The following is a 57,671-nucleotide window of genomic DNA, read 5'->3' as shown; positions in this document are numbered from 1 at the left end:
CTGGGTGTGTTCGAACGTCAGGACCTGCTGCTGGCCATGCGTCACCGGGCCATGCAGGGCCCGTTCTTCTGGTCCGAATGCGCCAAGCCCTATGCCTCGCTGTACCTCGATCTGCTCCAGGCCACCGCGCATCAGGAGCGTCACGTCGGCGCCTGATGCCCGACCTGGCTACCAAGCGCTTTTCCTTCGCCAAAAGGCCGACGAAAAGCGCTTTCCCCGCCCAACTTTGAGCAACTCTCACCGGTCATAACAGCAACTGCGGCCAACTGGGTCGCAGTGTCTTTTCTGCCGTCCGGCTTCGGGAGTTCTCTATCCATGACTGATATTTCGCGCGACGCAGCCGCGGTGACCGGGGGCTATGCCTGGCAAACCCGTGCCGGTGCCACCCTGGTGGGCAAGGACCGCACCCTCTTCCACTTCTGGGCACCCAGCGCCGATGCCGTTTCGGTGGTCCTGGAAGGTGGCATGACCCTCGCCATGGAGGCCGAGCAAGACGGCTGGTTCGCGGTCGAGGCCCAGTGCGGCGCCGGTACCCGTTATCGCTATCAGATCGAGGACCTGCTGGTCCCGGATCCCGCGTCCCGCGCCCAAGCGGGCGATGTGCACGAGCCAAGCATCGTCATCGACCCCACCACCTACCACTGGCAAAGCGTCGAGTGGCAGGGGCGCCCCTGGCACGAAAGCGTCATCTACGAATTGCATGTCGGCACCCTGGGTGGCTTTTCCGGTGTCGAGAAGCTGGTACCCCGCCTGGCCGCGCTGGGCGTCACCGCCATCGAGCTGATGCCGCTGTCGGAATTTCCCGGCGATCGCAACTGGGGCTATGACGGCGTGCTGCCCTATGCGGTGGAAGCCTCCTACGGCACCCCGGACGATCTCAAGTCGCTGATCGACACCGCCCACGGCCATGGCGTCATGGTCTACCTGGATGTGGTCTACAACCACTTCGGGCCGGACGGCAACTACCTGCACGCCTACGCCGAGCGCTTCTTCCGCGAAGACATCCATACGCCCTGGGGCGCCGCCATCGATTTCCGCCAGGACGCCGTGCGCCGCTACTTCATCGACAACGCCCTGATGTGGCTGATGGAGTATCGCTTCGACGGCCTGAGATTCGATGCGGTCCATGCCATCAACGACAAGGGCTTCCTCGAAGAGATGGCCGAGGAGATCCGTAGCACCGTCGAGCCGGGTCGCCACATCCACTTGATGCTGGAAAACGAAGACAACACCGCCACCCTGCTGGGCGGCAAGCACTACAACGCGCAGTGGGCGGACGACTGGCACAACGTCATCCATCCCATGCTGACCGACGAGAACGAAGGCTACTACCAGGACTTCACCGAGGACGCCACGGCCAAGCTGGTGCGCTGCCTGGGCGAAGGCTTCATCTACCAGGGCGAGCAGACCCGCCATGGCAAGGCCCGGGGGGAACCCAGCAAGGACCTGCCGGCCTCGGCCTTCGTCATCTTCCTGCAAAACCACGACCAGGTCGGCAACCGCGCCTTCGGTGAGCGCCTGACCCGTCTGGCACCGGAGCCGGCGCTGAAAGCCGCCACCGCCCTCCTGCTGCTCAGTCCGATGATTCCGTTGCTGTTCATTGGCGAGGAATGGGGCAGCCGCCAACCCTTCCTGTTTTTCACCAGCCACAACGAAGAACTGGCCGAGCTGGTTCGCGATGGTCGCCGTAACGAGTTCAAGGACTTCGACTTCTTCACCAGCGAAGAGCATCGCCAGCAGATCCCCGATCCGAACGCGCCCAAGACCTTTGAGGACTCCAAGCCCAATTTCGGCGAAGCCGATCAGCCCGACCACGCGGCCTGGCTGGGGCTCTACCGCGAGCTGCTGGAGATCCGCCGCCGCGAACTCTTCCCGCGCCTGGAAGGGGCTCGTCCCGCAGGCGCCGAAGCCCTGGCCGACCGCGCCGTGCGCGCGCGCTGGAGCCTCGCCGACGGCAGCCGCCTGACCATCGAGCTCAACCTGAGCGACAAGGCCGTACAACTGGACGAGGCGCCTCAGGGCGAATTGCTGCACAGCAGCGACGCCGCGGCAACGCCCGCGCGCCAGGACGGCACGCTGGCGGCGCATTCGGCACTGGTCTGGCTGGAGAAAAAGGCATGAGTGGCGATCGTCTGGAACAATTGGCCGAGGCCGCCGGCATCGCCATCGAATGGACCGCCTACGACGGCAAGCGCCAACGGGTGAGCGCGGAGGCGCTGCGCAATCTGCTCAAGGCCATCGAATTGCCTGCGGACAGCGACGCCGATATCGACGCTAGCCTGCGTAAGCTGGCGGAGGTAGGCGACAAGCATCACCTGCCGCCGCTCATCACCGCGGTGGTCGACAAACCGGTCGGTGCGCCGGACCAGTTCAAGCGCGGGGTCCGCTACCAGGTACAGCTGGAAGGCGGCGAGCGCCTGGAAGGCCAGGTCGACGAGCGGGGACAGCTGGCGCCGATCAGCGCCGCCGGTTATCACCAGGCCGAGGTCGATGGCGAAGCCCTGACCCTGGCCGTCGCCCCGGAACGCTGCTTCACCATCGCCGACGCCACCGGTAATGAACAGGCCCGTCTCTGGGGTCTGGCCGTGCAGCTCTACAGCCTCAGACGCGAAGGGGGCAGCGGCGCCGGCGATCTCCAAGGCCTGGTGCACTTCGCCAAGGCCGCTGGCGACAAGGGCGCCGACGCCCTGGCCATCAGCCCTCTGCACGCCATGTTCAGCGCCGATGGCAGCCGCTACAGCCCCTACTCGCCGTCGAGTCGGGTGTTCTTCAATGTGCTCTACGCCGCGCCGGAGCTGGTCCTGGATGCCGAGTCCGTACGCCAGGCCATGCAGCGCGCCGGCCTGCAGAAGGAAGCCGAGCGCCTGGAGCAGCTGGAGCTGATCGATTGGCCGGCGCTGGCCAAGCTGCGCCTGCGCCTGCTGCGCACGCTGCACCTGGATTTCCGTACCGCGGGCGGTGCGTTGCGCGAGCGCTTCGAGGCCTTCCGCCGCGACGGTGGCGATGCGCTGGAAAACCATTGTCGCTTCGAAGCCCTGCATGCCTCCTTCACCCAGGGCGCTGCCTCGCCGAGCTGGCAGCATTGGCCGCAGCAGTATCGCGACCCCAAGAACCCGGCCGTGGCCGAATTCGCCGAACGCCATGCCCAGGACGTGGAGTTCTACGCCTTCACCCAGTGGCTGGCCAGCGAAGGGCTGTCCGCAGCCCAGGCACAGTGTCGCGACGCGGGCATGAAGATCGGCCTGATCGCCGACATCGCCGTGGGCGCGGATGGCGGCGGCAGCCAGGCCTGGAGCCGGCAGGAAGAGTTGCTGGCCTCGGTCACCGTGGGTTGCCCACCGGATCTGCTGAACCAGAAAGGCCAGGGCTGGGGCATTTCCGCCTTCTCGCCCACCGGCATGATCCAGCATGGCTTCCGCGCCTTCATCGAGATGCTCAGGGCCAACTTCGCCCATGCCGGTGGCGTGCGCATCGACCACGTGATGGGGCTGCAACGCCTCTGGCTGGTGCCCGAGGGCGCTTCGCCGGCCGACGGTGCCTATCTTTCCTACCCCATCGACGACCTGCTGCGGCTGGTCGCCCTGGAATCCTGGCGTCATCGCTGCGTGGTCATGGGTGAAGACCTGGGCACGGTGCCCGAAGGCTTCCGCGAACGCCTGGCCGAGCGCGCCATCATGGGCATGCAGGTGCTGCTGTTCGAACGCGAAGGCAAGGCCTTCAAGCCTGCTGCGCAATGGTCTAACACGGCCATGGGCATGCCTACCACCCATGACCTGCCGACCCTTACCGGTTGGTGGCAGGGCCGCGATGCCGACTGGCAGGAGGAACTGGGGCTGCTGCCCGATGGCACCTCGCGCCAGGACCGGCTCGACGAGCGGGCCGAGGATCGTCAATACCTGGCCAAGGTGCTGGAACTGGACGACACCCGGGAAAGCAACGTCGAGCAGGCGGTCGATGCCGCCATCGCCTTCATCGGCCGCACCCCGGCACCGCTGATCATCCTGCCGGTGGAAGACGCCCTGGGCCAACTGGAGCAGGCCAACCTGCCCGGCACCACCAACGAACACCCCAATTGGCTGCGCCGCTGGGACGACCCGGCCGGGCGCTTGCTGAACGCTGCTACCCCTAAACGACGCCTGAGCGTGCTGAGCACTGCGCGTAATAATCCGGAGAACACTCGATGAGTCGCTTGCGCGCTACCGTACGCCTGCAGTTCCACAAGGACTTCACCTTCGACGATGCCCTGCCCCTGGTGGACTACTACGCCAAGCTGGGTATCAGTCACATCTACGCCTCGCCCATCACCACCGCTCGCGCCGGCTCCGTGCATGGCTACGACGTGGTGGATCCGACCCGGGTCAACCCGGAGCTGGGCGGCGAAGAGGCGTTGCGACGCCTGGTCGCCCGCCTGCGCGAACAGGGCATGGGGCTGATCGCCGACTTCGTGCCCAACCACACCAACGTGGGCGGTTCGGAAAACGCCTGGTGGCTGGACATCCTCGAATGGGGTCGCCAGAGCCGCTATGCCGGCTTCTACGACATCAACTGGTACGGCCCCGACCCGGACCTGCAGGGCCAGGTACTGCTGCCCTTCCTCGGTGACGCCTATGGCAACGTGTTGCAGGCCGGCGAACTCAAGCTGGTGTTCGATGCCGAGCAGGGCGCCTTCCGCGTGGAGTACTACGCCCACCACTTCCCCATCAACCCGGGTATCTACGGTCAGATCCTGCGCGAAAGCGATCTGCCGCAGCTGAGTCTGTTCGCCGATGCCTTCTCGGCACGTGCCAAGAACCTGGAAGAAGCCCGCGGTGCCCAGCGCCAGCTGGCGGATGCCGCCAGGGAGCCCGCCGTGGCGGCGGCGATCGAGAAGGCGGTCGCCGCCTTCGACGGTAGCCAGCCGGCCAACCAGGAACGCCTGCATGCCCTGCTGGAGAGTCAGCATTATCGCCTGGCCAGCTGGCGCACCGCGTCGGACGACATCAACTGGCGGCGCTTCTTCGACATCACCGAACTCGGCGGCCTGCGCATGGAGCGCCACGAGGTGTTCGAGGAAACCCATTCGCTGATCTTCCGCCTCATCAGCGAAGGCCTGCTCGACGGCCTTCGCCTGGATCACATCGATGGCCTGGCCAATCCCCGTGCCTATTGCCGCAAGCTGCGCCGTCGTGTGGACGACCTCTGCGCCAGCCGCACCGGTGGCGCGCCGGAAGATGGCTTCCCCATCTACATCGAGAAGATCCTGGCGGACGGCGAGCAGTTGCGCGAAGGCTGGGGCATCGATGGCACGACCGGCTACGAGTTCATGAACGAGGTCTCGGCGGTTCAGCATGCGGCCAGCGGCGAAGCACCGCTCCGCCGGTTCTGGGCCGAGCAGACCGGTCGTACCGAGGATTTCCTCGAAGAAGTACGGGAAGCACGGCGTCTGGTTCTCACCGGCGCGTTGTCCAGCGAATTCGAATCGGCCGTGCACACCCTGCACCTGCTCGCCCAACAGGACTGGCGTACCCGCGACACCAGTCAAGGCGCCATTCGCCGGGTGCTGCTGGAGCTGATCGTGCAGTTCAAGGTCTATCGCACCTATGCCGGCGCGGCGGGTTTCGTCGGTGCCGATGCCCAATGGTTCGATACCGCGCTGGAGGCCGCCCGCCCCCATGTCAGCGAAGCAGAGCAGCCGCTGCTGGAGCAACTGCGCGCCTGGCTGGGTGGTGATGCCCCGCGTCACAAGCCAGTGGGCAGCGTGGCGCGTCGCGAACAGCGCCGGGCGATCACCAAGTTCCAGCAGCTCACTTCGCCCATTGCCGCCAAGGCCGTGGAAGACACCGCCTGCTATCGCTCCGCACCGCTGCTGTCACGCAATGACGTGGGCTTCGATCCGCAGCATTTCGCCCAGCCGGTCAGCGCCTTCCACCAGGCCAGCGGTTGGCGCGCCGAACACTTCCCCCGCAACATGCTGACTACCGCGACCCACGACCACAAACGTGGCGAGGACACCCGCGCCCGCCTGGCGGTGGTCTCGGAACGTCCGGACGCCTACATCGCCCAGGCTACCCGCTGGATGCAGATGGCCGCACCGCTGCGCGGCCAGTGGAACGACGCCCCGGCGCCGACGCCGGGCGATGAACTCATGCTCTACCAGACCCTGCTCGCCAGCTGGCCACTGCATCTGCAGGCCGATGACCGGCAGGGTCTGGAGGCCTATCTGGAGCGCCTGTTGCAGTGGCAGGAAAAGGCCCTGCGCGAGGAGAAGCTGGAGTCCGACTGGTGGGCGCCGAACGGTGACTACGAGGCGGCCTGCAAGGCCTTCCTGGAGGGTCTGCTCACCGACGACCAGTACCGCACCCTGCGCAGCGAGATCGTCACCGCGGTACAGGAACTGGCGCCGGCGGGTGCCCTGAACGGGCTGGTGCAGATGTTGTTGCGCAACACCGCGCCTGGCGTGCCCGACCTCTACCAGGGTGGCGAATTCTGGGACTTCAGCCTGGTGGAGCCCGACAACCGTCGCGCCGTGGACTACGCCCCGCGGCAACAGGCGCTGGCCAAGCACGCCTCGGTCGAGGCTGCCCTGGATGCCTGGCAGAACGGCGAGATCAAGCAGCAGGTACTGGCTACCGTATTGCAACTGCGCAAGCAGCAGCCGCAATTGTTCACCGAGGGTGGCTACCTGCCCCTGAGCGTAGTGGGTGCCCACGCCGATCAGGTGCTGGCCTTTGCCCGTACCTGGGAGCAACAGGCGGTGATTGTCATCGTGCCGGTGCATGCCGCCGAACTGCTGGAGAACAGCGGAAAACTGCATTTTTCCGCGGAGGCTTGGCAGGACACCCGGATAAAACTTCCCGAAACCTTGTCCATGTACCGTTTTGGGGAAACTTTTGCCCCGGCATCTGTCCATGACCAGAAGAAAGAGCTTTCTGTCGGCGAGGTTCTGGCACGTTTTCCGCTTGGATTGCTCAGCACACAAGACATCACTCAAGGAGCCGCACCGCAATGACCCAAAAAGACGAACGCATCCAGCAGCTCGCCTATCAGATCTGGGAGTCCGAAGGACGGCCGGCTCACGAACATGATCGCCACTGGGAGATGGCGACCCGACTGTACGAAGCCGAACAGGAAGGCGTGGCCAAGAAGACCGCGGCCAAGAAGCCTCGCGCCACCAAGGCTGCAGCCAGTGCTGAGAAGCCTGTCGCGAGCAAGGCCGGCACCACTGGCAAGACCAAGAGTGGCAGCGAGAAGGCCGCTACCGAAGACGCGGCTGCCGGTGAGTCCGTGACCGAGAAGGTCGAGTCGGCCGCCAAGAAGGTCGCCACCAAGGTCAAGCAGGCGGTCAAGCCCAGTGCAGGCAAGGCCAGCGCGAGCAAGGCCCCGGCCAGCAAGGCCAAGGCTGACGCCAACGTCGAGGCTACCGGCGTAGGTGTGGCACCGGCCACGCCCAAGAAGCCGCGTGCTTCCCGCGCCAAGGCGACCACGGCCAAGCCCGCCGCCATCGAGTGATGTGATGTTCCGGCCTGGCCGTTCGGCCAGGCCTTCCCCCTGCCGCCTCGCTGCGGTGTTCGCGTTACCGCCGTTCTCTTGATTTTTCCTGAAAAAACAACGCTTTGTCGGTTCGCCATCAGGGCTCGGAACTGCGCTGCGTCGGGCCTTTCATATACAGGTAGCCGGATCTGTATCGATTCAGCCACCGGCAGGTATTGAGAGCCGAGTCAGAGCTACTTCCTTCCTAGCTATCCCCGAGAGCGTCGAAATGACATCAACCGATTCCAACAAGCCCCTAACCGAAGCGACCGCGTTCATCAGCAAGTCCAAGTCTCGTGTTCGTGAAGGCCTGCCCTATCCCCTGGGCGCTACCTGGGACGGCTCCGGCGTGAACTTCGCCATCTTTTCCGCCAACGCCACCAAGGTAGAACTCTGTCTCTTTGACGACGAAGGCAAGGAAGAAATCGAACGCATCGAACTGCCGGAATTCACCAACGAGATCTGGCACGGCTACCTGCCCGACGCCCGTCCCGGCACCCTCTACGGCTACCGTGTACACGGCCCCTACGAGCCGCAGAATGGCCATCGTTTCAACCACAACAAGCTGCTGATCGATCCCTACGCCAAGCAGATCGTCGGGGAGCTGGAGTGGAACGATGCCCTGTTCGGCTACACCATCGGCCATGCCGATGGCGACCTGTCCTTCGACGAGCGCGACAGCGCCCCCTACATGCCGCGCTGCCGGGTGATCGACCCGGCCTTCACCTGGGGCAACACCACCCATCCGCGTGTCCCGCGCGACCGCACCGTGTTCTACGAGACCCACGTCCGCGGCTACACCATGCAGCACCCGGCGGTGCCCGAGAACGCCCGGGGCACCTTCTCGGGCCTGCAGGAAAGCGAAGTCATCGATTACATCAAGTCGCTCGGCATCACCTCCGTCGAACTGATGCCGATCCACTACTTCCTCGATGACAACCACCTGCTGGAAAAGGGCCTGAGAAACTTCTGGGGCTACAACACCCTGGCCTTCTTCGCCCCGCACTCGCGCTACATGGCCAGCCAGTCCATCGGCGAATTCAAGGTGATGGTCGCGCGCATGCACAATGCCGGCCTCGAGGTCATCCTCGACGTGGTCTACAACCACACCGCCGAAGGCAACGAGATGGGCCCGACCCTTTCGCTGAAGGGCATCGACAACGCCAACTACTACCGCCTGATGCCTGATGATGCGCGTTATTACATCAACGACACCGGTACCGGCAACACCCTGAACATGAGCCACCCCTGCGTGCTGCAGATGGTCACCGACTCGCTGCGCTACTGGGCGACCGAGATGGGCGTGGACGGCTTCCGCTTCGACCTGGCGACCATCCTGGGCCGCGAGCCGGACGGCTTCGACGAAGGCGGCGGTTTCCTGCATGCCTGCCGTCAGGACCCGATCCTTGCCGAGACCAAGCTCATCGCCGAGCCCTGGGACTGTGGCCCCGGTGGCTACCAGGTCGGCAACTTCCCGCCCGGCTGGATGGAATGGAACGACACCTTCCGCGACACCGCGCGCGCCTTCTGGAAGGGTGACGAAGACAAGATCGGCGATTTCGCGAAGATCCTGCTGGGCTCCGGCGACAAGTTCAACCGTCGCGGTCGCAAGCCCTACTCTTCCGTGAACTTCGTGACCGCCCACGATGGCTTCACCCTGGCCGATACCGTGTCGTACAACGACAAGCACAACGAGGCCAATGGCGAAGGCAACAACGACGGCCACTCCCATAACCTGTCGTGGAACTGCGGTGTCGAAGGTGAGACCGACGATCCGGAGATCATCGAACTGCGCTATCGGCAGATGCGCAACCTGCTGGCTACCCTCTTCCTCTCCCAGGGCACGCCCATGCTGCTGGCCGGAGACGAGTTCGCGCGTACCCAGGGCGGCAACAACAACGGCTACTGCCAGGACAGCGAGATCGGCTGGGTCAACTGGGAAATCAGCGAGAAGAGCGCCGAGCTGCAGGAATACGTGCGCAACCTGATCGACCTGCGTCGTCGCTATCCGCTGCTGCGTCGTAGCCGCTTCTTCACCGGCGCCTACAACGAAGAGCTGGGCGTCAAGGATGTCACCTGGCTACAGCCCGGTGGCACCGAGATGGGCGACGAGCAGTGGCAGGACGGCAGCAACAAGTGCATGGGCATCCTGCTCGATGGCCGTGCCCAGCCGACCGGTATTCGTCGCAAGGGTGCGGATACCTCGCTGCTGATTCTGGTCAATGCTCATTATGACGTGGTGGATTTCACCCTGCCGGAAGTCCCCATGGGCGAGCATTGGTCCCTGCAGCTGGATACCAATCAGCCTGACCTGGATGCCGGCGACGTCTTCAATTTCGGAGACACCTATCAGGTCACCGGACGCTCGGTATTGCTGTTCGAGCTGACCCAGACCAAGCGGAGGAAGCGCCAGGCATGACGAACGCGCAACAGGGTTTTTCGTTCAAGGTCCTGACCATCAACACGCACAAGGGCTTCACGTCCTTCAACCGCAAGTTCATCTTGCCGGAATTGCGCGAGGCGGTGCGGACGGTGTCAGCGGACATTGTCTTCTTGCAGGAGGTATTGGGTACCCACGAAAAGCACCCGTTGCGCTTCGAGAACTGGCCGGCAGCGCCGCAGTACGAGTTCCTGGCCGATTCGATGTGGACCGATTTCGCCTACGGGCGCAATGCGGTCTACCCGGACGGCCATCACGGTAATGCGGTGCTGTCGAAGTTTCCCATCGTCAGTTACGACAACTTCGACATTTCCATCGCCGGTCCGGAAAAGCGCGGGATGCTGCATTGCGTCCTGCGTATCCCGGATCAGGCCGTGGATCTGCACGTTATCTGCGTGCATCTGGGCCTGCGCGAGAAACATCGCCAGATGCAGATGCAGCTGATCTGCGAACACATCAACTCCCTGCCCAGCGACGCCCCCGTCGTGGTGGCAGGGGACTTCAACGACTGGCGCCAGAAGGCCAATGACATCCTTAGCCAGGGCGCGGGACTCGAAGAGGTGTTCATGAAGACCGCAGGGCGACTGCCCAAGACCTTCCCGGCGAAGCGCCCCCTGCTCTGCCTGGATCGCATCTACACGCGCAACGTCAGCGTCGGGCGCCCACAGGTGCTGGGCAATCAGCCTTGGTCGCACCTGTCCGACCATGCTCCCCTGGCGGCGGACTTCCACCTATGAATTTCGAATGGCGGGACGGAAACCGCATCGCCTTGCTGGAAAACGGCGAGGACTTCTTTCCACGGGTATTCGAGGCGATCCGCGCGGCCGAGCGCGAGGTCATCATCGAGACCTTCATCCTCTTCTACGACAAGGTCGGCAAGGCCTTGCAGGAAGAACTGGTCGCGGCGGCCAAGCGCGATGTCCAGGTGGATATCACCGTGGACGCCTACGGCTCGCCCGATCTGCCACGCGATTTCATCGATGAAATGGTGCATGCCGGCGTGCGCTTTCGCTACTACGATCCGCGCCCCCTGGTCATGGGGATGCGGACCAATCTGTTTCGCCGCCTGCATCGCAAGATCGTGGTGGTGGACGCCCGTCTGGGGTTCATCGGCGGCATCAACTACTCCGCCGAGCACCTGGGCGACTTCGGGCCCGAAGCCAAGCAGGACTACGCCGTCGAGGTCGAAGGTCCCATCGTCGATGACATCCACCGCTTCGCGCGCGACGCCATCAACTCCCCGGAGGAGACCCACCGCTGGTGGGGCAAGCGCTCGCAGAAGCCGGCCGACAACCGCAACCCCGGCAATGCCCAGGCGCTGCTGGTGTTCCGCGACAACGACGAGCATCGTGCCGACATCGAAAAGCACTACCTGGAGATGCTGCGCAACGCCAAGCGCGAGGTGGTGATCGCCAACGCCTACTTCTTCCCGGGCTATCGCCTGCTCAGGGAGATGCGCAATGCGGCGCAGCGTGGCGTCCGCGTGGTGCTGATCGTGCAGGGCGAACCGGACATGGCCATCGTCAAGGTGGGCGCCCAGATGCTCTACAACTATTTGGTCAAGGCCGGGGTGGAGATCTACGAATACTGCCTGCGGCCCCTGCACGGCAAGGTCGCGACCATGGACGAGCACTGGTCCACCGTGGGTTCGAGCAATCTCGACCCCTTGAGTCTCTCGCTCAATCTCGAATGCAACCTGATCTTCCACGACCACGCCTTCAATCGTGAATTGCGCGGTCGCCTGGAAACCCTGATCCAGAATCACTGCGAGCACGTCGACAGCAGCAAGGTACCCAAGCGCACCTACTGGCACCTGGCCAAGACGATGCTGGTCTTTCACTTCCTGCGCCACTTCCCCGCCTGGGTCGGCTGGCTGCCCGGTCATACCCCCAAGATCGAATTGGTGAGTCCGCCGGTGCAGCCCGAACTCGAAACCCAGGATCGGGCCGATTCCTCGATTTCAAGGTATCCCCAACGATGAGCAGCCACAGCGACGCCCTGGACCACGCCGACGACGAGGACGACCAGCAGGCCGCCGACAAGCCGCAGAACGGTCGCTGGGTGCTGGCGAAGAAGATCCTCACCTGGGTCTTTCTGATCGCGGTGGTGGTGCTGCTGATGATCTATGCCCGCAAGGTGGACTGGGGCGAGGTCTGGAAGGTTTTCACCGGCTACAAGTGGACGACCCTGGCCATGGCCGGCGGCCTGGTGGTGCTGTCGTACATCATGTACGGCTGCTATGACCTGATCGGGCGCGCCTATTGTGGGCACAAGCTGGTCAAGCGCCAGGTGTTCCTGGTGTCCTTCATCTGCTACGCCTTCACCCTGACCCTGAGCACCTGGGTCGGCGGCATCGGCATGAGATACCGGCTCTATTCACGACTTGGACTTTCCAGCGGCACCATCACCCGCATCTTTTCCCTGAGCATCGCCACCAACTGGCTTGGCTACATCCTGTTGGCCGGTGGCATCTTCGTCAGTGGCGTGGTGGACATGCCGCCCAACTGGTTCGTGGGTGATACCACCCTGCGGCTGATCGGCTTCGGCCTGCTGGCCTTCATCGTGTTCTACCTGAGCGTCTGCGCCTTCGCCAAGCAGCGCGAATGGACGGTGCGCAAGCAGCGTCTCGCCCTGCCCTCGCTGCGCATGGCCTGCCTGCAACTGCTGGTGTCTTCGATCAACTGGATGGCCATGGCGGCCATCGTCTACCTGTTCCTCGGCCGCCAGGTGGACTATCTGCATGTGCTGGGCGTGTTGCTGCTCTCCAGCATCGCCATGGTCATCGTGCATATCCCGGCTGGGGTCGGGGTGCTGGAGACGGTGTTCATCGCCCTGCTGGCCAACGACGGCCTCTCCCAGGGCAAGATCATCGCCGCCCTGCTCGGCTACCGGACGCTGTATTTCATCCTGCCGCTGCTGATCGCAGCCGTACTCTACTTCGCCCTGGAAAGCCGGGCCAAGAAGCTCAAGGTCAGCAATGACCGGCGCGAAGAGCGCAAGCAGCAGGAAAAGCACGCGACCTGAAGCGGCCTTAACGGTTGTTGGGCTGGTGCATGGAAATCAGCCGGTAGAACAGGACCCGCCCGCCTTCGGTGGCGGGCCCTTCCCCATCGCGCAAGCGGGCACCGGCCTTGAAATACAGGTGATGGCTGCTCCAGGCGCTGTCGAGTTGCAGACCCAGGTCACCGGTGCGCGAACCGGCGCCGTGGGCACGGACGGTGAGCACGCCACTGCGGGCCAGCTTGATGTCATAGCTGAAGCGACTGTTGAGGGGCAGGCGCTCCAGCAGGATGACGTCCTTGGGACTGTCGCTGGGGCTTTCCCGCAACCGGGCGATGAGTTGGCCCTGCTCTATCTGTCCCTTGCCACTGGTCACGCTTTCCACCTGATAGACCAGCTGCAACAGCGCCTGGGGGGCTGCCGGCACGGCAGTCTGATCTTCGATCTGGCTGATGATGACCTCGGGGCGCGAAGGCACCTGCTGCACCACGGCTTCCGCCTGCAGCAGGGCATCGCCTTCGCGGTATTTCCAGGCATAGGCACTGCCGTCCGGGCGCGTTTCGCGCAGCTCGGTGGCGGGATAGGTGTTGAAGGGTTGCGGCGTGCCGGTCACCGGCACCCAGAACACCAGCGATCCCCCCTCGCCGCGCGCGAGATAGGGGCTGCGAAAGGCGCTGCTGTTAAGTTCGGCGGTCTGTACCTGGGCCACGGGCATGGGTACGGGAACCGTCAGATTCCATTCGGCGAGATCGATCATGGTGTTCTCGGTTGCCAGATGCCTGACAAGCATCGCCCAGAACGGGGATGCCTGTCAGCGGAACACGCCCCGCATGGGGCGCTCCCGGATCAGCCCTGCGGCTTGAACACCAGCAGACCAAGCGGCGGCACTTGCAGATTCAGCGAGGCCGGTTGGCCGTGGGCGCCGATCTCCTCGGCCGTTACCCCGCCGCCATTGCCCAGGTTGGAGCCGCCGTAGCGCTCGGCATCGCTGTTGAAGATCTCCTGCCAATGACCCAGCGAAGGCACGCCCACCCGGTAATCGTGACGCGGTACCGGAGTGAAGTTGGCGATCACCAGCAGCGGTCGCTGCTGGGCGTCCTTACGCAACCAGGCGAAGACGCTGTTGCCATTGTCGTCGCCGATTATCCAGTCGAAGCCTTCGGGCAGGTGATCACGCTCGTGCAGTGCCGGTTCGTGACGATAGAGCTGGTTGAGATCGGCCAGCAGCTGCTGCACGCCCCGGTGAGTGCCGTGCTCCAGCAGGAACCAGTCCAGCTCGCGATCATGACTCCACTCGCGCCATTGGCCGAATTCGCAGCCCATGAACAGCAGCTTCTTGCCCGGATGGGTCCACATGAAGCTCAGGTAGGTGCGCAGATTGGCAAATTTCTGCCAGACGTCGCCCGGCATCTTCTCGATCATCGAGCCCTTGCCGTGCACCACCTCGTCGTGGGAGATGGGCAGCATGAAGCGCTCCGACCAGGCATACACCAGGCCGAAGGTCATCTGGTGGTGATGGTACTGGCGATAGACCGGGTCCTCCTCCACGTAGTGGAGGGTGTCGTTCATCCAGCCCATGTTCCACTTGAAGTCGAAGCCCAGGCCGCCTTCGCTGACCGGCGCACTGACGCCCGGCCAGGAGGTGGATTCCTCGGCGATCACCAGGGCACCTGGCGCCTCCTCGTGGACCACCTCGTTGAGATGACGCAGGAAGGCGATGGTTTCCAGGTTCTCGCGACCACCATGGATGTTGGGAATCCACTCACCGTGCTTGCGCGAGTAGTCGCGGTAGAGCATGGAGGCGACGGCATCCACGCGCAGACCGTCGATGTGAAAGTGCTTGAGCCAGTGCATGGCCGACGCCAGCATGAAGCCATGCACCTCGTGGCGCCCCAGGTTGTAGATGTAGGTATTCCAATCCTGGTGGAAGCCCTCGTAGGGGTGCTCGTATTCGTACAGCGCGGTACCGTCGAAGCGGGCCAGGCCATGTTCGTCGGTCGGGAAATGCGCCGGTACCCAGTCGAGGATGACGCCGATGTCGGCCTGGTGACAGGCGTCGACGAAGGCGGCGAAGTCCGCCGGGGTACCGAAGCGCGAGGTGGGCGCGAATTGGCCCAGGGGCTGGTAGCCCCAGGAACCGCTGAAGGGATGCTCCATGATCGGCAACAGCTCGATATGGGTGAAGCCCATCTCGCGGATGTAGGGAATCAGGCGCTCGGCCAGTTCGCGCCAGTTGTACTGGCGCCCCTCGTCACCGCCTTCGCGGCGCCAGGACCCGGCGTGCAGTTCGTAGACCGAGATGGGCGCTTCCACACCCTGCAGCTCGCGACGGCGGGCCATCCAGTCCTGGTCGTGCCAGGTGAAGGGTTTGTTGTCGGCCACCACCGAGGCGGTGCGCGGTGGCAGTTCCGCGGCCAGGGCGATGGGATCGGCCTTGAGCGGCAACACGCCGTGCTGGCCGAGGATCTCGTACTTGTAGGCGGTGCCGACCGGCAGGCGCGGCACGAAGAGCTCCCAGACGCCGCTGTTGGCACGCAGGCGCATGGGCAGGCGGCGCCCGTCCCAGCTGTTGAAGTCGCCGACCACCGAGACTCGCCGGGCATTGGGTGCCCAGACCGCGAAGCGCACGCCCTCCACGCCGTCGACCTGGCAGCGCTGGGCGCCAAAGGTCTCGCCGAGATTACGGTGGCGGCCTTCGTTGAACAGGTAGAGATCGGTTTCTCCCAGCAGCAAGCCGAAGGAATAGGGATCCTCGGTCTCCTGCACACCACTGGGCCAGCGAATGACCAGCTTGTAGGGCGCGGCGTAGTCGAGCCGCGCGACGAACAGCCCGGGCACCCGCCCGGGTTGCATCTGGGCCAGCGACCGACCGCTCACGCGATCGACCAGTTCCGCGCCCAGGGCGTTGGGCAGGAAGGCGCGGACGATCAGGCCCTCGCCATCGGGATGGGGGCCGAGCACGGCGAAGGGATTGCCGTGCTCGCCACGGGCCAGGGACTCGGCCTCGGCAGCCGAGAGCCGGGCGTCGTCCAGCGGAGCGACAGGAGCGGTGTTGTGATCGGTCATGCGCGGGCTCCGGACAAGAGGGTCTCGACGATGGCGGCGACGCCACGTAGCGGGATGTTGATCCAGGTGGGTCGGTTGGCAGCCTCGTAGCCTATCTCATAGACCGCCTTCTCCAGGCTGTAGAGATCCAGCGCCGCCTGCTCGCCCCGCTCGCTCCACTGGTGGCCGATGCCGGCCGCCGCAGCGCGATAGCCTTCCAGGAAGGCCGCGTAGGAAGCATTGCGGTAGGTTTCTGCCGCCTTGGCACGCAGTTGCAGGTGCTCTTCCGAGGTATCCGCGCCGGCGTTGCTCGACTGGGTGACCATGGCCGCCGCGTAGTCGAAGGAGCGCAGCACCCCGGCGACGTCCTTGTGCGGACCGTACTTGCCACGGCGTTCTTCCAGCGACCGCGCCGGCTCGCCTTCAAAGTCGATGAGGATGGCATCGTCCTGGGCCACCAGCACCTGACCCAGGTGCAGATCGCCGTGGACGCGGATGCGCAGACCGCCCTCGACATCGGCCGCCAGGGCCTCGATGCGCTTGGCCAGGGCTTCGCGCTTGCCGACCAGGCCCTGCAGCAGCGCCTTGCCAGTGGCGTCGAGCTGATCGCCCATGCCCTGCAGGGTATCCAGGGCGTTGTCCACCTGGAGGCGAACGCGATGCGCCAGGTCCTTGGCCGCCTGAGCGTCCACGGTTTCGGGCGCGAAGGCCGCATCCTCGGTGGGCTGCGCCAGCACGAGATGCATCTCGCCCAGACGTTTGCCCAGCACGCCCGCGAAGGCAGTCAGATCGCCCATGGCGGTGAATTCGTTCTCCACGTCGGAGATGCCGCCGCTGAGCAGGTCACGGGTGACGCGATCCAGACCGTCGAGGCTCCAGGTCCAGGCATCGCCCTGGTTGTGGATGTGCTGCTGTACCAGCATCAGCACGTGCGGCGTGCCATCCGCCGCGATGCGCTGGGCGACGGCATGGGTCGCGGCGATGTTGGCGAACCCGGCCTGGGCCAGATAGCGCCCCATCTCCACTTCCGGGTGGATGCCCGGCGCCACCTTGCGGATCAGCTTGAGCATCAGGTGGTCGCCGACGATCAGCGAACTGTTGGACTGCTCGACGCCCAGGTGCTTGATCTCGATAGCCGGATCCAGCGCGAAGTCCTCGGCCTGGTCGTAGACCTCGAAGCTCAGGTCCCCGGCCGGGGACGCCAGCCTGGCACCCTTGTGGAAGGCATCGAACACGCCATGCACGAAGCTGGTCAGGGCAAAGGCGTCGGTCACCAGGCCCACACGCCGCACGTGGCGGATGCGGGAAAGCGCCAGCTGGGTCGCCAGCGGACTGCAGTGCTGGTCCTCTTCGGCGAGGAAGCCGAGGGGCAAGGCGTAGCGCTCTTCGCCCTTGGCATTGGTCACCACCACCTCGCTGAACATCACCGGCAGCTTGGGCGTGTTGATCTGCACGGCATAGTCCAGCCGCACACCGGTGATGGCCTCGTCCTTGGAGCCGAACCAGCGACGCTTGGGCAGATAGACCGGCAGCACCTCTTCGAAGATGCGGCGCGGCTCGCCGTCCAGCAGTTCCTGCAGATTGCGCTTGATGACCACCGTCTGGTAGTCGGGCATCGGCGCTGGCGGCTCGGTGTGCCAGGCCGGCATCTGCTCGTTGCCGGCCAGGTAGAACCAGTAGAAGCCGTAGGGCGGCAGGGTCAGCATGTAGGGCAGCTGGCCGATGGGCGGGAAGGCGCTGCCACCGATCATTTCCACCGGTACCTGACCGGCGAAGCTGGACAGGTCCAGTTCCACCGCCTGGGCAGCGCGGGAGACGTTGGCCACGCAGAGGATGGTCTCGTGCTCGCCCTGGGCATTGGTGAAGTCGCGCAGGTAGGCCAGGATGCGTCTGTTGGTGGGCGACAGCATCTTCAGGGTGCCGCGACCGAAGGCCTTCTGCTGCTTGCGCACGGCCAGCATGCGCCGCGTCCAGTTGAGCAGCGAATGGGGATCGCGCGACTGGGCCTCGACGTTGATCGCCTGGTAGCCGTAGAGCGGGTCCATGATCGAGGGCAGCACCAGGCTGGCCGGGTCGGCGCGGGAGAAGCCGCCGTTGCGGTCGACCGACCACTGCATCGGGGTCCGCACGCCATCGCGGTCGCCCAGGTGGATGTTGTCACCCATGCCGATTTCGTCGCCGTAATACATCGTCGGGGTACCGGGCATCGACAGCAGCAGGCTGTTGAGCAGCTCGATACGCCGGCGGTCGCGTTCCAGCAGGGGCGCCAGGCGGCGACGAATGCCGAGGTTGATGCGCGCACGGCGGTCCGAGGCGTAGTAGTTCCAGAGGTAGTCCCGCTCGCGGTCGGTCACCATCTCCAGGGTCAGTTCATCGTGGTTGCGCAGGAAGATCGACCACTGGCAGTTGGCCGGGATCTCCGGCGTCTGGCGCAGGATGTCGGTGATGGGGAAGCGGTCTTCCTGGGCGATGGCCATGTACATGCGCGGCATCAACGGGAAGTGGAAGGCCATGTGGCATTCGTCGCCATCGCCGAAATACAGCTGGGTGTCTTCCGGCCACTGGTTGGCCTCGGCCAGTAGCATGCGGTCGGGATAGTTGGCGTCGATCTCGGCGCGAATCTCCTTGAGCACCACGTGGGTCTCGGGAAGGTTCTCGTTGTTGGTACCGTCGCGCTCCACCAGATAGGGAATGGCGTCCAGGCGCAGGCCGTCGACACCCAGGTCCAGCCAGTACCTCATGATCGAGATGACCGCCTTCATGACCTGGGGATTGTCGAAGTTGAGGTCCGGCTGGTGGGAATAGAAGCGGTGCCAGAAGTACTGGCCAGCGACCGGGTCCCAGGTCCAGTTGGACTTTTCGGTGTCGAGGAAGATGATGCGGGTGCCGTCGTACTTCTGGTCGTCGTCGGACCAGACATAGAAGTTGCGCGCCGCCGAACCCTTCTTGGCGCGCCGGGCGCGCTGGAACCAGGGGTGCTGGTCGGAGGTATGGTTGATGACCAGCTCGGTGATCACCCGCAGGCCACGGGCATGGGCTTCGGCGATGAAACGCTTGGCATCGGCCATGGTGCCGTAGTCAGGATGGATGCCACGGTATTCGGCGATGTCATAGCCGTCGTCGCGCCGCGGCGAGGGATAGAACGGCAGCAGCCAGATGGTGTTGACGCCCAGGCTGGCGATGTAGTCCAGCTTGTCGATCAGGCCGGGGAAGTCACCGATGCCATCGTTGTTGGAATCGAAGAACGACTTCACGTGCACCTGGTAGATGATCGCATCCTTGTACCAGAGCGGATCGTCGATGAAGGCGGCAGGTTTGCGGGAGCGAGCTTTATTGGGTTTTGCCATGTCGTCAGGTCCTTAACAGGGCGTCTGAAGCGTATGCGTGCACCGGTCGTCCAGGCCGTCCGGCGATGATGACGGAAGGCGCCAGGCACCTAGGGACCTATCCCCGAGTGGCCTGACGCGCTCCGCCCGAGGTATCGCTAGTGGCCCGTCCGGATGCGCCAGATGCCGAAGGGCATCGACGGCTCCAGCCGTGTCCACTGAGTCTTGCCGTGCCAGGCCCAGCGGTGCCCGGTCATCAGGTCTTCGCCGTAGGTGGTCGCGTGATCGTCGAGGCCCAGCTCCCACAGCGGCAATTCGAAGTGGCCCTCCTGGGCATTGAAGGGATCCAGGTTGATCGCCACCAGGATGAAGTTGCCCAGATCGTCGGTGCGCTTGCCGAAGTAGAGGATCTGATCGTTCCAGCAGGTGTAGACCTTCAACCCCAGATGGGTTTGCAACGCGGGATTCTGCCGACGGATACGGTTGAGCTGGGCGATCTCGCCCATGATGTTGCCCGGCGCATAGAAGTCGCGCGGCCGCAGCTCGTATTTCTCCGAATCCAGGTACTCCTCCTTGCCCGGCGTGAGCGGCGCGCCCTCGCAGAGTTCGAAGCCGGCGTACATGCCCCAGAGGCCGGAGCCCATGGTGGCCAGCGCCGCACGGATGAGGAAGCCGGGCCGGCCACTGGTCTGCAGGAAGGCCGGGTTGATGTCCGGCGTGTTGACGAAGAAATTCGGCCGGTAGCAATCGCGTAGCGGCGGTTCGTTGAGCTCGGTGAAATACTCGGTCAGTTCGGCCTTGGTGTTGCGCCAGGTGAAGTAGGTGTAGCTCTGGCTGTAGCCCACCTTGCCCAGGCGCGCCATCATCGCCGGCTTGGTGAAGGCTTCGGCGAGGAACATGACATCGGCATCGCGCCCGCGGATGTCGGCGATCAGCCATTCCCAGAAGGGCAGCGGCTTGGTGTGGGGGTTGTCGACGCGGAAGATCTTCACGCCCTGCTCCACCCAGTGCCAGACCACATCACGCAACGCCAGCCACAGATCCGGCACGGCGTCCTGGGCATAGAAGTCGACGTTGACGATGTCCTGGTACTTCTTCGGCGGATTCTCCGCATAGCGCATGGAGCCGTCCGGGCGCCAGGAGAACCAGCCCGGATGCTCCTTGAGCCACGGATGGTCTGGCGAGCACTGGATGGCGAAATCCAGGGCGATCTCCAGGCCGTGATCGGCGGCGGCAGCCACCAGGGCACGGAAGTCGTCCAGGGTACCCAGTTCGGGATGCACGGCGTCGTGGCCGCCGTCCGGGCTGCCGATGGCGTAGGGGCTGCCCGGCTGATCGGCGCCGGCACCCAGGGTGTTGTTCTTGCCCTTGCGATGGGCCAGGCCGATCGGATGGATCGGCGGGAAGTACAGCACATCGAAGCCCATGTCGCGCACGCGTGGCAATTCGCCGATCACGTTGCGGAAGGTGCCATGGCGATGGGGATCATCGGTGATGGAACGGGGGAAGAGTTCGTACCAGCTGGCGAATTCGGCGCGCAGACGCTCGATGTCCAAGGGATATTCGATGCTGTGGGTCAGGTGGACATAGGCGTCCACCGGGGTCATGGCCTGGCTCGCCTCGCCCGCCAGCAGGACGGCGACCTTGTCACCTTCGCTACCGGCCTGGTCCAGGCGCTGCAGCAGCGCCTCCAGTGGGCCGCGCTGCTCGCCTTCGGCACGGGACAGGGCCTGCTCGACGTGGAGACGGCCTTCCTGCAGTTCCAGGTTCAGCCCGACGCCCGCGGCGTACTTCTTCTCGATCTCGTAGCGGTAGGTACCCCAGACATCCCACCAGGCCTGGACCACGAATTCATAGCGGCCCACGGCCGGTGGGGTGAAGTGCCCACGCCAGAGGTCATTGGTCTCGAGCGTCAGCGGGGCCTGTTGCCAGTTCTCTTCGCCCTCCTTGCGCCAGAGCACGCTGGCAGCCAGCTTGTCGTGGCCATCGGCGAAGATCTTGGCGGTCACTTCGACCACCCGCCCGGTGATGCCCTTGGCAGGGAACTGGCCATTGTCCACGGCCGGCGTAACCGCCTCTATGGCGATGCGCGGGGCCTGGGCAGCGGTAGCAGGATCGAGAGAAAGCGTGGAAAAAGAACCGGGGAGATCGGTGTTCGACATCGAGCCTGACTCCATCTTGGGACGCGTGAAAGGCCGCAACGCGCTGGCGTTGCGACCTTGGTCATGAACCCGCTACTGCTTGGCTTGCCGCCAAAGAGGCCCGGCTGGCCGAACCCCTGCAAGGAGTCGGTAACCCGCAGCGACGCCCAGGAGGACGCCACTCCAGACAGCCGCGGCTCTACTGCAACCGGAAGCACTCACGCGGGTGTGTCTGAAAGAGTCAGAGCACTGACGGCGCGCAAAAGTTCAGCCAAAGCCCAATGACTGACAGGTGCAGAAAATCAGGAAAACTCTTTTTATATCATATGCTTGAAGCACAGATATAAAGCGATATCTAACTTAATGACTAGCGTCCTAGTGTTCGTCGAGCAGCAGCGCAGCACATGCCAGGATGGCAGTCGTACTGCAGCCGCTGTTCGAGAAATCACCTGAAGTAATACCCGCAACCCTATGATTTCAATGGAAGGGTGTGTAGGGAAAATCACGCTTGTGGGCGCTACGCCGGTAGGTAGTGAGAATGATCTCCAGGGTAGCCGGGCTTACCGCCTTGCCTTCCAGGAAATCGTCGATCTCGGCATAGGTGATGCCGAAGGCATCTTCATCGGCCTTGCCAGGCGACAGGGATTCCAGATCGGCGGTCGGCACCTTGTGCACCAATTCGTTCGGCGCGCCTAGCCACTCGGCCACTGCCCTTACCCGCCGCTTGTTGAGTCCGTGCAAGGGCGTCAGGTCACAGGCGCCATCGCCGAACTTGGTATAGAAGCCCATCAGCGCTTCCGCCGCATGATCGGTGCCTATCACCAGGCCCCGGCGTGCGCCGGCTACGGCGTACTGGGCGATCATGCGCTGGCGCGCCTTGATGTTGCCCAGGGTGAAGTCTTCATGGAGTTCATCATCGAAGGCCACTCGGGCTTCGCGGACCGAGGCGAGCATGGCGTCGCTGGCTGGCTTGATATTGACGGTATGGGTCTCGTCGGGCTGGATGAATTGCAGGGCGCGCTGGGCATCCGCCTCATCGCGCTGCACGCCATAGGGCAGCCGCATGGCGATGAATCTCAAGCGGGCATTGCCACTTTCCTCGCGCGCCCGCTCCACCGCCAGTTGGGCGAGTCGGCCAGCGGTGGAGGAATCCACGCCACCACTGATGCCCAGCACATAGCTCTCCTGGCGGCTGTTCAGCAGATAATCCTTGAGGAACTGGATACGCCGTTCCGCTTCCGCGGCCGGATCGAACTGTTCGGGTACCTGCAGGGCCTGGATGATGTCGCGCTGAATGGCTTCGGTCATCGGGCGTTCTCCTCTGATTCGCGTTCGAGACGTTGATGATAGGTCACTACGGCGCCGAGGCTGTGACGGGCAGCCGCCAGTTGCACGGCCTCGCGATCGCCGGGGAAATGCTGGGTTTCGGAATAGAGCACGATGTCATCGCCAACCCGGTAGCCCCAGGCGAAGCAGACGGTTCCCTGGGGAATGCCATCGGCTCCGCCGGGCCCGGCCAGCCCGGTATTGGCGATGGCCACCTGGGCCGGACTGTCGCGCAGGGCCCCGGCGGCCATCTCCCGCGCCACTTCCTCGCTGGTGAGGTTGTGACGCTCGATGGTCTCCGGCCTGACGCCCAGGAGACGCTGTTTGGCCTCGGGGGAATAGACGACGTAACCCGATTCGATGCAGCCGCCGCTGCCGGGTACTTCCGACAGCAGCCCCACGACCTTGCCGGCCGTGCAGGATTCCGCCGTGGTGAGTTGCAGTTCGCGGGTCTTGAGATAGTCCAGCATGGACTCGATGGTGTTCATGAGTGCGTGTCCCCCAAAGCGGTGCTCCTCCGTTGGAAGAGCGGCGAATCGGGGAAGTTCTGGGGCTGCCTGCCGGGTATTTTCCAGGTCGGCGGGCGTATCGATGTCGTGGTGGATACCGGCGTCCGCGACCTCCCGCTCTAGCACCGAACCCTCGCGCAGGAGCCGTTTCGCTCCTTCGTCGCCCTCGAGTTCGCCCAGCGCAGCGGCAAAATTCCGACCAAAGAGCACGGGGTGGCCACGCCTGCCCTGGCAGGTCGGGATGACGATGCGCTCGGGATGATGCAGATCCAGCAACTGCCGGGCCGTCGCGGGCTGCACGAAGGGCATATCGCCCAGGGTCACCAGCCAACCGGACGCTCCGGACGTCGCTCGCACGGCAGCGGCCAGGCTGTCGCCCATGCCGGTGGTGGGCACACTGAGCACCGCCAGGCCTTCCTGCTGCGCCAGCTCGGCGCGCCAGGGGGCGCTGTCCGAAACCACCGCTAGGCACGGCAGACCCACGCCTCGCCACAGTCGAAAGGTCGCCTGCAACACCGTCAGCTCGGACGGCCCGGGCAAGGTGGCCTGCAACTTGTCGCCGCCGCCTGCGGCGCGGAACCGGCTCCCGGCACCCGCCGCGAGGATCAGCACCTGAACCCCGGACATCCCTAGGCGACCTGCTCCACTGCCACCAGGGCGCGCTTCTTCTGGGTCAGGGCGATGCCGTTCTTGACGGCGACCACCTCCGCCAGCAGCGACAGGGCGATTTCCGGCGGGGTATGACTGCCGATATGCAGGCCGATGGGGCCATGCAGGCGATTGATCGCCGCGACCGGCAGGTCCAGCTGCAGCAGCCGCTCCCGCCGCCGGTCGTTGTTGCGCAGCGAGCCCAGGGCGCCGACGTAGAAGGCGTCGGACTGCAGCGCCGTCAGCAACGCCAGGTCATCCAGGCGCGGATCGTGGGTCAGGGCCACCACCGCGGTGCGTTCGTCCGGGCGGATCGACAGCACGGCATCGTCCGGCATGCCGGAGATGAAACGCGCCTGGCGCATCTCCCACCCCTGGCGGAATTCAACGCGGGGGTCGCAGACCAGCACCTCGAAATCGAGCATGGCCGCCATGTCGGCGACATAGAGCGACAGCTGACCGGCGCCGATCAGCAGCAGCCGCCAGCGCGGCCCATGGACCAGGCGCAGCCGCTGCTCGTCCAGGGTGACCGGCGCATCGCGGGTGGTGCTGGAAATCCGCACCTCGCCGGTCGCCAGGTCCAGCTCACGCAAGGCCAGTTCGTGGCCGTCGCAGCATTGCAGCAGCTGCTCGACCCAGCGCCAGTCCCCGACCTGCTCCTGCACCAGACGCAGGGTGCCGCCACAGGGCAGCCCGAAACGCGCGGCTTCGTCGCCGGAGACACCGTAGGTGATGATCTCCGGGCGTTCCCCGGCGAACCGGCCGGCGTGCAGTCGGGCGATCAGATCGTCCTCGATGCAGCCACCGGACACGGAGCCACAGACCTGGCCATCGTCGCGCAGGGCCAGCATGGCGCCCGGCGGCCGTGGCGAACTGCCCCAGGTCTGGACCACGGTAAACAGGCGGACGCCATGTCCCTCCCGTCGCCAGGCCAGGGTCTTGCGCAAAACTTCTTGATCGACACTGTCCACGCCCTGCTCCTCTCTACCCTGCACCTGCGACGGCAAAAGCGTCGTTCCGGGGGTAGAACCCAACAGCGGAGCGGGGTTCCCCAAGGCGGAACCCGATGGATCGCCGGCCTATCCATAGGGGACACCCAAGAGGAGAACGTCCATGCCCCGCTCGATCTGGAAAGGCGCCGTCAGCTTCGGCCTGGTGCACATCCCCGTTTCGGTCGTCTCGGCGACCCGGCAATCGGGCATCGACTTCGACTGGCTGGACGAACGCAGCCTCGATCCGGTGGGCTACAAGCGGATCAACAAGACCACTGGCAAGGAGGTGCCCAGCGAGCATATCGTCAAGGGCGTCGAACATGGCAAGGGCAAGTACGTGGTGCTCAGCGAGGACGAGATCCACAACGCGCTGCCCGAGGCCACGCGCACAATCGACATCCTCACCTTCGTCGAGGCGCGGGAGATCTCCATCCTGCACTTCGAGAAGCCCTACTACCTGGCGCCGGACAAGAACGGCGAAAAGGTCTATGCCCTGCTTCGCGACACCCTGAGCGCCGCCGGCAAGGTGGGCGTGGCCAACCTGGTGATGCACTCCAAGCAGCATCTGGCGGTGATCATGCCGCTGGGCGATGCCCTGGTGCTCAACACCCTGCGCTGGGCCGACGAGGTCCGCTCCGCGGAAGACGTCGGGCTCGAAAGGCTGGACGCCAAGGTCACCAAGAAGGAAGTGGACATGGCCCAGCGGCTGGTGGACGAGATGACCGAGCAATGGGATCCGGAGCAGTACCACGACACCTTCAAGGACAACGTCATGGCCCTGGTCGAACGCAAGCTCAAGGACGGCAAGCTCGAAGCCGTCGCCGAGGAGCCCGAAACCGAGGACAGCGGCGCCGACGTCATCGACCTCACCGAATTGCTGCGCCGTAGCCTGGGCGGCAAGCAGGACAAAGCCAAGGACGCACCCAAGCCCAAGGGCGCCGGTCGTTCGAGCGGCCGCCGTAGCCCGGCCGCCAGCCGTACCCGCAAGGCCAAGTGAGGACCGCCGCCATGGCCAGCCCGTCCAGCGAATACAACCGCAAGCGCAACTTCGACATCACCGCCGAGCCGCGTGACGAGGACCGCCCGCGCCGGCGCAAGGCCGAGGGCGCCCTGAGTTTCGTCATCCAGAAGCACGATGCCCGTCGCCTGCACTATGACTTCCGTCTGGAGCTGGACGGCACCCTCAAGAGCTGGGCGGTGCCCAAGGGTCCCAGCCTGGATCCCGGTGAAAAACGCCTGGCGGTCCAGGTGGAGGATCATCCGCTCGCCTACGGCAGCTTCGAAGGCAGCATTCCCGAAGGCCAGTACGGCGCGGGCGATGTCATCGTCTGGGATCGCGGCGAGTGGCAGGCGGAGGGCGATGCCGCCGAAGCCTATGCCGCTGGGAAGCTCAAGTTCGAACTCCGCGGCGAAAAGCTTCGCGGCCACTGGACCCTGGTACGCACCCGGCTGCAGGGCCATAGCGACAAGCCGCAATGGTTGCTGATCAAGGAGCGCGACGCCGAGGCCCGCGACAGCGCCGACTACGAGGTGACCGCTGCCGAACCCGACAGCGTACTGAGCGACAAGACCCTGCCGCGGCTGGCGCAGCCCAAGGCCAGGTCCAAGGGCAAAACCACCGACCAACCGAAGGCAGCCAAGACGCCGGCACGCCAGGCCAAGGCGCGCAAGGCCAAGCTGCCCGAGACGCTGGAGGCGCAACTGGCGACCCTGGTCGATAGTCCGCCGGCCGGCGACTGGCTGTACGAGGTGAAATACGACGGCTACCGGCTGCTCGCCCATATCGAGGGCGGTGAGGTGCGCCTCTTCACCCGCAGCGGCAACGACTGGACCGAACGCCTGCCGGAGCAGGCCAGGGCGCTGGCGGCCCTCGGCCTGGAAAACGCCTGGCTGGACGGCGAGATCGTGGTCAATGATGCGCGGGGCGTCTCCAGCTTCCAGGCGCTGCAGAATGCCTTCGAGACTGGCAAGGCGACCCGCATCGCCTATTACCTGTTCGACCTGCCCTATCTCAATGGCGCGGATCTGCGCGAGGTACCAGTCGAGCAGCGCCGCGAGCTGCTCGGCAAGCTGCTGGAGCAAGGCAACGACAGCGACCTGCTGCGCTTTTCCACCGCCTTCGAGGTACCGGCCGATCGCATCCTGGCCAGCGCCTGCGAATTGGGCCTCGAAGGGGTGATCGGCAAGCGCCTGGGCAGCGCCTATCGCTCCCGGCGCAACAAGGACTGGATCAAGCTCAAGTGCGCCCATCGCCAGGAATTCATCATCGTCGGCTACACCCCGCCCAAGGGCGGTCGCCAGCACCTGGGCGCGCTGCTGGTGGCGCTGCACGATGACCAGGGCCGGCTGCACTATGCCGGCAAGGTCGGCACCGGCTTCACTGCCGCCTTGCTCAAGCAGTTGCACGCCAGATTCCAGCCGCTGATCGTCGATAAGCCACCGGTGGTGGATCCGCCCAGGGGCGCTGCCTACCGCGAGGTGACCTGGTTGCGGCCCGAGCAGCTGTGCGAGATCGCCTATGCCGAGCTGACCCAGGATCGCATCGTCCGTCAGGGCGTCTTCCATGGCCTGCGTGGCGACAAGCCGGCCGAGGGCATCGGTCTCGAACGGGCCGCGCCGGCACGGGAAGCCGAGGATCCCGATGCCACGCCCCGACGCAAACCCGGTGCCGGCCAGCAGGAGGCGACCGTCGCCGGGGTGCGCATCAGCCACCCTGGGCGCGTCATTGACGAGGCCAGCGGCGCACGCAAGCTCGACGTGGCCGGCTATTACGCCGCCGTCGCCGACTGGATCCTGCCGCACCTGGCCGACCGGCCCGTGGCCCTGGTCCGTACGCCCGAGGGTATCGCCGGCGAGCAGATCTTCCAGAAGCACAAGCAGACCCTCGCGATTCCCCATATCCGCGAACTGGCGCCTGAGCTGGATCCGGGTCACGCACCGCTGATGGTCATCGACAGTCGCGAGGCGCTCATCGGCGCGGCCCAGATGGGTACGGTGGAACTCCATACCTGGAATGCCACCGCTGACCGTATCGATCGCCCCAACCGCTTCATCCTCGATCTCGACCCCGATCCCGCCCTGCCCTGGTCGCGCATGGTGGAAGCGACGGAGCTGGTGCTGACCCTGCTCGACGAGCTGGACCTCCAGGCTTTCGTCAAGACCAGCGGTGGCCGCGGCCTGCACCTGGTGGTGCCCCTGGATCGGCGCCAGGATTGGGACACCGTCAAGGCCTTCGCCCAGGCGGCCGCCCAGCACCTGGCCAACACCCTGCCCAAGCTCTTCGCTGCCAAGATGGGCGCCCAGAACCGCCAGGGGAAGATCTTCGTCGACTACCTGCGCAATCGCCATGGCGCCACCACGGTGAGTGCCTTTTCCCTGCGCGCCCGTCCCCACCTCGGCGTTTCGGTGCCGGTGACGCGCGACGAGCTGAGCGACCTACGGGGCAGCGACCAGTGGCGCTTCGACTCCCTCCTACAACGTCTCGAAGGGCTCAAGGACGATCCCTGGGCCGGGTACGCCGGGGTGCGCCAGAGCCTCACGGCGACAAGGCGCAAACGACTGGGCATGGCCTAGTGACACGCCTGCCGTCGGCAAGCGTTGCGCCCAAGCGAAACCCCTTGTCGCTCCCCGTGGTCTGCACTAACGAGCGCTGTCGTGGACAGCGCCGTCGCCAGCCACGGGATGGAGCCGATGTCGATCGATCTGGATAGCCTTCAGGACACCCTGGACGAGTGGGCCTATGACGAGGTCACTCCCGCACTGCTGCAACACCGACTCCAGATTCTCAATCAGCGCGGCCTCGACCGCCTGCCCTTGCCCGGCCAGGGCCAGACCCTGGACCGTTGGCGCGCTTTGGCCCAGGTAGCCCACCATGATCTGGGCCTGGTCAAGCTGTACGAGGGCCATACCGATGCCCTGGCCATCCTGAGCGAACTGGATGGCTACGTGCCGCCCGAAAGCCTCTGGGGCGTCTGGGCTGCCGAGCCGCCGGACGCCCGCCTGCTGGTGCGCTACAGCGCCGACGGCATGGTCACCCTGCACGGCCGCAAGTCCTGGTGCTCCGGCGCATCCCTGGTCAGCCATGCCCTGGTTACCGCCTGGATGGACGACCATCCGATGCTGGTGGCGGTGGAAATGAAGCAACCGGGCGTCGAGGTCACCCAGGATGGCTGGCGCGCCATCGGCATGCAGCACACGGGCAGCGTCGATGTGCTCTTCGATGGCGCCGCCGGCGTGCTGGTCGGGGCTCCCGGACGCTACTTGCACCGCCCTGGCTTCTGGCATGGCGGCGGTGGCATCGCCGCCTGCTGGTATGGCTCCGCCACCGCCCTGGCCGACACCCTGCGCGCCCATTGCAAGCGTCATCGCGAACCCCATGCCCTCGCTCACCTGGGCCATGTGGACGCCGCCTTGCTCGGCGCCGCCACGGCCTTGCGCCAGGCCGCCCACTGGATCGACCACAACCCCGAGGCGGACGCCCGCTATCCCGTCTGCCAGTTGCGGGCCCTGGTCGAGCAGTGCGCCGAAATCGTCATCCGCCATACCGGCCGCGCCTTTGGCGCCGCGCCGCTGTGCCGTGACGCCTATTGCGCCCGCCACATGGCGGACCTTCCCGTCTACCTGCGCCAGAGCCACGCCGAACGTGATCTGGCGGTACTGGGTGACCTCAATCTGCTGGAGGGTGCCCCTTGGCAACTGTAGGCGATCGTCAGATTCAAGGACTCGGCACCCCGCCCGAGGCGTGGCTGCAGTGGTCCGGCTTCACCGAGATGCCGGCAATCGAAGCCTCGCAACTGGTTCCGCCGGGACACCGCGCCGTGGTGGTCGCCCCTCACCCGGACGACGAGATCCTCGGCTGTGGCGGCCTGCTCTGCCTGCTGGGCGAACTGGGTCGCCGTTTGGCGCTGGTGGCGGTCACCGATGGCGATGGCAGCCATCCGCAGTCCACCCTCTGGCCTGCCAGTCGCCTGCGCAACACCCGCCCGCTGGAAACCCGCGAAGCCCTGCGCCGGCTGCACCTGGAGCGCGCTACCGTGACGCGCCTGGCGATCCCGGACGGTCAGGTCAGCGAGCAGCAGGACGCCCTGCAGCAGCGCCTGCTGGAGTTCATCACTCCCGAAGACGTGGTCTTCGCCACCTGGCGGCTGGATGGCCATCCCGATCACGAGGCGACCGGCCGAGCGGCGGTGGAAGCCTGCCGGTTGCGCGGGGCTCGCTGCATCGAGGTGCCGGTCTGGACCTGGCACTGGGCCGCTCCCGGTGATCCGCGCGTGCCCTGGGACCGGGCGCGGCGCCTGGATCTGGAAGAAGACGTCCTCGCACTGAAGAAGCGTGCGGTCAGCGCCTTTGGCAGTCAGCTGACCGAGGACGCCAGCACGGGACAGGGGCCGATCCTGCCGCCTGCGGTGGTTGCCCGTCTCACGCGTGCCTGGGAGGTCTATCTAACGTGACTGTCTCCATGAGCTATTTCGACTCGCTCTACGCCGATAGCGAAGACCCCTGGGACTACCGCCATCGCTGGTATGAGGCGCGCAAGCGCGATCTTACCCTGGCCGTGCTGCCGCACCGCCGATACACGCATGGCTATGAACCAGGCTGCTCCACCGGTGAACTGTCCCGGCGGCTGGCCGAACGCTGCGAACGGTTGCTGGTCAGCGACGGCAATGCCTCGGCGGTCGCCACCGCCAGCGAGCGCCTGGCCGACCAGCCCCAGGTCGAGGTACGGCACCTGCTGTTGCCGGACGCCTGGCCCGCGGGCGCCTTCGATCTCATCGTCATCAGCGAGATCGGCTACTACCTCGGTGAGCGCGGCCTGGATGCCCTGCTGGATCGCGCCCACAGCGCCCTGTTGCCCGCCGGGGTGCTGCTCGGCTGCCACTGGCGCCACCCCATCGACGGCTGCGCCCTGACCGGCGACCAGGTCCACGAACGCATGGCCGCCCTGCCCGGCCTGCATCGCCTGAGCCATCTCGAAGAAGCCGATTTCGTCCTCACCCTCTGGTCTTCCGATCCCACCTCCGTCGCCCGCCGGGAGCAGCTTCTATGATAGGTGCCGTGATACCCGCTCATAACGAAGAGCAACACGTCGAACGCTGTCTGCAATCGGTTCTGCGCGCTGCGCGGCATCCGGCCTTGCTGGGTGAGACCGTAGAGATCGTCATCGTGCTGGACAGCTGCACCGACGGCACCGCCGACATCGTTCGCCGCCTGCCGGTGACCGCACTGGAGGTCTGGGCCTGCAACGTCGGCCTGACCCGCGCGACCGGCGCGGCCCACCTGATCCAGCGGGGCGCGCGCTGGCTGGCCTGCACCGATGCCGATTCCGAGGTGGCGCCGGACTGGTTCGCCGCTCAACTCGCCTACGGCGCCGATGCCGTCTGCGGCGTGGTCGAGGTGGACGACTGGGCTCCGCATTCCCCCGGTCTGAGAGCGCGCTATGAGGCGGCCTATCATGATCGTGAAGGCCATCAGCACATTCACGGCGCCAACTTTGGCATCTCGGCGGCCGCCTACCTGCGCGCCGGGGGCTTTCCCTCCATGACCGTGGACGAGGACGTCACCCTGGTTACCGCGCTCAAGACCCAGGGCGCGCGCATTGCCTGGAGCAACAGCGTGCGGGTACGCACCAGCTCGCGCCTGGACTGCCGGGCTCGCGGCGGCTTCGGTGACTACCTGAGCCTGCTCGGCGCCACCGCCTGACGGTTAGCGTGGTGCCGCAGAAGTCATCTGCACAGTCTTGGCGGTGCTTCTTGCTTCCAGACGGTGTTGCCACTCAGCGCCATAGCCCTGCCATGACTCGTCGCAGCGCCTGGCCTGGCCTGGTCTGGAAGCAGAAATCCCTCGCCAATTCTTGTGCGAACGCCTGAAACACCACCCTAGACGCCCAGGGCGAAGGCCCCGGGCGTCGCGCCGAACTGGCGGCGAAAGGCCGCGATAAAGGCCGATGGGGAGTTGTAGCCGCAATCCAGCGCCACCTCGGTCACCGCAGCGCCCTGCTCCAGGCGCTCAAGGGCACTGATCAGCCGCAACCGTTGCCGCCAGGTCCTGAAGGTCAGCTCGGTATCCCGCAAGAAGGCCCGGCTCAGGGTCTTTTCCGAAGCCCCCAGCACCCTCGACCATTGCGCCAGGGTGCGGTCGTCCGACGGATTGGCCGCCAGGGCCTCGCACAGCAACCGTAAGCGGCCATCCTGGGGCGCCGGCAGCGACAGCCCCACCTCGGGCGCCGCCTGCAACTGATCGAGCATCACCGACACCAGCCTTCCCTCGGCACCGTCCTCGTCATATTCCCGGGGGAAACCGCTGAAGGTCTTGATCAGCTCGCGGATCAGGGGACTCACCACCACCACGCGACAGCACTCGCCGACATAGGGCGCTGCCTCGGCGCTCACGTAGAGACTGCGCATCTCCGCCTGCGGCGAGGAACGCACCTGGTGCTCGACATCCGCGGCGATCCACACCGCCCGCTGCGGCGGAGCGACGTAGCTTCCCTCGGCGGTGGTCACCGTGAGCACCCCCCTGATGGCATAGGACAGCTGTCCCCAGGGATGCCGGTGCCAGGGGGTCCAGGCCGGCTGCGCCAGGGATTCGACGCGGGCATAGAGCCGCCGGGGCAGGTGGGCGAGCGTGGGAACGGGACGTTCGACCGCAGACTGTCCGTTTGACGACATCATTGGGGCTTTTCGCGTTAGTCGGTTAGGTCGGGAGACGATAGCCTTGAGGCCATCCACAGACAACCCGAGAGAGACCATGGCTCGTCCCCGCCTGATGCCCGACAACTTCACCCTGCTGCTGGTCGCCACGGTGATCCTGGCCAGCGTGCTGCCCTGCCGGGGCCTCGCTGCCCAGGTCGCCAACGTGGTGACCAACATCGCCATCGGCCTGCTGTTCTTCCTGCATGGCGCCAAGCTGTCGCGCCAGGCGCTGGTGGCCGGCATCACCCACTGGCGGCTGCACCTGCTGGTGTTCGCCTTCACCTTCGTCAGCTTTCCGCTGCTCGGCTGGGCGCTGCAGCCGCTGCTGGCGCCCCTGGTGACACCGGAGCTCTATCTCGGCGTGCTGTTCATGTGCGCCCTGCCCGCCACCGTGCAGTCGTCCATCGCCTTCGTCTCCATGGCGCGCGGCAATGTCTCGGCGGCGGTCTGCAGTGCGTCGCTGTCCAGCCTGCTCGGCATCTTCCTCACCCCGCTGCTGGTACGGCTGCTGCTCGACGCCCACGGCGGCTCGGACGGCCAGAGCACCCTCGATGCCATCGTCAAGATCTGCGTCCAGCTGCTGCTACCCTTCGTCGCCGGCCAGCTGCTGCGCCCGGTGATCGGCCACTGGGTCGATCGCCACAAGGGCAAGCTCAAGTTCGTCGACCAGGGGTCCATCCTGCTGGTGGTCTACACCGCCTTCAGTGCCGCGGTAATCGAAGGCCTGTGGCGCGAGACGCCGATCCTGTCGCTGGTGGGCCTGGTGTTCATCTGCGCCACCCTGCTGACCCTGGTGCTGCTGGCCACACGCTACAGCGCGCGGCTGCTGGGCATGAGCAAGGAAGACGAGATCACCGTGGTCTTCTGCGGCTCCAAGAAGAGCCTGGCCACGGGAGTGCCCATGGCCAAGGTGCTGTTCGCCGGCAGCACCATGGGGCCGGTGCTGCTGCCCATCATGCTGTTCCACCAGATCCAGCTGATGGTCTGCGCGGTACTGGCCCAGCGCTACGCCAAGCGTGAGGCGGTAGCGCCTGTCACGCCCGCGGTAGCGCCGCTACCCAAGTGATGCGCGCGGCGGCGAGGCGCCCGATCAGCGCGCCTCGTCCTCGCGAACCGGTTTGCGCATGGTGACCCACTCTTCCGCAGCAGTGGGATGGATGCCCAGGGTGTCGTCGAAGCAGGCCTTGGTCGCCCCGGCCTTGAGGGCAATGGCCAGGCACTGGATCTGCTCGCCGGCATCCGGCCCCACCATGTGGCAGCCCAGCACCTGGTCGCTGTCGGCATCCACCACCAGCTTCATCAGGGTGCGCTCCTGGACGTCGGTCAGGCTGAGCTTGGTCGGCCGGAAGCTGCTCTGGAAGATCTTCAACCGATGGCCACGTTCGCGGGCCTCCTCCTCGCTCAGGCCGATGCTGGCCAGATTGGGCAGGCTGAAGACCGCACTGGCGATCAGGTCGTAGTTCAACGGGCGATAGCTGTCCGGATTGAACAGGTGCCGCGCCAGGGTCATGCCCTCGGCCAGGGCCACCGGGGTCAGTTGCACCCGGCCGATGACGTCGCCGATGGCGTAGATCGACGGCTCGGTGGTCTGGAAGGTCTCGCCGACCTCGATGAAGCCTCGCGCATCCAGGGCCACCCCGGTGTTTTCCAGCCCCAGGTCATCCAGCATCGGCCGGCGGCCGGTGGCATAGAACACGCAATCGGCTTCCAGCACCCGATCATCCTTGAGCGTCACCTGCAGGCTGCCATCGGCGGCCTTGTCGATCCGCGCCACATCGGCATTGAACTGCAGGTCATGGCCACGTTTGAGCATCTCGTCGCGCAGGTGCTCGCGCACGCCCTGGTCGAAGCCGCGCAGGAACAGCTCGCGGCGATACAGCAGCGTCGTGCGAGCGCCCAGGCCCTGGAAGATCGAGGCGAATTCCACGGCGATGTAGCCGCCCCCCACCACCACCACCCGCTTGGGCAGCTCCGGCAGGTAGAAGGCCTCGTTGGAGGTGATGGCGTGCTCGCGCCCGGGAAAGTCCGGCACGTCCGGCCAGCCACCGGTGGCGATGAGGATGCGTTCGCAGCGATAGCGCTGGCCTTCGACCTCGACGGTATGGGGATCGAGGATGCGGGCATGGGCTTCAAGCAGGGTCACCCCGCTGTTGACCAGCAAGGCCCGGTAGATGCCGTTCAGCCGGCGGATCTCGTGGTCCTTGCTGGCGACCAGGGTATTCCAGTCGAAGGCCGGGACCTCGGCGTCCCAGCCATAGCCGCGGGCCTGGCGGAATTCGTCGCGAAAGGAGGCGCCGTAGATGAAGTACTTCTTGGGCATGCAGCCCACGTTGACGCAGGTGCCGCCAAGGTAGCGGCTTTCCGCGACCGCCACCCGGGCTCCGAAGTCGGCGGCGAAACGTGCCGCGCGCACGCCGCCCGAACCGGCGCCTATCACGAAGAGGTCGAAATCAAAGGTCGTCATGGAGCTCTCTCTCTGCAGCTGCTGGCGCCAGCATAACGCAAGGCAACCCCGGGCAGCGGCGCGGATGGCCAACCGCCAGAAACGACAAGGCCACCCGCAGGTGGCCTGGTCCGGTGCACAGGGCGTCTTACAGCGCCTTGTACAGATTCTCGAAGCAGAAGTTGGTGGCTTCGACGAAGCCTTCCGCGCTGCCGCAGTCGAAACGCTGACCCTTGAATTTGTAAGCCAGTACGCAACCGTCCTGGGCCTGTTTCATCAGGGCGTCGGTGATCTGGATCTCGCCACCCTTGCCCGGCTCGGTCTGCTCGATCAGGTCGAAGATGTCCGGGGTCAGGATGTAGCGGCCGATGATCGCCAGGTTGGAAGGGGCATCTTCCGGCTTGGGCTTCTCGACCATGTTGTTCACGCGGTAGATGTCGTCGCGGATCATCTCGCCGGCGATCACACCGTACTTGTTGGTCTCGTTGGCCGGCACTTCCTGGATGGCCACGATCGAGCAGCGGAACTGGTTGTACAGCTTGACCATCTGCTTGAGGACGCTGTCGCCGTCCAGGTTCAGGCAAAGGTCGTCCGCCAGCACCACGGCGAAGGGCTCGTCACCGATCAGCGGGCGGCCGGTCAGGATGGCGTGACCGAGGCCCTTCATTTCCACCTGACGGGTGTAGGAGAAGGTGCAGTTGTCGATCAGCTTGCGAATGCCGACCAGGTACTTTTCCTTGTCGGTGTTCTTGATCTGGCTTTCCAGCTCGTAGCTGATGTCGAAATGGTCTTCCAGCGAGCGCTTGCCACGACCGGTGACGATCCCGATCTGATGCAGGCCCGCCTCCAGAGCTTCCTCCACGGCGTACTGCACCAGCGGCTTGTTCACAATGGGCAGCATTTCCTTGGGCATGGCCTTGGTCGCAGGGAGAAAACGAGTGCCATAGCCGGCTGCCGGAAACAGACATTTGGTGATCATGGGAGTCCTTTGATCTGTACGTGAAGGCAAAACGAACGGCGGTCTATCCAGCCGCTTGTCGCATACAATGCCCGAAGCGCGCGACGCTGGAAATAGCCAGGCATGGGCGCTCTGTGGACGTGCGGATACGACTCCAGGATTGCCTTCCGGTTCTGCGCAAAGCCGCAAAGAACTGCTATCGTCCAAAGTTTGGAACCAGCGTCACGACTCCGCGGATAGATCTCGACATGAAGAAATGGATGCTCCCGTTGCTGTGTGTTTCCCTCGCCGGCTGCTCCCTGGGCGGTCACCACGAGGCAGCGGAAACGCGGCCACTGAGCGCGGAACAGACCACCCTGCTGCGCCAGAACGACCTGTTGCAGGCCAAGCTGCTGGTCCTGGGTGGCAGTGAGGAACAGCTCAAGCTCGCGGATGCCCTGCTCCTGCGCAATGGCGGCACCAGTGCCGATGGCGAGGTGGAATTCTATCGCGCGGTGATCGCCATCAAGCAGGGTCCGCAGACCGACGATGTCCTGGAATTGCTGAACGCCTCCGCCGATCATCGCTATCCGCTGGCCTATGCCCTGCTCTATCGCATGTACACCGACCCCTTCCTGGTTCCCGAGGCGGATCCGATCCAGGCGCAGACCTACAAGAGCGCCTATGGCGAGCTGGCGGTCGCCAAGAGTGGCTACCCGTCCTTCGACAAGGCCCTGGAAGTCACCCGCCAGCTGGCGCCCTGAATCCGCCCCTCTAGCCGGCCGCTTTTGCGGCCGTTCACAGTCTGGCACTGGCGAATGAGCAGCCGTTGACCTTTCCTTCATGTGAATGATGTCAATTGGCCGCACGACGGTAGCATCGAACCTCTACCGTCCGCCGCCCAGAGCCATTCCCATGTCCTCGCTTGGCAAGCTGTCACCCGATATCGTTGCCGTCCGCACCGTGACGCAGCGGCTCGTCCTGCTGCTGATCGGGTTCTTTGCGCTGGCCATCCTGCTGACGCGGCTGCCGACCTTCATCAACGCGGCCAGTGGCGAGACCTGGCAGATCCGCGGTGGCCAGATTCCGCTGATGCAATATCCCGCCATGCCGGAACGCAGCGTGGTCGCCAACCGCCAGCTGATCGTCATGCTCGAGCCGGGCGATCGCGTCCTGGTCCTGGACAGCGCTCCCTTTCGCCCCTGGAAGAAGGTCATGCTGATCGGTGAAGACAGCCGCATCGGCTGGATTCGCGTCACCCCGGCGCTGGGCGCGATCCGTCTGGAATGACGCCGGCCCCGGAGCGCGACGACAACAGCCGCATGACCCGGGTGTCATGCCAGCGATACCAGCGTTCATGGCCCAGCCGTTGCGCCTGGCGATGCTCCGGATGGGCGCCCCAGGCCGCCACTGCGGCCTGGTCGACCCAGTAGGACAGCGTGATGCCCAGGCCATCGGCGCCGCGTACCGACTCCACTCCCAGAAAGCCCGGTTGTGCCTGCGCCAGCTCCAGCATGCGCGCGGCCGTACGCTCATAGTCGGGATCCTCGTCCGCGCGCTGCGAGATGAAGGCGATCACCACACAATCGGGCGGCAGGTCCGGCCGGTTCATGGACGCGGTCTCCGCGCGACCACGGCCTCCAGCCAGGCCCGGACCGCGGTGGGAACCTGCCCGGTCAGGGCCTCGCGCTCAGGCTGGTAGAGGGTCCCGAAATGACAGGGTTGGGTTTCCAGCTCAAAGGCCACGGGTAACGCCTCTTCGTCCCAGGCCAGTACCCGCCAGCCGGCGGCGAGCAGGTCCGGCAGGTACTCGGGATTCACGCCGAAGCGACAGCGATAGGCGGCCTGCGCCTGCCGGCCTTCCTCTCCCCTTGCCAGGCGCGAACCAGGCTCCACACGGAGCTCATTGTGATACTCGATGCGCGCACAGCTCAGGGGCGCCAGCAGCGCCCGCGACGTCAGCGGGTGCTCCTCGGGGTGGGCCGCGTCCGTCCATCCCAGCACGGAATGAGCGTACTCCAGCAGGGCGTACTGCAGCCCGCCACAGGTACCAAGAAAGGGGATCCGCCGCTCACGGGCGGTGCGGATGCTCGCCAGCACCCCCTCCCGGTTGCGGTATGGACTGCCCGGCACGCACCAGAGGCCGTCACAATCGGCAAGAGCGCCGTCAGCCGCCATGGTAGGCAGCCAGCGCGTCCGCAACGTGATGCCCAGTGCGCTGGCTGTCAGCGCCAGGGCCTGGGGGATGGCCTGATGGGCAACAATGGACGCGTCCTGGTCACCCAGGAGCACGATCTCGTAAGACGCCATGGTGGACACCTGTCGGCTGGAGGAAAGGTCCTACCCACTCTAGGGCCTGGGGCCCGTGGTTTTAATAGGCGTCGCGGACAGCAGGCCTTGCGCTGCCGCCCTGTTCATCACCCTCCCGATTGCCAGGCGTAAAAAAAGCGCCCGGTACAGCAGCTGTACCGGGCGCCGGATACCACGCGATCAGGGCGCCGGATTGGGCTGGTCGACGTGGATGGCTTCGATGGCGGCCAGGGTTTCCTGGTCCAGCACCAGCTCGCTGCTCGCCAGGTTGCTTTCCAGCTGGGCGAGCGAGGTGGCGCCGATGATGTTGCTGGTCACGAAGGGCCGACTGGTGACGAAGGCCAGGGCCATCTGCGCCGGATCCAGGCCGCGTTCCTCGGCCAGCTCGACATAGGCCTGGGCGGCGCGCTGCGTCTGCGGATTGCTGTAGCGCTGGAAGCGTTCGAACAGTGTCAGCCGCGCCCCTTCTGGACGCGCGCCGTGCAGATACTTGCCCGCCAGCACGCCAAAGGCCAGCGGCGAATAGGCCAGCAAGCCGACCTGCTCGCGGATGGCCTGCTCGGCCAGCCCCACCTCGAAGCTGCGATTGAGCAGGTTGTAGGGATTCTGGATCGAGACCACCCGCGGCCAGCCACGGCTCTCGCTCAGGTGCAGGAATTGCTGCACGCCCCAGGGCGTTTCGTTGGACAGCCCCACATGGCGCACCTTGCCCGCACGGACCAGGCCGTCGAGGGCCTCGAGGGTCTCTTCCAACGGGGTGAAGGCCGCCTCGCTGTGCACGTAGCCCAGCTGACCGAAGTAATTGGTGCGGCGATCCGGCCAGTGCAGCTGGTAGAGATCCAGGTAGTCGGTGTTGAGCCGCTGGAGACTGGCGTCCAGCGCCGCGGTGAGATTGGCCTTGGTAAAGGCCAGCCCGCCATTGCGGATGTAGTCCATGTCGCGCCCCGGACCGGCCGCCTTGCTGGCCAGTACCCAGTCGGCACGATCGCCATGCTGGCGGAAGTAGTTGCCGATGATAGTCTCGGTACGGGTATAGGTCTCGGCGCGCGGCGGCACCGGATACATCTCCGCCGTGTCGATGAAGTTGACCCCGGCGGCCTTGGCGGCGCGCAGCTGCTCGAAGGCCTCGGCCTCGGTGTTCTGCTCACCCCAGGTCATGGTGCCCAGCGCGATGGCGCTAACCTTGAGATCGGTACGGCCCAGCGATCGAAAGTGCATCAGGAAGCTCTCTGTCGGTGCGGAAGTCGTACAAGTTAGCAGGAGGCTGCCCGCTCTGCCCATCGCGCCGACAAGGCTTTCGATCGGGCTACGACCACCGCACCCTCGCCAGGCGCGCCACGAATCCGTAAAATGCCGCCCCGCCTGAGCGCCCTGGGTTCCCTCACCCCAGGTAACCAAAAAAGGACTGCCCATGTCTGCCTTGCTTGCCACCCCGCGGCGTGCCCTCGTGGCCGCGCTCGTCGCCTTCCACATCCTCATCATCATCGCCAGCAACTATCTGGTGCAGTTGCCGCTGCAGCTGTTCGGCTGGCACACCACCTGGGGCGCCTTCAGCTTCCCCTTCATCTTCCTGGCCACCGACCTCACCGTGCGGGTGATGGGCAAGGCGGCGGCGCGTCAGGTCATCGCCCGGGTGATGCTGCCGGCGCTGGTGGTCTCCTATGGGGTTTCCGTGCTCTTCCAGGACGGCAGCTTCCAGGGCGGGACGGCGCTGGCCACCCTCAGTGTCTTCGTCCTGCGCATCTCCCTGGCCAGCTTCTGCGCCTATGTGCTCGGGCAACTGCTCGACATCCAGGTGTTCGACCGCCTGCGGCGCTCGCGCCACTGGTGGCTGGCGCCGACGGTCTCGACCCTGTTCGGTAACGCCCTCGACACCCTGGCGTTCTTTTCCATCGCCTTCTGGCGCAGCGACAATCCCTTCATGGCCAGCCACTGGCCGGAGATCGCCCTGGTCGACTACGGTGTCAAGCTGACGGTCAGCCTGCTGCTCTTCGTGCCGCTCTACGGCGTGCTGCTGCGCTCCCTGGTACCTCAGGCCTGGGCGCGGCGCCCGGACCTCGCCTGAGGGCAGGATTGCTGCCAGGCGCGGCTTACCCCTAGAGTGAAGCCTCCTCCACTGCCCCGGGTTCCGCCATGCTCGCCACCGCTCTCGCCCGCTTTCCACGCCTGACGCTGCAATCCTCGGCGACCCCGCTGGAGGTCCTGCCGCGCCTGTCGGCAGAGCTGGGCCGACCGGTCCACTGCAAGCGCGACGACACCACCAGCCTGGCCCTGGGCGGCAACAAGGTGCGCAAGCTGGAGTACCTGGTCGCTGCGGCCCTGGCCGCCGGCGCCGACACCCTGGTGACCGCCGGCGCCATCCAGTCCAATCACGTGCGCCAGACTGCAGCCGTCGCTGCGCAACAGGGCCTGGGCTGCGTCGCCCTGCTGGAAAATCCCATCGCCACTGCGGATCCCGGTTACCTGCACGGCGGCAATCGTCTCCTGCTCGAACTCTTCGGCGCCGAGGTCAGCGCCGTGGCTGCACTCGATGATCCGGTCAGCCAGCTGGAAGCCGAAGCCGAGCGCCTGCGCCAGCAAGGGCGCAAGCCCTGGGTGATTCCCGTTGGCGGCTCCAGCGCCCTGGGCGCCCTCGGCTACGTCCGTGCCGGCCTGGAACTCGACGCCCAGCTGCACGAACTGGAGCTGCAACCCGCCGCCGTCATCCTCGCCTCCGGCAGTGCCGGCACCCAGGCCGGGCTGGATCTCGCTTTCCATCACCTGCGGCCAGGGGTGCCGGTGATCGGCGTCACCGTCTCCCGCACCGAGGCCGAACAGCTGCCCAAGGTCGCCCTGCTGCGACAACAACTGGCCGCCCTGCTGGGCGTCGCCCTGCCTCAGGAGCCGCCGCAGCTGCGTGACGGCTATTTCGGTCCCCGCTATGGCGAGCCCAATCCCGGCACCCTGGCGGCCATCCGCCGGCTGGGCCGACTGGAAGGTCTGGTCCTGGATCCGGTCTACACCGGCAAGGCCATGGCCGGCCTGCTGGATCTGGTGGCCAGCGGCGACCTCCCACCCGGCCCCCTGGTATTCCTGCATACCGGCGGCGCCCCGGGCACCTTCGCCTATGGCGACTGGTTGGCGTGATCGGCTAGCCAAGTCCCCAGGGCGATGGCATAACGTCAGCAGTTTTCGGACTTGGGATGTCAGAACAGACACCCTCATAGTGGCGCACCCTCATAACCTCAAGGATTTCCTCCATGCGCAAAGCTCTCCCCCAGCGTCTGTTCCGTAGCGCCGCCCTGCTGCTCGCCCTGGGCCTGGCCCACCAGGCCACCGCCCAGGCCGAAGACCTCCTGCAGACCGTCAAGCAGCGCGGCGAACTGGTCGTCGGCCTGGAAGGCACCTATCCGCCCTTCAGCTTCCAGAACGAACAGGGCCAGCTGACAGGCTTCGAGGTGGACTTCGCCAAGGCGCTGGCCAAGGAACTGGGCGTCGATGCCAAGATCCAGCCCGGCAAGTGGGATGGCCTGCTGGCCGCTCTGGAATCCCGTCGTCTGGACGTGGTGATCAACCAGGTCACCATCAGCGAAGAGCGCAAGAAGAAATACGATTTCTCCACCCCCTACACCGTGTCCGGCATCCAGGCCCTGGTGCGCAAGGACGACGTGGACAGCATCAAGACCGCCGCCGACCTCGCCGGCAAGAAGGTCGGCGTCGGCCTGGGAACCAACTACGAGCAGTGGCTGCGCCAGAACGTACCCAAGGCGGACGTGCGCACCTACGAAGACGATCCGACCAAGTACCAGGACCTGCGCGTCGGCCGTATCGACGCCATCCTCGTCGACCGCCTGGCCGCCCTGGAACTGCTGTCCAAGACCAAGGACAGGCTGGCCCTGGCCGGTGAGCCCTTCAGCCGCCAGGAATCGGGCATCGCCGAGCGCAAGGGTGATCCGGAATTCCATGCCGCGGTCGACCAGGCCATCGCCAAGCTGCGCGCCGATGGCACCCTGGCCAAGATCTCCGAGAAGTGGTTCAAGGCTGACGTCACCCAATGAGCGACACGCTGCAGCTCCTGCTCGATTCGCTGCCCTTCCTGCTGAAGGGCGCGATCTGGACGGTAGTCCTGAGCCTCGGCGGCATGTTCTTCGGACTGCTGCTGGGCTTCGGCCTGGCCCTGCTGCGCCGCTCCCGGAGTCTGCCGCTGCGTAGCCTCGCGCGGCTGTACATCTCGTTTTTCCGGGGTACGCCGCTGCTGGTGCAGCTGTTCGTCATCTACTACGGCCTGCCCGAGCTCGGCCTCCAGCTTGATCCGCTGCCCGCGGCGCTGATCGGCTTTTCGCTGAACATGGCCGCCTACACAGCGGAGATCATCCGCTCGGCCATTGGCGCCATCGACCGCGGCCAGTGGGAGGCCGCCGCCAGCATCGGCATGACGCCCCTGCAGACCCTGAGGCGCGCCATCCTGCCCCAGGCGCTGCGAATCGCCCTGCCACCACTGGGCAACAGCTTCATCTCGCTGGTCAAGGACACCTCGCTGGCCGCCACCATCCAGGTACCGGAGCTGTTCCGCCAGGCCCAGCTGATCACCGCCCGCACCTTCGAAATCTTCAGTCTCTACCTGGCCGCCGCGCTGCTCTACTGGGTGCTGGCCAGCCTGCTCTCCACCCTGCAGAACCGTCTGGAGCGGCACTACGGCCGTCATATCAACGAGCGAGGCCCGTCATGATCGAGGTGCAGGGGCTGTCCAAGTCCTTTCAACGGCAGACCGTGCTCCAGGCCATCGACCTCCAGGTGGCCGAGGGCGAGGTAGTCGCCATCATCGGCCCCAGCGGCTCGGGCAAGACCACCCTGCTGCGCTGCCTCAATCTGCTGGAGACCCCGGACGCCGGCAGCATCCGCCTGGGTGATCTGCATATCGATGCCAGCCGGCCGCTCAAGGCCCAGCAAGGCACCATTCGCCGGTTGCGGCAGAGCATGGGTTTCGTCTTCCAGAGCTTCAATCTGTTTCCCCATCGCACCGCGCTGGAGAACGTGATCGAGGGCCCCATCATCGTCCAGGGCGAAGCGCGGGACACCGCCAGCGCCCGCGGTCGCGAGCTGCTGGCCAGGGTCGGGCTGGCCGACAAGGCGGATACCTATCCAGGGCAGCTGTCGGGTGGCCAGCAGCAGCGGGTCGCCATCGCCCGGGCGCTGGCCATGCGTCCCCAGGCCATCCTCTTCGACGAACCCACTTCGGCGCTGGATCCCGAGCGGGTCGGCGAGGTGCTGGAGACGATCCGCGGGCTGGCCCAGGAGGGTCGTACCCTGATGATCGTCACCCACGAGATGGCCTTCGCCCGCGACGTCGCCCACCGGGTGCTGTTCATGGACGCTGGCCGCATCGTCGAACAGGGCCCGGCGGCCGAGCTGTTCAATCGGCCGCGTGAGGAACGAACCCGGCGCTTCCTGGCCAAGTTCGTTCGCGACAACGCCGCCGACTACTCCTGAGCCAGGCCGGCACACCCCTGCAGGCTGGCCTGGCTGACATTGCTGTTGGCCGGCACGCCATGGGTCAGCCAGACGTTGCCGCCGATGGTCGAGCCCTGGCCGATGGTGATGCGCCCGAGGATGGTCGCCCCGGCATAGATCACCACGTCGTCCTCGACGATGGGATGGCGCGGGTGGCCCTTCTTGAGATTGCCCTCGGCATCGGCCGGGAAGCGCTTGGCGCCCAGGGTCACCGCCTGATAGATGCGCACCCGGTCGCCGATGATGCAGGTCTCGCCGATCACCACGCCCGTGCCATGGTCGATGAAGAAGCCTTCGCCAATCTGGGCGCCCGGGTGGATGTCGATCCCGGTCGCCGAATGCGCCCGCTCGCTGACCATCCGCGCCAGCAGCGGCAGGCCGCTGCGATAGAAGTGATGGGCGATGCGGTGATGGATCATGGCGTAGATGCCCGGATAGCACAGCAGTACCTCGTCCACGCTGCGCGCGGCGGGATCGCCCTGGTAGGCGGCGATCACGTCGGTATCCAGCAGGCGGCGCAGATCCGGCAGCGCCAGGGCAAAGGCCTGCACCAGCCGGCGCGCCTCATCGGCACGATTGACGCCGTTCTCGCCACGCTGCTTGGCGAAATAGTCCAGCTCCAGCTTCGCCTGGATCACCAGGGCATTGAGCGCTCGCTCCACCTCGAAGCCGACATAGAAGTCCTCGCTTTCCTGGCGCAACTGATCCGGCCCGAGGCGTAGCGGAAAGAGCGCCCCGCTGAGGGATTCGATCACGGTGGCCATGACGCTGCGCGACGGCAGCTCGCGGCCACTGAATTCGCGAAAACGTCCGTGGGTCTCGCGCCATTGGCTGCGCGCCTCATGCAGTTCACCGACGATGCGCCCTAGTTGCCAGTCGTTGCCGCCCGTGGATTGCCCGTTAAGTTCGCTCATAAGTCATCTATCCAGTTGCCAGGCTGACGAGGATAAAGTATCCGCTGGTCCCTGACAGCCCACGTCGCGCCAGGCGCGCTAAGCTGTCGCCCTTTGCCCATCAAGGAGCGCCACCCATGATCGCTTCCCCGCTGGTCACCGCCGCCTGGCTGCACGAGCACCTCGGCCGCCCGGATCTGCTGATCCTCGACGCCAGTCTCTATCTGCCCAACGAGGCCCAGGTCGCTGACGAGACCTATCGGCAGCAGCACATCCCCGGCGCCCTGCGCTTCGACATCGAATACTTTTCGGACCCGGACACCGCGCTGCCGCACATGGTCCCCAGCGCCGGACGCTTCGCCCGTCTGGCCGGCGAACTGGGCGTCACCCCGGAGACTACCCTGGTCGTCTACGACCAGAAGGGTCTCTTCTCCGCCGCCCGGGCCTGGTGGCTGTTCCGCCTGTTCGGCCATGACCAGGTGATGGTGCTCGATGGCGGCCTGCCGCTCTGGCGTGAACAGGGCCTGCCGCTGGAGGCCGGTGAAAATCCGCCCAGCCCCCAGCCACCCTACCCCGTCATCTTCAACAACCGCCTGCTTTGCGGCCTGGGCGATGTGCAGACCGCGCTCAGCGTGGGCCAGACCCAGGTACTCGACGCGCGCGGCGCCAAGCGCTTCACCGGGGAGATCGCCGAGCCGCGCCCGGGGGTGGCCTCCGGTCATATGCCCGGCAGCCAGAACCTGCCCTACGACAGCCTGTTGACCGAAGACGGCACCCTGCTGCCACCCCAAGAGCTGCGCCAGCGCTTCCAGGCCCTGGGTATCGATGGCCTGCATCCGGTGATCACCAGCTGCGGCAGTGGGGTCACCGCCACGGTGCTGCTGCTCGCGCTCAGTGTCGCCGGCTTTCCGGATGGCCGACTCTATGACGGATCCTGGAGCGAATGGGGTCAGCATCCCGCCACGGTAAAGGCCCTGGGCGCTGCCTGAGACCTGGCTAAGGTACTGATTTCGCTCATGACCTGTAGTATCCGATAGAGGCGCCTAATCGCCAGCATCGCCTTTAACAATGAGGTGAATCGTCAAAATGCGATTAGTATGCGTCCTATCGATTTCAACCCTGACTTAAACCCATCAAGGAGTCATCAATGTCCCTGATCAACACCGAAGTGAAGCCTTTCACCGCGACCGCCTACCACAATGGCAAATTCGTCCAGGTGACCGAGGCCGATCTGAAGGGCAAGTGGTCCGCCATCGTGTTCTACCCGGCTGACTTCACCTTCGTGTGCCCCACCGAGCTGGAAGACCTTGCTGACCTGTACCCCGAGTTCCAGAAGCTGGGCGTAGAGATCTATGGCGTGTCCTGCGACACCCACTTCGCGCACAAGGCTTGGCACGACACCTCGGAAGCCATCAAGAAGGTCAACTACCCGCTGGTAGGCGATCCCACCGCTCGCCTGGCACGCAGCTTCGAAGTGCTGATCGAAGAAGAAGGCCTGGCCCTGCGCGGCACCTTCCTGATCAACCCCGAAGGTCAGATCAAGCTGTGCGAGATCCACGACAACGGTATCGGCCGTGATGCCAGCGAACTGCTGCGCAAGGTCCGCGCCGCCCAGTACGTCGCCAACCACCCGGGCGAAGTCTGCCCGGCCAAGTGGAAAGAAGGCGAAGCGACCCTGACCCCCTCGCTGGACCTGGTAGGCAAGATCTAACGCCCGCCTGATCTAGCCCGAGCGCCCGGGCGCCTTGCCCGCGCGCTCTTTTTTTGCCCATTTTTTACGGAAGCCACGTCGCCATGTTGGACGCAAATCTGAAAGCCCAGCTCAAGACCTACCTCGAACGCGTCACGCGCCCCATCGAGATCGTCGCGTCCCTCGACGATGGCGCGAAGTCCCGTGAAATGCACAGTCTGCTGCAGGATATCGCCAGCCTGTCCGATCAGGTCAGCCTCAGCACCGACGGCAGCGATGAGCGTCGTCCCTCCTTCGCCCTGCTGACCCCTGGCCAGAACATCGACCTGCGCTTCGCCGGTCTGCCCATGGGCCACGAATTCACTTCCCTGGTCCTGGCCCTGCTCCAGGTCGGCGGTCATCCGTCCAAGGCCAGCCAGGACGTCATCGAACAGGTCAAGGCCCTTGACGGCGACTACCAGTTCGAAACCTATTTTTCTCTGTCCTGCCAGAACTGCCCGGACGTGGTGCAAGCCCTGAATCTCATGGCCGTGCTCAATCCCCGGGTCAAGCACGTGGCCGTCGACGGCGCCCTGTTCCAGGACGAAGTCGAGCGCCGCCGGATCATGGCCGTGCCCAGCGTCTACCTGAACGGCGAACCCTTTGGCCAGGGCCGCATGGGCCTGGAAGAGATCGTCGCCAAGCTCGACACCGGCGCGGCCGCCCGCTCCGCCGACAAGCTCAAGGCCAAGGACGCCTTCGACGTCCTGGTCATTGGTGGCGGCCCCGCTGGTGCTGCAGCAGCCGTCTATGCCGCGCGCAAGGGCATCCGCACCGGCGTCGCCGCCGAGCGCTTTGGTGGTCAGGTACTGGACACCCTGGCCATCGAAAACTTCATCTCCATCAAGGAGACCGAAGGCCCGAAGCTGGCCATGGCGCTCGAAGAGCACGTCAAGCAGTACGAAGTCGACATCATGAACCTGCAGCGTGCTGAGCAGCTGATTCCAGCCCACGAAGCCGGCGGTCTGCACGAGGTACGCTTCGCCGATGGCGGCTCGCTCAAGGCCAAGACGCTGATCCTTGCCACTGGTGCCCGCTGGCGTGAGATGAACGTGCCGGGTGAGCAGGAATACCGTAACCGCGGCGTAGCCTACTGCCCGCACTGCGACGGCCCCCTGTTCAAGGGCAAGCGCGTCGCCGTGGTCGGGGGCGGCAACTCGGGAGTCGAGGCAGCCATCGACCTCGCCGGCATCGTCGCCCAGGTGACCCTGATCGAGTACGACGGCCAGCTGCGTGCCGACGCCGTGCTGCAGCGCAAGCTGTTCAGCCTGCCCAATGTGACCGTCATCACCAGCGCGCTCACCAGCGAAGTCAAGGGTGACGGCCAAAAGGTCAACGGCCTGGTCTACAAGGACCGCAATTCCAGCGAGTTCCACCACATCGACCTGGAAGGCGTCTTCGTACAGATCGGTCTGGTGCCCAACACCGACTGGCTCAAGGGCACCGTGGAGCTTTCGCCACGTGGCGAGATCGAAGTGGACGCGCGCTGCCAGACCTCCCTGCCCGGCGTGTTCGCGGCGGGCGACGTCACCACCGTACCCTACAAGCAGATCATCATCGCCCTGGGCGAAGGCGCCAAGGCCTCGCTGGCCGCCTTCGATCACCTGATCCGCACCAGCGCCTGATCGATCTGACGCGCCACTCCAAGCCCGACACCTGTCGGGCTTTTTTTCGTCTGGCGTTTTTTGCCCAGGCGTTGGCATGGTTCTCGCTGCAACCTAACCAGGCGTCATAAAGATGGGCACGAACGGTCTAGGAGTTCTTCCCGGACTTTCGTTAGGATCTTAGTGCCGGGTTCCTAGACCTGGCAGCTCCAGCGGTTGAGGACCAGGCGACATATGCACAGACAGATTTCTCCCAGCATCCACGATTCCTATCCCCCCAAGCTGGCGCTCGCCACTCCGCTCACCCATCCGGAACTCGTAGCCTCTCTGGAGGCCACCCTGGCCCAACGCCAACCCGGCCCGGTGTGGCTGTTCGCCTACGGCTCGCTGATCTGGCGGCCCGAGTGCCCCGCGGTCGACGTTCGCCGGGCGCGGGTGCACGGCTATCACCGCGGCCTCTATCTCTGGTCCCAGCTACATCGCGGCACCCCCGAACAACCCGGCCTGGTACTGGGACTGGATCGCGGCGGCTCCTGCTCGGGCTTCGCCTACCAGTTGCCCGATGACCAGCTGGACGACCATCTGCTGGCCCTCTGGAGGCGCGAAATGCCGGATGGCTCCTACCGTCCTCGCTGGCTGCAATGCCACCTGGAAGACGGTAGCAAGGTCCAGGCGCTCGGCTTTGTGCTGAAACGCAATCTCCCCTGCTATGCCGGCAGCCTGCCCGATGACATCCTCAATCGCGTCCTGACCGAAGCCTGCGGCCATTTCGGCACCACCCTGGAGTACGTCGAACGCACCATCACGGCGCTCAGGGCTCATGCCATGCCCGATCGCAACCTGGAAGCCCTGCTGCAGCGCTATCGCAGCGCACCGCTGCTGGAGGCCATGCAGGGATGAAGCAGCGCCAGATCAATCCCAACAAGCTGCTGCTCAGCAAATGGACGGCCGTCCAGCCGCGCGAACGGCAGAAGCACTTCATCGTTACCCGGGTGCATACCCCGGAAGTCGAGACCGATCCCATCTCGCAGATAGATATACAAGCCGTTCTCACTCGTCGCACCTGGACGCTGGACTGGCACGAGTTGCAGGATGCAGAATGCTGGCTGCAAGGCTGGCAATAAAACTCCGAAAGCAGGGCCGGAATTTTGCGACTAGCATCGCGATATGACGGCACGTTTCTGCAAAGGTGAAACCCTGTAGCAGCCAATGCTGTCACAGTGCCACCTTTGAACAGGAAGCTCTTCCGGATGACCCTCTATGTCGAACTCGCCAGCGCCTTCAACACCCTGAAAGGCGGATTCGAACCCCTGCGCTGCGTAATCTCCACGCGAGATCAACGTGCCTACGATGTCGAGGTCTTCTCTCGTAGCGGTCAGTCGGTACTCAATCGCCCCATCGCACGCACCGAATTGCTCGACGCTGCCATGCTCGAAGCCTTCATCCTCGACAGCCGCTCACGCATCGAGCGCGATGCGGATGAAACCCCCTACTGGACGATTCCCGCCTAAACGAAAAAGGCCACTCATGCTTGAGTGGCCTTTTCATTTGGATGGTGCCCGAGGCCGGAATCGAACCGGCACGACCGTTAAGTCGAGGGATTTTAAGTCCCTTGTGTCTACCAGTTTCACCACTCGGGCAGAACCGAACCCTCACACAAATGGATTCGTGGAACCTGATCCAGTATTCACACATCCCTGGATGATGAAAAGCCCCGTAGACCAGGGATCTACGGGGCTTTCAATAGTGGAGGCCGAGGTCGGAATCGAACCGGCGTACACGGATTTGCAATCCGCTGCATGACCACTCTGCCACCCGGCCTCAAACCTGAATGTCTTGCGACACTCATGTAAACATGGAGCGGGAAACGAGACTCGAACTCGCGACCCCGACCTTGGCAAGGTCGTGCTCTACCAACTGAGCTATTCCCGCTTGGTGACGGGCGCCATTCTATCTGAGCCACCCTTCATGTCAAGCCATTGATTCAAAAACTTATTTCTTTTTCTCGGCGCTCATCAGATGCGGCCAGGCCGCCATCAGATAGGTGCACATGGACCACAGCGTCAGCGCCGCCGCGACGATGAGCAAGGCGTAGCCGCTGATGACCCAGAAGGTCATCTGCGGCGGATTGGCCAACAGGATGACCAGGGCCAGCATTTGCGCCGCCGTCTTCCACTTGCCCAGATTGGAGACCGCGACCTGGGCGCGGGCACCCAGCTCGGCCATCCATTCCCGCAACGCCGATACGACGATCTCGCGCCCGACGATGATGACCGCGGGCAGCGTCAGCCAGGCGTTGGCGTGCTCCTGCACGAGCAATACCAGGGCCACGGCAACGATGAGCTTGTCCGCTACCGGATCCAGAAAGGCACCAAAGGGCGTGCTCTGCCCTAGGCGCCGCGCTAGATACCCATCCAGCCAGTCGGTCGCGCAAGCGATCGCGAAGACGGTGCTGGCGGTCCAGTAGCTCCAGTGGACTGGCAGGTAGAACAGGATGACGAACAGAGGAATGAGGAAGACGCGCAGTACGGTAAGCAGATTTGGGATATTCATTGGCGCGGCTATTGGTGAACGTGAGGCGATTCTACTCGCTGTGCAAGGCGGCATAAATCTGCTCGGCCAGCTTTTTGCTGATGCTGGGCGCTTTGGCAATTTCCTCGATGCTGGCGCGCTGCAATTCGCGGAGTCCACCAAAGTGCTTCAGGAGCTCCTGGCGACGCTTGGGCCCGATACCGGCGACCTCTTCCAGGGAGGATGTTCTGCGCGCCTTGCCGCGACGCGCGCGATGCCCGGTAATCGCGAAACGGTGCGCCTCATCGCGGATCTGCTGGATGAGGTGCAGTGCGGGCGAATGAGCCGGCAGGATGAATTCGTTGGAAGGATCGTCCAGATAGAGGACCTCAAGGCCAGGCTTGCGGGTGACACCCTTGGCAACCCCAAGCAGGACCAGATCCGGCACGGCGAGCTCCCTGAGCACCTCACGGGCCATGGCCAACTGACCCTTGCCGCCATCCACCAGCAGGATGTCAGGCAGCTTGCCCTCGCCCGCTTTCAGCCGACTGAAGCGACGCGTCAGCGCCTGATGCATCGCCGCATAGTCATCGCCGGCTGTCACGCCTTCGATGTTATAGCGACGATAATCCGATTTGAGTGGCCCTTCCGGCCCGAAGACCACACAGGACGCCACGGTCGCCTCGCCACTGGAGTGACTGATATCGAAACACTCCAGTCGTTGCGGCGGTTCGGGTAGATCCAGCGCTTGGACCAGCGCATCGAAACGTACACCCATGTGCTGCCGATTAGCCAGGCGCGTATTCAGCGCCTGCTCCGCATTGGTTACTGCCAGCTGCTGCCAGCGTGCCCGGGTCCCGCGTACGCGATGAGCGATGACCAACTGCCGCTTGTGGACTTCGGCGAAGGCGTCGATCAGGGTAGCGAAGTCCTCATGGACGGAATTGACGATGATCTCGTCCGGCAGATCCCGCTCCAGGTAGGCGAGATAATACTGCTCCAGGAAGGCGGCCAGCACTTCGCTGGAATCTTCCTCGATTCCCACCTCTGGGAAGAAATTCTTGCTGCCCAGTACCCGACCACCGCGGACACTGACCAGGTGAACACAGGCGCCGCCCGGGTTGACGAGCGCCGCTATGACATCGACGTCACCGGTGCCACCCTCGATACTCTGCTGGTCCTGGACACGCCTGACCAGGGCAACCTGATCACGCAGCTCGGCGGCGCGCTCGAACTGCAGATTGACCGAGGCGCTCTCCATCTTGACTTGCAGCTCTTCAGCCAGGGCATTGCTGCGCCCCTCGAGAAACATGGCGGAATGGCGAACGTCCTCGCCATATTCCTGCTCACTCACCAGCGCAACACAGGGTCCCTTGCATCTCTTGATCTGGTATTGCAGACAAGGCCGCGTGCGATTGCGGAAGTAGTTGTCATCACACTGGCGCACCTGGAAGGCTTTCTGCAGGAGATTGAGACTTTCACGGATGGCACCGGCACTGGGATAGGGCCCGAAATAACGTCCCTTCCCTCTTTTCTCTCCACGATGAATGGTCAGCCGAGGATACTTATCTTCCGTGGAGAGATAGACGTAGGGATAGGACTTATCGTCCCGCAACAGGATGTTGTAGGGCGGACGCCACTGCTTGATGAGGTTTTGTTCCAGCAGGAGCGCTTCGGTCTCGTTGCCGGTGATGGTGGTCTCGATCTGGGCGATCTTGGACACCATGGAAGCCGTCTTGGGCGCCAAGCCGGTCTTTCTGAAGTAACTTGAAAGGCGGTTCTTGAGGTTCTTGGCTTTACCTACATAGAGGAGCTTGCCACCCTCATCGAACATCCGGTAGACACCCGGACGTCCACTGCAACCAGATAGAAAGGCCGCAGCATCGAAAGATTGACTCATATCAACTCGTTGCATCTACCATGCCGTGGCGAACAGCCAACATGGCCAATTCGACATCGCTGGTAATCGATAATTTCTCGAAGATCCGATAGCGATAGGTGTTAACGGTCTTGGGTGACAAACAAAGCTTGTCGGAAATGACCTGGACTTTCTGGCAACCGGCAATCATCAGCGCGATCTGAATCTCACGCTCGGACAGCTGATCGAAGGGTGACGCTTCTGCCTTGGACTGGAAGGGCTTCAAGGCGAGCTGCTGGGCGATCTGCGCACTGATGTAACGCCGGCCGGCAAAGGCCTGCTTGATGGCGGTGATCATCTCTTCGATGTCAGCACCCTTGGTCAGATACCCTGCAGCGCCGGCCTGGAGCAGGCGAGTCGGAAAGGGGTCTTCCTCACAGGCCGTAACCACGACAACCTTCAGATCGGGACGGCTGCGCAAGAGCTTGCGCGTAGCTTCCAGCCCACCAATACCAGGCATCCGGACATCCATCAAGACGACATCCGGCTCGAGTTCACGGGCCAGCATCAGTGCGTTTTCGCCACTGTCTGCTTGGCCGACGACCTGGATTCCTGTTACATCCGCCAGCATCCGCACGATACCGGTACGAACAAGGTCATGGTCGTCGACAACTAGCACCTTGATCAAAATCGAATCCCCTTCGCTTGCGCTTTCATCGCTTGCGTCACCTAAACACCTGTCCGCAGATCCTAACGTTCAAGGGATAGGATCCTAGGCCACGCTAGAAATTTGGTTGATCATGCAAAGAAAAAAGGGGTACGACGCTTCGCACCCCTTGCCTACCGGCCTAAGGCCATTGGGCATTGTATACCGAAAAGGTTAAGGAAAATGTACTGGATCAGAATCATTCCCGGTCAGGTTACCAGTGGCTTTGCTGGATTGCTGGCCGGCCGCAGTGGGCGATCTCGAGCGGCTTAGCTCTGCATAGGCACCGTATCTGTAGCGCGCACTCGGGACTCGAACAGTTAATCGGAATTGCCCTGCTAGCCATTTTTCCAGAGCTCTGAGACGTACAGGGAGCCAGGAACGTTTAGCTTCGCGGGTTCAATCCAGCCTACGCTGTTGGCGGTATGAAGCTGGGTAGGAACGGCCGTATCAGAGGACCGCCATGGCCCCAAGCGCTCAGCGCGGACCTCCCTCCTTGAGCTTCGCGGCGCTCAGCACCAACCTACGACAGTCCTGTGCCGCGCTTCACACACAACAGCCCGGCGCAGCCGGGCTGTTGGGGCTCTTGTGCCCTTGCAGGCTTAAAGCAGCACCTGCCCGACAGGCACTACTGCAACGTCTCCGCCGTGCCCTTTGATCCCCTCTCCCCAAGGAGAGGACTGGGGTTAGGGCCGCCTCAGCTACACAGCTTCAGGCTTCCGCTCGCCGATTATTTGCGCCCAGCATTCAAGCCCCCTGACGCCCGGCCAAACTTTTTCCGCCCCAAAGACAACACCCCCGCCAGAGTGAACTGAGCGGGGGTGCTGGGTGTTAGGCGCTTGACGATGACCTACTCTCACATGGGGAAACCCCACACTACCATCGGCGATGCATCGTTTCACTTCTGAGTTCGGGAAGGGATCAGGTGGTTCCAATGCTCTATGTTCGTCAAGCAATTCGGTTGGCTGACCAGGCGATGCTGCATGCCTGGCTGGCCCAATTGGGTCTGTGATCGAAGTAGACAACTCGTCCTGGGTCTTGCGAACCCACGCGCCGTTTTCGGCGTCGTCTTCCTCACGCTCTGACCGCGGTCAGATTGTTTGGGTGTTATATGGTCAAGCCTCACGGGCAATTAGTATCGGTTAGCTCAACGCCTCACAGCGCTTACACACCCGACCTATCAACGTCGTAGTCTTCGACGGCCCTTTAGGAAGCTCAAGGCTCCAGTGAGATCTCATCTTGAGGCAAGTTTCCCGCTTAGATGCTTTCAGCGGTTATCTCTTCCGAACGTAGCTACCCGGCAATGCCACTGGCGTGACAACCGGAACACCAGAGGTTCGTCCACTCCGGTCCTCTCGTACTAGGAGCAGCCCCTCTCAAATCTCAAACGTCCACGGCAGATAGGGACCGAACTGTCTCACGACGTTCTAAACCCAGCTCGCGTACCACTTTAAATGGCGAACAGCCATACCCTTGGGACCGGCTTCAGCCCCAGGATGTGATGAGCCGACATCGAGGTGCCAAACACCGCCGTCGATATGAACTCTTGGGCGGTATCAGCCTGTTATCCCCGGAGTACCTTTTATCCGTTGAGCGATGGCCCTTCCATACAGAACCACCGGATCACTAAGACCTACTTTCGTACCTGCTCGACGTGTCTGTCTCGCAGTCAAGCGCGCTTTTGCCTTTATACTCTACGACCGATTTCCGACCGGTCTGAGCGCACCTTCGTACTCCTCCGTTACTCTTTAGGAGGAGACCGCCCCAGTCAAACTGCCCACCATACACTGTCCTCGATCCGGATAACGGACCAGAGTTAGAACCTCAAGATTGCCAGGGTGGTATTTCAAGGATGGCTCCACGCAGACTGGCGTCCACGCTTCAAAGCCTCCCACCTATCCTACACAAGCAAGCTCAAAGTCCAGTGCAAAGCTACAGTAAAGGTTCACGGGGTCTTTCCGTCTAGCCGCGGATACACTGCATCTTCACAGCGATTTCAATTTCACTGAGTCTCGGGTGGAGACAGCGCCGCCATCGTTACGCCATTCGTGCAGGTCGGAACTTACCCGACAAGGAATTTCGCTACCTTAGGACCGTTATAGTTACGGCCGCCGTTTACCGGGGCTTCGATCAAGAGCTTCGCTTGCGCTAACCCCATCAATTAACCTTCCGGCACCGGGCAGGCGTCACACCCTATACGTCCACTTTCGTGTTTGCAGAGTGCTGTGTTTTTAATAAACAGTCGCAGCGGCCTGGTATCTTCGACCGGCATGAGCTTACGGGGTAAACCCTTCACCCTCACCGGCGCACCTTCTCCCGAAGTTACGGTGCCATTTTGCCTAGTTCCTTCACCCGAGTTCTCTCAAGCGCCTTGGTATTCTCTACCCGACCACCTGTGTCGGTTTGGGGTACGGTTCCTAGTTACCTGAAGCTTAGAGGCTTTTCCTGGAAGCATGGCATCAACCACTTCTCCTTCTAAAAGAAGGATCGTCATCAGCTCTCGGCCTTAACTGTCCGGATTTACCTAAACAGTCAGCCTACCACCTTAAACTTGGACAACCAACGCCAAGCTGGCCTAGCCTTCTCCGTCCCCCCATCGCAGTAACTAGAAGTACGGGAATATTAACCCGTTTCCCATCGACTACGCCTTTCAGCCTCGCCTTAGGGACCGACTCACCCTGCGTCGATTAACGTTGCGCAGGAACCCTTGGTCTTTCGGCGTGCGAGTTTTTCACTCGCATTGTCGTTACTCATGTCAGCATTCGCACTTCTGATACCTCCAGCAAGCTTCTCAACTCACCTTCACAGGCTTACAGAACGCTCCTCTACCGCATCACCAAAGGTGATACCCGTAGCTTCGGTGCCTGGTTTGAGCCCCGTTACATCTTCCGCGCAGGCCGACTCGACTAGTGAGCTATTACGCTTTCTTTAAAGGGTGGCTGCTTCTAAGCCAACCTCCTAGCTGTCTAAGCCTTCCCACATCGTTTACCACTTAACCAGGACTTTGGGACCTTAGCTGACGGTCTGGGTTGTTTCCCTTTTCACGACGGACGTTAGCACCCGCCGTGTGTCTCCCATGCTCGGCACTTCTGGGTATTCGGAGTTTGCATCGGTTTGGTAAGTCGGGATGACCCCCTAGCCGAAACAGTGCTCTACCCCCCAGAGTGATACATGAGGCGCTACCTAAATAGCTTTCGAGGAGAACCAGCTATCTCCGAGCTTGATTAGCCTTTCACTCCGATCCACAAGTCATCCCCTGCCTTTTCAACGGAAGTGGGTTCGGTCCTCCAGTCAGTGTTACCTAACCTTCAACCTGCTCATGGATAGATCGCCCGGTTTCGGGTCTATTCCCAGCGACTAAACGCCCTATTAAGACTCGCTTTCGCTACGCCTCCCCTATTCGGTTAAGCTCGCCACTGAAAATAAGTCGCTGACCCATTATACAAAAGGTACGCAGTCACCCAACAAAGTAGGCTCCCACTGCTTGTACGCATACGGTTTCAGGTTCTATTTCACTCCCCTCTCCGGGGTTCTTTTCGCCTTTCCCTCACGGTACTGGTTCACTATCGGTCAGTCAGGAGTATTTAGCCTTGGAGGATGGTCCCCCCATATTCAGACAGGGTTTCTCGTGCCCCGTCCTACTCGATTTCATTGATAAGAGCGTTTCGCGTACAGGGCTATCACCCACTATGGCCGCCTTTTCCAAGGCGTTCCGCTACTCTCAAATCAACTTAAGGGCTGGTCCCCGTTCGCTCGCCACTACTAAGGGAATCTCGGTTGATTTCTTTTCCTCAGGGTACTTAGATGTTTCAGTTCCCCTGGTTCGCCTCTTAACCCTATGGATTCAGGTTAAGATACCTAGCTTATGCTAGGTGGGTTTCCCCATTCAGAGATCTCCGGGTCACAGGTCATTTGCCACCTCACCGAAGCTTATCGCAGGCTATCACGTCTTTCATCGCCTCTGACTGCCAAGGCATCCACCGTATGCGCTTCTTCACTTGACCATATAACCCCAAGCAATCTCGCTGGCGTCACAAGGACGCTACCGATCTGCAGGGCGCTAAATGAGTGAAGACGACATTTCGCCGAAAACTTGCGCTTGAGTTCGCAAGATTTTACCTTGACGACACTAACTGCCAGTGAAAACAGTTAATGCAGTCTACTTCTATCACTTTCCCAATTTTTTAAAGAACAGTTCTGATCAAAGACCAGAAGTCAGCTTTTGTGCCCTTCTCATTACCTTTCGGTAGGGAGAAGTCAAAGGCTCACTTCTGAGCTTTTCAAGCAATCGCGTTAGCGGTTAGGTGGAGATGGTGGAGCCAAGGAGGATCGAACTCCTGACCTCCTGCGTGCAAGGCAGGCGCTCTCCCAGCTGAGCTATGGCCCCATCGATTGGTGGGTCTGGGCAGATTCGAACTGCCGACCTCACCCTTATCAGGGGTGCGCTCTAACCAACTGAGCTACAGACCCAATCGTCTTACCTTGAGTCTAACTAACTCAATTGCTCTTCTATCAGTGAATCAAGCAATTCGTGTGGATGCTTGCCAGCAAGCTGACATCTTC

General features: G+C 64.0%; 46 protein-coding genes, 5 tRNA genes, 2 rRNA genes and 1 pseudogene (1 of these 54 cut by a window edge). 29 read left to right on the top strand and 25 right to left on the bottom strand.

Annotation, left to right across the window (positions count from 1 at the left end; translation table 11 throughout):
* From glgA to QE393_RS07455, 9 genes are all read left to right on the top strand, one after another.
* Positions 1-156 carry the 3' end of a glycogen synthase GlgA gene (gene glgA, locus QE393_RS07495; RefSeq protein ID WP_310042775.1) on the top strand. 1,428 nt of this gene lie to the left of the window's left edge, so only the last 156 of its 1,584 coding nucleotides appear in the window; the start codon falls outside the window, past its left edge; its stop codon occupies positions 154-156.
* A 159-nt stretch (positions 157-315) separates the two neighbouring features.
* Positions 316-2,121, top strand: coding sequence for a malto-oligosyltrehalose trehalohydrolase (treZ, locus tag QE393_RS07490; protein ID WP_310042772.1), 1,806 nt, complete (start codon positions 316-318; stop codon positions 2,119-2,121).
* Positions 2,118-4,184: a 4-alpha-glucanotransferase gene (gene malQ / locus QE393_RS07485; protein WP_310042770.1), complete on the top strand. Its 2,067-nt coding sequence runs from the start codon at positions 2,118-2,120 to the stop codon at positions 4,182-4,184. Before treZ ends, malQ begins: the two co-directional genes overlap by 4 nt.
* Entirely contained in the window at positions 4,181-6,988 is a 2,808-nt protein-coding gene (gene treY, locus QE393_RS07480; protein ID WP_310042767.1) for a malto-oligosyltrehalose synthase, read from the top strand. Before malQ ends, treY begins: the two co-directional genes overlap by 4 nt.
* Positions 6,985-7,488 carry a DUF2934 domain-containing protein gene (locus QE393_RS07475; protein ID WP_273807479.1) on the top strand — a complete coding sequence of 168 codons (504 nt, stop codon included), beginning with the start codon at positions 6,985-6,987 and terminating at the stop codon, positions 7,486-7,488. The genes treY and QE393_RS07475 overlap by 4 nt, the downstream gene beginning before the upstream one ends.
* A 250-nt stretch (positions 7,489-7,738) precedes the next feature.
* Positions 7,739-9,928 carry a glycogen debranching protein GlgX gene (gene glgX, locus QE393_RS07470; protein WP_273807480.1) on the top strand — a complete coding sequence of 730 codons (2,190 nt, stop codon included), beginning with the start codon at positions 7,739-7,741 and terminating at the stop codon, positions 9,926-9,928.
* Positions 9,925-10,686 (top strand): endonuclease/exonuclease/phosphatase family protein, encoded by a 762-nt coding sequence (locus QE393_RS07465; protein ID WP_310042763.1) that lies wholly within the window; start codon positions 9,925-9,927, stop codon positions 10,684-10,686. Before glgX ends, QE393_RS07465 begins: the two co-directional genes overlap by 4 nt.
* A complete protein-coding gene (clsB, locus tag QE393_RS07460; RefSeq protein WP_310042761.1) occupies positions 10,683-11,930 on the top strand; it encodes a cardiolipin synthase ClsB in 1,248 nt (415 codons plus the stop codon). Before QE393_RS07465 ends, clsB begins: the two co-directional genes overlap by 4 nt.
* On the top strand, positions 11,927-12,973 hold the full coding sequence (locus QE393_RS07455; protein WP_310042759.1) for a YbhN family protein: 1,047 nt from the start codon (positions 11,927-11,929) through the stop codon (positions 12,971-12,973). The genes clsB and QE393_RS07455 overlap by 4 nt, the downstream gene beginning before the upstream one ends.
* 7 nt (positions 12,974-12,980) lie before the next feature.
* Here QE393_RS07455 and QE393_RS07450 read toward each other — a convergent pair whose 3' ends face one another.
* The 8 genes and pseudogenes from QE393_RS07450 to QE393_RS07415 form a co-directional block, all read right to left on the bottom strand.
* Positions 12,981-13,706, bottom strand: a complete 726-nt coding sequence (locus QE393_RS07450; protein ID WP_273807484.1) for a polysaccharide lyase family 7 protein — start codon at positions 13,704-13,706, stop codon at positions 12,981-12,983.
* Between the two features lie 89 nt (positions 13,707-13,795).
* The gene (gene glgB, locus QE393_RS07445; RefSeq protein ID WP_310042757.1) at positions 13,796-16,015 is read right to left on the bottom strand and encodes a 1,4-alpha-glucan branching protein GlgB; all 2,220 of its coding nucleotides are present in this window, start codon (positions 16,013-16,015) and stop codon (positions 13,796-13,798) included.
* Complete coding sequence (gene treS / locus QE393_RS07440; RefSeq protein ID WP_273807486.1) at positions 16,012-19,341, bottom strand: maltose alpha-D-glucosyltransferase; 3,330 nt, start codon at positions 19,339-19,341, stop codon at positions 16,012-16,014. The genes glgB and treS overlap by 4 nt, the downstream gene beginning before the upstream one ends.
* 137 nt (positions 19,342-19,478) lie before the next feature.
* A complete protein-coding gene (locus tag QE393_RS07435) occupies positions 19,479-21,482 on the bottom strand; it encodes an alpha-1,4-glucan--maltose-1-phosphate maltosyltransferase (protein WP_310042755.1) in 2,004 nt (667 codons plus the stop codon).
* Positions 21,483-21,938: 456 nt separating this feature from the next.
* The gene (gene nadE / locus QE393_RS07430; RefSeq protein ID WP_310042752.1) at positions 21,939-22,769 is read right to left on the bottom strand and encodes an ammonia-dependent NAD(+) synthetase; all 831 of its coding nucleotides are present in this window, start codon (positions 22,767-22,769) and stop codon (positions 21,939-21,941) included.
* A complete protein-coding gene (locus tag QE393_RS07425) occupies positions 22,766-23,275 on the bottom strand; it encodes a CinA family protein (RefSeq protein WP_273807526.1) in 510 nt (169 codons plus the stop codon). The genes nadE and QE393_RS07425 overlap by 4 nt, the downstream gene beginning before the upstream one ends.
* A gap of 165 nt (positions 23,276-23,440) precedes the next feature.
* Positions 23,441-23,923 (bottom strand): annotated as a pseudogene (locus QE393_RS07420) (NTP transferase domain-containing protein); the annotation flags it as partial.
* 2 nt (positions 23,924-23,925) lie between these two features.
* Positions 23,926-24,915, bottom strand: coding sequence for an XdhC family protein (locus QE393_RS07415; protein ID WP_273807489.1), 990 nt, complete (start codon positions 24,913-24,915; stop codon positions 23,926-23,928).
* A gap of 142 nt (positions 24,916-25,057) precedes the next feature.
* Here QE393_RS07415 and QE393_RS07410 point away from each other — a divergent pair, with 142 nt between their 5' ends.
* From QE393_RS07410 to QE393_RS07385, 6 genes are all read left to right on the top strand, one after another.
* Positions 25,058-25,933, top strand: coding sequence for a Ku protein (locus QE393_RS07410; protein WP_310042750.1), 876 nt, complete (start codon positions 25,058-25,060; stop codon positions 25,931-25,933).
* Positions 25,934-25,944: 11 nt separating this feature from the next.
* A complete protein-coding gene (gene ligD, locus QE393_RS07405) occupies positions 25,945-28,509 on the top strand; it encodes a DNA ligase D (protein ID WP_310042749.1) in 2,565 nt (854 codons plus the stop codon).
* A 117-nt stretch (positions 28,510-28,626) separates the two neighbouring features.
* The gene (locus tag QE393_RS07400) at positions 28,627-29,637 is read left to right on the top strand and encodes an acyl-CoA dehydrogenase (RefSeq protein ID WP_405046283.1); all 1,011 of its coding nucleotides are present in this window, start codon (positions 28,627-28,629) and stop codon (positions 29,635-29,637) included.
* Positions 29,625-30,386 carry a PIG-L family deacetylase gene (locus tag QE393_RS07395; RefSeq protein ID WP_310042746.1) on the top strand — a complete coding sequence of 254 codons (762 nt, stop codon included), beginning with the start codon at positions 29,625-29,627 and terminating at the stop codon, positions 30,384-30,386. Before QE393_RS07400 ends, QE393_RS07395 begins: the two co-directional genes overlap by 13 nt.
* A gap of 8 nt (positions 30,387-30,394) precedes the next feature.
* On the top strand, positions 30,395-30,982 hold the full coding sequence (locus QE393_RS07390) for a trans-aconitate 2-methyltransferase (RefSeq protein ID WP_273807494.1): 588 nt from the start codon (positions 30,395-30,397) through the stop codon (positions 30,980-30,982).
* Positions 30,979-31,635 carry a glycosyltransferase family 2 protein gene (locus tag QE393_RS07385; RefSeq protein ID WP_133861813.1) on the top strand — a complete coding sequence of 219 codons (657 nt, stop codon included), beginning with the start codon at positions 30,979-30,981 and terminating at the stop codon, positions 31,633-31,635. Before QE393_RS07390 ends, QE393_RS07385 begins: the two co-directional genes overlap by 4 nt.
* A 176-nt stretch (positions 31,636-31,811) precedes the next feature.
* Here QE393_RS07385 and QE393_RS07380 read toward each other — a convergent pair whose 3' ends face one another.
* Positions 31,812-32,606, bottom strand: coding sequence for a helix-turn-helix domain-containing protein (locus QE393_RS07380; protein WP_273807495.1), 795 nt, complete (start codon positions 32,604-32,606; stop codon positions 31,812-31,814).
* 76 nt (positions 32,607-32,682) lie between these two features.
* On the opposite strand from QE393_RS07380, the gene QE393_RS07375 reads away from it, so the two are divergent.
* The gene (locus QE393_RS07375) at positions 32,683-33,693 is read left to right on the top strand and encodes a bile acid:sodium symporter family protein (RefSeq protein ID WP_273807496.1); all 1,011 of its coding nucleotides are present in this window, start codon (positions 32,683-32,685) and stop codon (positions 33,691-33,693) included.
* A gap of 24 nt (positions 33,694-33,717) precedes the next feature.
* On the opposite strand, the gene gorA is transcribed toward QE393_RS07375, so the two are convergent.
* Entirely contained in the window at positions 33,718-35,091 is a 1,374-nt protein-coding gene (gorA, locus tag QE393_RS07370; RefSeq protein WP_133861816.1) for a glutathione-disulfide reductase, read from the bottom strand.
* 127 nt (positions 35,092-35,218) lie between these two features.
* Positions 35,219-36,049 (bottom strand): UTP--glucose-1-phosphate uridylyltransferase GalU, encoded by an 831-nt coding sequence (galU, locus tag QE393_RS07365; RefSeq protein WP_059314756.1) that lies wholly within the window; start codon positions 36,047-36,049, stop codon positions 35,219-35,221.
* Positions 36,050-36,288: 239 nt separating this feature from the next.
* Between galU and QE393_RS07360 the strand changes: the two genes are divergently transcribed.
* Both QE393_RS07360 and QE393_RS07355 read left to right on the top strand, forming a co-directional pair.
* On the top strand, positions 36,289-36,771 hold the full coding sequence (locus QE393_RS07360; protein ID WP_256664577.1) for a hypothetical protein: 483 nt from the start codon (positions 36,289-36,291) through the stop codon (positions 36,769-36,771).
* A gap of 151 nt (positions 36,772-36,922) precedes the next feature.
* Positions 36,923-37,297, top strand: coding sequence for a hypothetical protein (locus tag QE393_RS07355; protein WP_273807498.1), 375 nt, complete (start codon positions 36,923-36,925; stop codon positions 37,295-37,297).
* Here QE393_RS07355 and QE393_RS07350 read toward each other — a convergent pair.
* From QE393_RS07350 to QE393_RS07340, 3 genes are all read right to left on the bottom strand, one after another.
* Positions 37,263-37,619 (bottom strand): antibiotic biosynthesis monooxygenase, encoded by a 357-nt coding sequence (locus tag QE393_RS07350; RefSeq protein WP_273807499.1) that lies wholly within the window; start codon positions 37,617-37,619, stop codon positions 37,263-37,265. The two genes, QE393_RS07355 and QE393_RS07350, sit on opposite strands and share 35 nt — an antisense overlap.
* Positions 37,616-38,317, bottom strand: coding sequence for a glutamine amidotransferase-related protein (locus QE393_RS07345; RefSeq protein WP_273807500.1), 702 nt, complete (start codon positions 38,315-38,317; stop codon positions 37,616-37,618). The genes QE393_RS07350 and QE393_RS07345 overlap by 4 nt, the downstream gene beginning before the upstream one ends.
* A 180-nt stretch (positions 38,318-38,497) precedes the next feature.
* Positions 38,498-39,535 carry an NADP(H)-dependent aldo-keto reductase gene (locus tag QE393_RS07340; RefSeq protein ID WP_310042743.1) on the bottom strand — a complete coding sequence of 346 codons (1,038 nt, stop codon included), beginning with the start codon at positions 39,533-39,535 and terminating at the stop codon, positions 38,498-38,500.
* Positions 39,536-39,728: 193 nt separating this feature from the next.
* Here QE393_RS07340 and QE393_RS07335 point away from each other — a divergent pair, with 193 nt between their 5' ends.
* The 5 genes from QE393_RS07335 to tcyN all read left to right on the top strand — a co-directional run bounded on the left by QE393_RS07335 (position 39,729) and on the right by tcyN (position 43,786).
* On the top strand, positions 39,729-40,382 hold the full coding sequence (locus QE393_RS07335; protein ID WP_310042742.1) for a 7-cyano-7-deazaguanine/7-aminomethyl-7-deazaguanine transporter: 654 nt from the start codon (positions 39,729-39,731) through the stop codon (positions 40,380-40,382).
* 68 nt (positions 40,383-40,450) lie between these two features.
* Positions 40,451-41,443, top strand: a complete 993-nt coding sequence (locus QE393_RS07330; protein WP_273807503.1) for a D-cysteine desulfhydrase — start codon at positions 40,451-40,453, stop codon at positions 41,441-41,443.
* A gap of 113 nt (positions 41,444-41,556) precedes the next feature.
* On the top strand, positions 41,557-42,354 hold the full coding sequence (tcyJ, locus tag QE393_RS07325) for a cystine ABC transporter substrate-binding protein (RefSeq protein WP_273807504.1): 798 nt from the start codon (positions 41,557-41,559) through the stop codon (positions 42,352-42,354).
* Entirely contained in the window at positions 42,351-43,025 is a 675-nt protein-coding gene (gene tcyL / locus QE393_RS07320) for a cystine ABC transporter permease (protein WP_160922313.1), read from the top strand. The genes tcyJ and tcyL overlap by 4 nt, the downstream gene beginning before the upstream one ends.
* Positions 43,022-43,786, top strand: a complete 765-nt coding sequence (gene tcyN, locus QE393_RS07315) for an L-cystine ABC transporter ATP-binding protein TcyN (RefSeq protein ID WP_310042740.1) — start codon at positions 43,022-43,024, stop codon at positions 43,784-43,786. Before tcyL ends, tcyN begins: the two co-directional genes overlap by 4 nt.
* On the opposite strand, the gene epsC is transcribed toward tcyN, so the two are convergent.
* Positions 43,777-44,721 (bottom strand): serine O-acetyltransferase EpsC, encoded by a 945-nt coding sequence (gene epsC / locus QE393_RS07310; protein ID WP_310042739.1) that lies wholly within the window; start codon positions 44,719-44,721, stop codon positions 43,777-43,779. The genes tcyN and epsC overlap by 10 nt on opposite strands.
* Before the next feature lie 116 nt (positions 44,722-44,837).
* On the opposite strand from epsC, the gene sseA reads away from it, so the two are divergent.
* The 6 genes from sseA (at position 44,838) to QE393_RS07280 (ending at position 49,544) form a co-directional block, all read left to right on the top strand.
* Positions 44,838-45,689 carry a 3-mercaptopyruvate sulfurtransferase gene (sseA, locus tag QE393_RS07305; protein ID WP_273807507.1) on the top strand — a complete coding sequence of 284 codons (852 nt, stop codon included), beginning with the start codon at positions 44,838-44,840 and terminating at the stop codon, positions 45,687-45,689.
* 158 nt (positions 45,690-45,847) lie between these two features.
* Positions 45,848-46,411, top strand: coding sequence for an alkyl hydroperoxide reductase subunit C (gene ahpC, locus QE393_RS07300; protein ID WP_310042738.1), 564 nt, complete (start codon positions 45,848-45,850; stop codon positions 46,409-46,411).
* An 83-nt stretch (positions 46,412-46,494) separates the two neighbouring features.
* Positions 46,495-48,054 (top strand): alkyl hydroperoxide reductase subunit F, encoded by a 1,560-nt coding sequence (ahpF, locus tag QE393_RS07295; protein WP_158897004.1) that lies wholly within the window; start codon positions 46,495-46,497, stop codon positions 48,052-48,054.
* Between the two features lie 213 nt (positions 48,055-48,267).
* The gene (locus QE393_RS07290) at positions 48,268-48,933 is read left to right on the top strand and encodes a gamma-glutamylcyclotransferase (protein ID WP_310042736.1); all 666 of its coding nucleotides are present in this window, start codon (positions 48,268-48,270) and stop codon (positions 48,931-48,933) included.
* Positions 48,930-49,157 (top strand): TIGR02450 family Trp-rich protein, encoded by a 228-nt coding sequence (locus QE393_RS07285; RefSeq protein ID WP_310042733.1) that lies wholly within the window; start codon positions 48,930-48,932, stop codon positions 49,155-49,157. Before QE393_RS07290 ends, QE393_RS07285 begins: the two co-directional genes overlap by 4 nt.
* 126 nt (positions 49,158-49,283) lie before the next feature.
* Positions 49,284-49,544: a hypothetical protein gene (locus QE393_RS07280; RefSeq protein WP_158897001.1), complete on the top strand. Its 261-nt coding sequence runs from the start codon at positions 49,284-49,286 to the stop codon at positions 49,542-49,544.
* 42 nt (positions 49,545-49,586) lie between these two features.
* Here the strand turns inward: QE393_RS07280 and QE393_RS07275 are convergent.
* From QE393_RS07275 to QE393_RS07230, 10 genes are all read right to left on the bottom strand, one after another.
* Positions 49,587-49,673, bottom strand: a tRNA-Leu gene (locus QE393_RS07275).
* Positions 49,674-49,780: 107 nt separating this feature from the next.
* A tRNA-Cys gene (locus QE393_RS07270) sits at positions 49,781-49,854 on the bottom strand.
* A 35-nt stretch (positions 49,855-49,889) separates the two neighbouring features.
* Positions 49,890-49,965 (bottom strand) — tRNA-Gly (locus tag QE393_RS07265).
* A 60-nt stretch (positions 49,966-50,025) separates the two neighbouring features.
* Positions 50,026-50,586: a CDP-diacylglycerol--glycerol-3-phosphate 3-phosphatidyltransferase gene (pgsA, locus tag QE393_RS07260; protein ID WP_133861891.1), complete on the bottom strand. Its 561-nt coding sequence runs from the start codon at positions 50,584-50,586 to the stop codon at positions 50,026-50,028.
* Positions 50,587-50,617: 31 nt separating this feature from the next.
* Positions 50,618-52,444: an excinuclease ABC subunit UvrC gene (uvrC, locus tag QE393_RS07255; RefSeq protein ID WP_310042731.1), complete on the bottom strand. Its 1,827-nt coding sequence runs from the start codon at positions 52,442-52,444 to the stop codon at positions 50,618-50,620.
* A 1-nt stretch (position 52,445) separates the two neighbouring features.
* Complete coding sequence (uvrY, locus tag QE393_RS07250) at positions 52,446-53,090, bottom strand: UvrY/SirA/GacA family response regulator transcription factor (RefSeq protein WP_158895839.1); 645 nt, start codon at positions 53,088-53,090, stop codon at positions 52,446-52,448.
* Between the two features lie 855 nt (positions 53,091-53,945).
* Positions 53,946-54,061 (bottom strand): 5S ribosomal RNA (gene rrf, locus QE393_RS07245).
* A gap of 158 nt (positions 54,062-54,219) precedes the next feature.
* Positions 54,220-57,112 (bottom strand): 23S ribosomal RNA (locus tag QE393_RS07240).
* 307 nt (positions 57,113-57,419) lie between these two features.
* Positions 57,420-57,495 (bottom strand) — tRNA-Ala (locus QE393_RS07235).
* Between the two features lie 6 nt (positions 57,496-57,501).
* A tRNA-Ile gene (locus QE393_RS07230) sits at positions 57,502-57,578 on the bottom strand.
* Positions 57,579-57,671 lie beyond the last annotated feature (93 nt).

Source organism: Pseudomonas sp. SORGH_AS_0211, from assembly GCF_031453455.1.
Classification (GTDB): domain Bacteria; phylum Pseudomonadota; class Gammaproteobacteria; order Pseudomonadales; family Pseudomonadaceae; genus Chryseomonas; species Chryseomonas aestiva.
The sequence above is the reverse complement of the archived record's forward strand: the minus strand, read 5'-3'. Positions and strand labels throughout refer to the sequence as shown.

Coding starts and splice junctions, on each gene's coding strand:
- QE393_RS07450 (WP_273807484.1), bottom strand. CDS start 13,706: ATGATCGATCTCGCCGAATGGAATCTGACGGTTCCCGTACCCATGCCC.
- tcyN (WP_310042740.1), top strand. CDS start 43,022: ATGATCGAGGTGCAGGGGCTGTCCAAGTCCTTTCAACGGCAGACCGTG.
- QE393_RS07410 (WP_310042750.1), top strand. CDS start 25,058: ATGCCCCGCTCGATCTGGAAAGGCGCCGTCAGCTTCGGCCTGGTGCAC.
- QE393_RS07330 (WP_273807503.1), top strand. CDS start 40,451: ATGCTCGCCACCGCTCTCGCCCGCTTTCCACGCCTGACGCTGCAATCC.
- QE393_RS07400 (WP_405046283.1), top strand. CDS start 28,627: ATGTCGATCGATCTGGATAGCCTTCAGGACACCCTGGACGAGTGGGCC.
- glgB (WP_310042757.1), bottom strand. CDS start 16,015: ATGACCGATCACAACACCGCTCCTGTCGCTCCGCTGGACGACGCCCGG.
- tcyJ (WP_273807504.1), top strand. CDS start 41,557: ATGCGCAAAGCTCTCCCCCAGCGTCTGTTCCGTAGCGCCGCCCTGCTG.
- sseA (WP_273807507.1), top strand. CDS start 44,838: ATGATCGCTTCCCCGCTGGTCACCGCCGCCTGGCTGCACGAGCACCTC.
- QE393_RS07285 (WP_310042733.1), top strand. CDS start 48,930: ATGAAGCAGCGCCAGATCAATCCCAACAAGCTGCTGCTCAGCAAATGG.
- clsB (WP_310042761.1), top strand. CDS start 10,683: ATGAATTTCGAATGGCGGGACGGAAACCGCATCGCCTTGCTGGAAAAC.
- QE393_RS07360 (WP_256664577.1), top strand. CDS start 36,289: ATGCTCCCGTTGCTGTGTGTTTCCCTCGCCGGCTGCTCCCTGGGCGGT.
- QE393_RS07350 (WP_273807499.1), bottom strand. CDS start 37,619: ATGAACCGGCCGGACCTGCCGCCCGATTGTGTGGTGATCGCCTTCATC.
- QE393_RS07355 (WP_273807498.1), top strand. CDS start 36,923: ATGTCCTCGCTTGGCAAGCTGTCACCCGATATCGTTGCCGTCCGCACC.
- uvrC (WP_310042731.1), bottom strand. CDS start 52,444: ATGAGTCAATCTTTCGATGCTGCGGCCTTTCTATCTGGTTGCAGTGGA.
- QE393_RS07340 (WP_310042743.1), bottom strand. CDS start 39,535: ATGCACTTTCGATCGCTGGGCCGTACCGATCTCAAGGTTAGCGCCATC.
- tcyL (WP_160922313.1), top strand. CDS start 42,351: ATGAGCGACACGCTGCAGCTCCTGCTCGATTCGCTGCCCTTCCTGCTG.
- treS (WP_273807486.1), bottom strand. CDS start 19,341: ATGGCAAAACCCAATAAAGCTCGCTCCCGCAAACCTGCCGCCTTCATC.
- QE393_RS07290 (WP_310042736.1), top strand. CDS start 48,268: ATGCACAGACAGATTTCTCCCAGCATCCACGATTCCTATCCCCCCAAG.
- galU (WP_059314756.1), bottom strand. CDS start 36,049: ATGATCACCAAATGTCTGTTTCCGGCAGCCGGCTATGGCACTCGTTTT.
- pgsA (WP_133861891.1), bottom strand. CDS start 50,586: ATGAATATCCCAAATCTGCTTACCGTACTGCGCGTCTTCCTCATTCCT.
- treY (WP_310042767.1), top strand. CDS start 4,181: ATGAGTCGCTTGCGCGCTACCGTACGCCTGCAGTTCCACAAGGACTTC.
- QE393_RS07380 (WP_273807495.1), bottom strand. CDS start 32,606: ATGATGTCGTCAAACGGACAGTCTGCGGTCGAACGTCCCGTTCCCACG.
- QE393_RS07465 (WP_310042763.1), top strand. CDS start 9,925: ATGACGAACGCGCAACAGGGTTTTTCGTTCAAGGTCCTGACCATCAAC.
- nadE (WP_310042752.1), bottom strand. CDS start 22,769: ATGACCGAAGCCATTCAGCGCGACATCATCCAGGCCCTGCAGGTACCC.
- QE393_RS07335 (WP_310042742.1), top strand. CDS start 39,729: ATGTCTGCCTTGCTTGCCACCCCGCGGCGTGCCCTCGTGGCCGCGCTC.
- QE393_RS07475 (WP_273807479.1), top strand. CDS start 6,985: ATGACCCAAAAAGACGAACGCATCCAGCAGCTCGCCTATCAGATCTGG.
- ahpF (WP_158897004.1), top strand. CDS start 46,495: ATGTTGGACGCAAATCTGAAAGCCCAGCTCAAGACCTACCTCGAACGC.
- QE393_RS07455 (WP_310042759.1), top strand. CDS start 11,927: ATGAGCAGCCACAGCGACGCCCTGGACCACGCCGACGACGAGGACGAC.
- treZ (WP_310042772.1), top strand. CDS start 316: ATGACTGATATTTCGCGCGACGCAGCCGCGGTGACCGGGGGCTATGCC.
- malQ (WP_310042770.1), top strand. CDS start 2,118: ATGAGTGGCGATCGTCTGGAACAATTGGCCGAGGCCGCCGGCATCGCC.
- QE393_RS07345 (WP_273807500.1), bottom strand. CDS start 38,317: ATGGCGTCTTACGAGATCGTGCTCCTGGGTGACCAGGACGCGTCCATT.
- QE393_RS07425 (WP_273807526.1), bottom strand. CDS start 23,275: ATGAACACCATCGAGTCCATGCTGGACTATCTCAAGACCCGCGAACTG.
- QE393_RS07385 (WP_133861813.1), top strand. CDS start 30,979: ATGATAGGTGCCGTGATACCCGCTCATAACGAAGAGCAACACGTCGAA.
- epsC (WP_310042739.1), bottom strand. CDS start 44,721: ATGAGCGAACTTAACGGGCAATCCACGGGCGGCAACGACTGGCAACTA.
- QE393_RS07390 (WP_273807494.1), top strand. CDS start 30,395: ATGAGCTATTTCGACTCGCTCTACGCCGATAGCGAAGACCCCTGGGAC.
- glgX (WP_273807480.1), top strand. CDS start 7,739: ATGACATCAACCGATTCCAACAAGCCCCTAACCGAAGCGACCGCGTTC.
- ahpC (WP_310042738.1), top strand. CDS start 45,848: ATGTCCCTGATCAACACCGAAGTGAAGCCTTTCACCGCGACCGCCTAC.
- QE393_RS07435 (WP_310042755.1), bottom strand. CDS start 21,482: ATGTCGAACACCGATCTCCCCGGTTCTTTTTCCACGCTTTCTCTCGAT.
- QE393_RS07280 (WP_158897001.1), top strand. CDS start 49,284: ATGACCCTCTATGTCGAACTCGCCAGCGCCTTCAACACCCTGAAAGGC.
- ligD (WP_310042749.1), top strand. CDS start 25,945: ATGGCCAGCCCGTCCAGCGAATACAACCGCAAGCGCAACTTCGACATC.
- QE393_RS07375 (WP_273807496.1), top strand. CDS start 32,683: ATGGCTCGTCCCCGCCTGATGCCCGACAACTTCACCCTGCTGCTGGTC.
- gorA (WP_133861816.1), bottom strand. CDS start 35,091: ATGACGACCTTTGATTTCGACCTCTTCGTGATAGGCGCCGGTTCGGGC.